The 57,671-nt window shown below is 26.4% G+C and carries 62 protein-coding genes and 2 riboswitches (2 of these 64 running past the window's edge); of the genes, 15 read left to right on the forward strand and 47 right to left on the reverse strand.

Annotated elements, in window-relative coordinates; all coding sequences use genetic code 11:
• On the reverse strand, positions 1–1,622 hold the 5' portion of the coding sequence (locus BN1711_RS08800) for a GspE/PulE family protein (protein ID WP_050607785.1). It extends 70 nt beyond the left edge of the window; only the first 1,622 of its 1,692 coding nucleotides appear in the window; the start codon lies at positions 1,620–1,622; its stop codon lies beyond the left edge, outside the window.
• Between the two features lie 21 nt (positions 1,623–1,643).
• Positions 1,644–2,390, reverse strand: a complete 747-nt coding sequence (locus BN1711_RS08805) for a prepilin peptidase (RefSeq protein ID WP_082174094.1) — start codon at positions 2,388–2,390, stop codon at positions 1,644–1,646.
• A 271-nt stretch (positions 2,391–2,661) separates the two neighbouring features.
• Between BN1711_RS08805 and BN1711_RS08810 the strand changes: the two genes are divergently transcribed.
• On the forward strand, positions 2,662–3,018 hold the full coding sequence (locus BN1711_RS08810) for a phage holin family protein (protein WP_050607787.1): 357 nt from the start codon (positions 2,662–2,664) through the stop codon (positions 3,016–3,018).
• A gap of 101 nt (positions 3,019–3,119) precedes the next feature.
• On the opposite strand, the gene BN1711_RS08815 is transcribed toward BN1711_RS08810, so the two are convergent.
• Genes BN1711_RS08815 through BN1711_RS08825 form a run of 3 tightly spaced genes read right to left on the reverse strand, consistent with a single transcriptional unit; the run spans position 3,120 to position 5,070 of the window.
• Positions 3,120–3,779 (reverse strand): ABC-2 transporter permease, encoded by a 660-nt coding sequence (locus tag BN1711_RS08815; RefSeq protein WP_050607788.1) that lies wholly within the window; start codon positions 3,777–3,779, stop codon positions 3,120–3,122.
• A 15-nt stretch (positions 3,780–3,794) separates the two neighbouring features.
• The gene (locus BN1711_RS08820; RefSeq protein WP_050607789.1) at positions 3,795–4,646 is read right to left on the reverse strand and encodes an ABC transporter ATP-binding protein; all 852 of its coding nucleotides are present in this window, start codon (positions 4,644–4,646) and stop codon (positions 3,795–3,797) included.
• Positions 4,639–5,070 (reverse strand): GntR family transcriptional regulator, encoded by a 432-nt coding sequence (locus BN1711_RS08825; RefSeq protein ID WP_050607790.1) that lies wholly within the window; start codon positions 5,068–5,070, stop codon positions 4,639–4,641. Before BN1711_RS08825 ends, BN1711_RS08820 begins: the two co-directional genes overlap by 8 nt.
• Positions 5,071–5,162: 92 nt before the next feature.
• Between BN1711_RS08825 and BN1711_RS08830 the strand changes: the two genes are divergently transcribed.
• Complete coding sequence (locus tag BN1711_RS08830; RefSeq protein ID WP_050607791.1) at positions 5,163–5,627, forward strand: pyridoxamine 5'-phosphate oxidase family protein; 465 nt, start codon at positions 5,163–5,165, stop codon at positions 5,625–5,627.
• An 89-nt stretch (positions 5,628–5,716) separates the two neighbouring features.
• On the opposite strand, the gene BN1711_RS08835 is transcribed toward BN1711_RS08830, so the two are convergent.
• The 9 genes from BN1711_RS08835 to BN1711_RS08875 form a co-directional block, all read right to left on the reverse strand.
• The gene (locus BN1711_RS08835) at positions 5,717–6,070 is read right to left on the reverse strand and encodes a NifB/NifX family molybdenum-iron cluster-binding protein (RefSeq protein ID WP_050607792.1); all 354 of its coding nucleotides are present in this window, start codon (positions 6,068–6,070) and stop codon (positions 5,717–5,719) included.
• Positions 6,071–6,142: 72 nt separating this feature from the next.
• The gene (locus BN1711_RS08840; RefSeq protein WP_050607793.1) at positions 6,143–7,033 is read right to left on the reverse strand and encodes a DegV family protein; all 891 of its coding nucleotides are present in this window, start codon (positions 7,031–7,033) and stop codon (positions 6,143–6,145) included.
• 173 nt (positions 7,034–7,206) lie between these two features.
• Positions 7,207–8,004, reverse strand: a complete 798-nt coding sequence (locus BN1711_RS08845; protein WP_050607794.1) for a CPBP family intramembrane glutamic endopeptidase — start codon at positions 8,002–8,004, stop codon at positions 7,207–7,209.
• Positions 8,005–8,049: 45 nt separating this feature from the next.
• Positions 8,050–9,768: an ABC transporter ATP-binding protein gene (locus BN1711_RS08850; protein ID WP_050607795.1), complete on the reverse strand. Its 1,719-nt coding sequence runs from the start codon at positions 9,766–9,768 to the stop codon at positions 8,050–8,052.
• Positions 9,769–9,903: 135 nt separating this feature from the next.
• Positions 9,904–11,301 carry a peptide MFS transporter gene (locus tag BN1711_RS08855; protein ID WP_050607796.1) on the reverse strand — a complete coding sequence of 466 codons (1,398 nt, stop codon included), beginning with the start codon at positions 11,299–11,301 and terminating at the stop codon, positions 9,904–9,906.
• A 309-nt stretch (positions 11,302–11,610) separates the two neighbouring features.
• Positions 11,611–13,074, reverse strand: a complete 1,464-nt coding sequence (locus tag BN1711_RS08860) for an aminoacyl-histidine dipeptidase (protein WP_050607797.1) — start codon at positions 13,072–13,074, stop codon at positions 11,611–11,613.
• A 119-nt stretch (positions 13,075–13,193) separates the two neighbouring features.
• Positions 13,194–13,775 carry a manganese efflux pump MntP gene (locus tag BN1711_RS08865; protein ID WP_050607798.1) on the reverse strand — a complete coding sequence of 194 codons (582 nt, stop codon included), beginning with the start codon at positions 13,773–13,775 and terminating at the stop codon, positions 13,194–13,196.
• A gap of 218 nt (positions 13,776–13,993) precedes the next feature.
• On the reverse strand, positions 13,994–16,186 hold the full coding sequence (locus BN1711_RS08870; protein ID WP_050607799.1) for a DNA topoisomerase III: 2,193 nt from the start codon (positions 16,184–16,186) through the stop codon (positions 13,994–13,996).
• 164 nt (positions 16,187–16,350) lie between these two features.
• Entirely contained in the window at positions 16,351–16,719 is a 369-nt protein-coding gene (locus BN1711_RS08875; protein ID WP_050607800.1) for an HsmA family protein, read from the reverse strand.
• Positions 16,720–17,056: 337 nt separating this feature from the next.
• Here BN1711_RS08875 and BN1711_RS08880 point away from each other — a divergent pair, with 337 nt between their 5' ends.
• Both BN1711_RS08880 and BN1711_RS08885 read left to right on the forward strand, forming a co-directional pair.
• Positions 17,057–17,593, forward strand: coding sequence for a hypothetical protein (locus BN1711_RS08880; RefSeq protein ID WP_050607801.1), 537 nt, complete (start codon positions 17,057–17,059; stop codon positions 17,591–17,593).
• Positions 17,594–17,614: 21 nt separating this feature from the next.
• Entirely contained in the window at positions 17,615–18,082 is a 468-nt protein-coding gene (locus BN1711_RS08885) for a GerW family sporulation protein (RefSeq protein ID WP_050607802.1), read from the forward strand.
• 60 nt (positions 18,083–18,142) lie between these two features.
• Here the strand turns inward: BN1711_RS08885 and BN1711_RS08890 are convergent, their stop codons facing one another.
• Genes BN1711_RS08890 through thiS form a run of 5 tightly spaced genes read right to left on the reverse strand, consistent with a single transcriptional unit; the run spans position 18,143 to position 21,694 of the window.
• Positions 18,143–18,712: a thiamine phosphate synthase gene (locus BN1711_RS08890; protein ID WP_050607803.1), complete on the reverse strand. Its 570-nt coding sequence runs from the start codon at positions 18,710–18,712 to the stop codon at positions 18,143–18,145.
• Positions 18,713–18,756: 44 nt separating this feature from the next.
• Positions 18,757–19,860, reverse strand: coding sequence for a 2-iminoacetate synthase ThiH (gene thiH, locus BN1711_RS08895; RefSeq protein ID WP_050607804.1), 1,104 nt, complete (start codon positions 19,858–19,860; stop codon positions 18,757–18,759).
• An 11-nt stretch (positions 19,861–19,871) separates the two neighbouring features.
• Positions 19,872–20,636, reverse strand: coding sequence for a thiazole synthase (locus BN1711_RS08900; protein ID WP_050607805.1), 765 nt, complete (start codon positions 20,634–20,636; stop codon positions 19,872–19,874).
• A gap of 56 nt (positions 20,637–20,692) precedes the next feature.
• The gene (gene thiF / locus BN1711_RS08905) at positions 20,693–21,499 is read right to left on the reverse strand and encodes a sulfur carrier protein ThiS adenylyltransferase ThiF (protein WP_050607806.1); all 807 of its coding nucleotides are present in this window, start codon (positions 21,497–21,499) and stop codon (positions 20,693–20,695) included.
• Positions 21,500–21,694 (reverse strand): sulfur carrier protein ThiS, encoded by a 195-nt coding sequence (thiS, locus tag BN1711_RS08910; protein ID WP_050607807.1) that lies wholly within the window; start codon positions 21,692–21,694, stop codon positions 21,500–21,502.
• A 133-nt stretch (positions 21,695–21,827) separates the two neighbouring features.
• Positions 21,828–21,936: riboswitch (TPP riboswitch) on the reverse strand.
• A 214-nt stretch (positions 21,937–22,150) separates the two neighbouring features.
• Between thiS and BN1711_RS12595 the strand changes: the two genes are divergently transcribed.
• Positions 22,151–22,312: a hypothetical protein gene (locus tag BN1711_RS12595; RefSeq protein ID WP_163249031.1), complete on the forward strand. Its 162-nt coding sequence runs from the start codon at positions 22,151–22,153 to the stop codon at positions 22,310–22,312.
• Between the two features lie 153 nt (positions 22,313–22,465).
• Here BN1711_RS12595 and BN1711_RS08915 read toward each other — a convergent pair whose 3' ends face one another.
• The 7 genes from BN1711_RS08915 to BN1711_RS08945 form a co-directional block, all read right to left on the reverse strand.
• The gene (locus BN1711_RS08915; protein WP_050607808.1) at positions 22,466–23,110 is read right to left on the reverse strand and encodes a hypothetical protein; all 645 of its coding nucleotides are present in this window, start codon (positions 23,108–23,110) and stop codon (positions 22,466–22,468) included.
• Between the two features lie 247 nt (positions 23,111–23,357).
• On the reverse strand, positions 23,358–24,614 hold the full coding sequence (locus BN1711_RS08920) for a sensor histidine kinase (RefSeq protein ID WP_050607809.1): 1,257 nt from the start codon (positions 24,612–24,614) through the stop codon (positions 23,358–23,360).
• A 157-nt stretch (positions 24,615–24,771) separates the two neighbouring features.
• A complete protein-coding gene (locus tag BN1711_RS08925; protein WP_050607810.1) occupies positions 24,772–25,341 on the reverse strand; it encodes a TetR/AcrR family transcriptional regulator in 570 nt (189 codons plus the stop codon).
• A 115-nt stretch (positions 25,342–25,456) separates the two neighbouring features.
• Complete coding sequence (locus BN1711_RS08930; RefSeq protein WP_050607811.1) at positions 25,457–25,933, reverse strand: sporulation membrane protein YtrI; 477 nt, start codon at positions 25,931–25,933, stop codon at positions 25,457–25,459.
• Positions 25,921–26,259 carry a YtrH family sporulation protein gene (locus BN1711_RS08935; RefSeq protein WP_050607812.1) on the reverse strand — a complete coding sequence of 113 codons (339 nt, stop codon included), beginning with the start codon at positions 26,257–26,259 and terminating at the stop codon, positions 25,921–25,923. Before BN1711_RS08935 ends, BN1711_RS08930 begins: the two co-directional genes overlap by 13 nt.
• Positions 26,260–26,339: 80 nt before the next feature.
• Positions 26,340–26,705 carry a DUF4363 family protein gene (locus BN1711_RS08940; protein WP_050607813.1) on the reverse strand — a complete coding sequence of 122 codons (366 nt, stop codon included), beginning with the start codon at positions 26,703–26,705 and terminating at the stop codon, positions 26,340–26,342.
• A 29-nt stretch (positions 26,706–26,734) separates the two neighbouring features.
• On the reverse strand, positions 26,735–27,466 hold the full coding sequence (locus BN1711_RS08945) for a YetF domain-containing protein (RefSeq protein ID WP_050607814.1): 732 nt from the start codon (positions 27,464–27,466) through the stop codon (positions 26,735–26,737).
• Between the two features lie 259 nt (positions 27,467–27,725).
• Here BN1711_RS08945 and BN1711_RS08950 point away from each other — a divergent pair, with 259 nt between their 5' ends.
• On the forward strand, positions 27,726–28,610 hold the full coding sequence (locus BN1711_RS08950) for a cation diffusion facilitator family transporter (protein WP_050607815.1): 885 nt from the start codon (positions 27,726–27,728) through the stop codon (positions 28,608–28,610).
• Positions 28,611–28,692: 82 nt separating this feature from the next.
• Here BN1711_RS08950 and BN1711_RS08955 read toward each other — a convergent pair whose 3' ends face one another.
• The 14 genes from BN1711_RS08955 to moaC all read right to left on the reverse strand — a co-directional run bounded on the left by BN1711_RS08955 (position 28,693) and on the right by moaC (position 40,549).
• On the reverse strand, positions 28,693–29,019 hold the full coding sequence (locus BN1711_RS08955; protein WP_050607816.1) for a LapA family protein: 327 nt from the start codon (positions 29,017–29,019) through the stop codon (positions 28,693–28,695).
• Between the two features lie 103 nt (positions 29,020–29,122).
• Complete coding sequence (locus BN1711_RS08960; RefSeq protein WP_050607817.1) at positions 29,123–31,276, reverse strand: N-6 DNA methylase family protein; 2,154 nt, start codon at positions 31,274–31,276, stop codon at positions 29,123–29,125.
• A 53-nt stretch (positions 31,277–31,329) separates the two neighbouring features.
• Positions 31,330–31,947: a DNA-3-methyladenine glycosylase gene (locus BN1711_RS08965; protein WP_050607818.1), complete on the reverse strand. Its 618-nt coding sequence runs from the start codon at positions 31,945–31,947 to the stop codon at positions 31,330–31,332.
• A gap of 199 nt (positions 31,948–32,146) precedes the next feature.
• Positions 32,147–32,875, reverse strand: coding sequence for a Rossmann-like domain-containing protein (locus BN1711_RS08970; RefSeq protein WP_050607819.1), 729 nt, complete (start codon positions 32,873–32,875; stop codon positions 32,147–32,149).
• The gene (locus tag BN1711_RS08975; protein WP_050607820.1) at positions 32,862–33,557 is read right to left on the reverse strand and encodes an ATP-binding cassette domain-containing protein; all 696 of its coding nucleotides are present in this window, start codon (positions 33,555–33,557) and stop codon (positions 32,862–32,864) included. The genes BN1711_RS08970 and BN1711_RS08975 overlap by 14 nt, the downstream gene beginning before the upstream one ends.
• Before the next feature lie 14 nt (positions 33,558–33,571).
• Complete coding sequence (locus tag BN1711_RS08980; RefSeq protein WP_050607821.1) at positions 33,572–34,351, reverse strand: ABC transporter permease; 780 nt, start codon at positions 34,349–34,351, stop codon at positions 33,572–33,574.
• Between the two features lie 20 nt (positions 34,352–34,371).
• Positions 34,372–35,181 carry a molybdate ABC transporter substrate-binding protein gene (gene modA, locus BN1711_RS08985; protein ID WP_050607822.1) on the reverse strand — a complete coding sequence of 270 codons (810 nt, stop codon included), beginning with the start codon at positions 35,179–35,181 and terminating at the stop codon, positions 34,372–34,374.
• A 48-nt stretch (positions 35,182–35,229) separates the two neighbouring features.
• Positions 35,230–36,447: a molybdopterin molybdotransferase MoeA gene (locus tag BN1711_RS08990; protein ID WP_050607823.1), complete on the reverse strand. Its 1,218-nt coding sequence runs from the start codon at positions 36,445–36,447 to the stop codon at positions 35,230–35,232.
• Positions 36,448–36,452: 5 nt separating this feature from the next.
• Positions 36,453–37,475 carry a molybdopterin-binding protein gene (locus BN1711_RS08995; RefSeq protein WP_050607824.1) on the reverse strand — a complete coding sequence of 341 codons (1,023 nt, stop codon included), beginning with the start codon at positions 37,473–37,475 and terminating at the stop codon, positions 36,453–36,455.
• 31 nt (positions 37,476–37,506) lie between these two features.
• A complete protein-coding gene (locus BN1711_RS09000) occupies positions 37,507–37,944 on the reverse strand; it encodes an MOSC domain-containing protein (RefSeq protein ID WP_050607825.1) in 438 nt (145 codons plus the stop codon).
• A gap of 6 nt (positions 37,945–37,950) precedes the next feature.
• Positions 37,951–38,943: a GTP 3',8-cyclase MoaA gene (gene moaA, locus BN1711_RS09005; protein WP_050607826.1), complete on the reverse strand. Its 993-nt coding sequence runs from the start codon at positions 38,941–38,943 to the stop codon at positions 37,951–37,953.
• Complete coding sequence (gene mobB, locus BN1711_RS09010) at positions 38,936–39,445, reverse strand: molybdopterin-guanine dinucleotide biosynthesis protein B (protein ID WP_050607827.1); 510 nt, start codon at positions 39,443–39,445, stop codon at positions 38,936–38,938. The genes moaA and mobB overlap by 8 nt, the downstream gene beginning before the upstream one ends.
• 15 nt (positions 39,446–39,460) lie before the next feature.
• Positions 39,461–40,048: a molybdenum cofactor guanylyltransferase gene (gene mobA, locus BN1711_RS09015; protein ID WP_050607828.1), complete on the reverse strand. Its 588-nt coding sequence runs from the start codon at positions 40,046–40,048 to the stop codon at positions 39,461–39,463.
• Positions 40,049–40,075: 27 nt separating this feature from the next.
• On the reverse strand, positions 40,076–40,549 hold the full coding sequence (moaC, locus tag BN1711_RS09020) for a cyclic pyranopterin monophosphate synthase MoaC (protein ID WP_050607829.1): 474 nt from the start codon (positions 40,547–40,549) through the stop codon (positions 40,076–40,078).
• A gap of 80 nt (positions 40,550–40,629) precedes the next feature.
• Positions 40,630–40,762: riboswitch (molybdenum cofactor riboswitch) on the reverse strand.
• A 168-nt stretch (positions 40,763–40,930) separates the two neighbouring features.
• Here moaC and BN1711_RS09025 point away from each other — a divergent pair.
• Positions 40,931–41,419: a MogA/MoaB family molybdenum cofactor biosynthesis protein gene (locus BN1711_RS09025; RefSeq protein WP_050607830.1), complete on the forward strand. Its 489-nt coding sequence runs from the start codon at positions 40,931–40,933 to the stop codon at positions 41,417–41,419.
• Positions 41,420–41,508: 89 nt separating this feature from the next.
• Here the strand turns inward: BN1711_RS09025 and rbsK are convergent, their stop codons facing one another.
• The gene (gene rbsK / locus BN1711_RS09030; protein ID WP_341472990.1) at positions 41,509–42,438 is read right to left on the reverse strand and encodes a ribokinase; all 930 of its coding nucleotides are present in this window, start codon (positions 42,436–42,438) and stop codon (positions 41,509–41,511) included.
• A gap of 271 nt (positions 42,439–42,709) precedes the next feature.
• On the opposite strand from rbsK, the gene BN1711_RS09035 reads away from it, so the two are divergent.
• On the forward strand, positions 42,710–45,667 hold the full coding sequence (locus tag BN1711_RS09035; protein ID WP_050607831.1) for a bifunctional diguanylate cyclase/phosphodiesterase: 2,958 nt from the start codon (positions 42,710–42,712) through the stop codon (positions 45,665–45,667).
• A gap of 48 nt (positions 45,668–45,715) precedes the next feature.
• Here the strand turns inward: BN1711_RS09035 and BN1711_RS09040 are convergent, their stop codons facing one another.
• Positions 45,716–46,588, reverse strand: a complete 873-nt coding sequence (locus tag BN1711_RS09040) for a patatin-like phospholipase family protein (RefSeq protein WP_279233075.1) — start codon at positions 46,586–46,588, stop codon at positions 45,716–45,718.
• 905 nt (positions 46,589–47,493) lie between these two features.
• Between BN1711_RS09040 and BN1711_RS09045 the strand changes: the two genes are divergently transcribed.
• Together BN1711_RS09045 and BN1711_RS09050 are read left to right on the forward strand one after the other, a co-directional pair.
• A complete protein-coding gene (locus tag BN1711_RS09045) occupies positions 47,494–48,933 on the forward strand; it encodes an alanine/glycine:cation symporter family protein (protein ID WP_050607832.1) in 1,440 nt (479 codons plus the stop codon).
• A 124-nt stretch (positions 48,934–49,057) separates the two neighbouring features.
• Entirely contained in the window at positions 49,058–49,591 is a 534-nt protein-coding gene (locus tag BN1711_RS09050; protein WP_050607833.1) for a helix-turn-helix domain-containing protein, read from the forward strand.
• 55 nt (positions 49,592–49,646) lie between these two features.
• On the opposite strand, the gene BN1711_RS12290 is transcribed toward BN1711_RS09050, so the two are convergent.
• A complete protein-coding gene (locus BN1711_RS12290; RefSeq protein WP_082174097.1) occupies positions 49,647–49,799 on the reverse strand; it encodes a Spo0E family sporulation regulatory protein-aspartic acid phosphatase in 153 nt (50 codons plus the stop codon).
• A gap of 382 nt (positions 49,800–50,181) precedes the next feature.
• Between BN1711_RS12290 and BN1711_RS09055 the strand changes: the two genes are divergently transcribed.
• Positions 50,182–50,937, forward strand: coding sequence for a hypothetical protein (locus BN1711_RS09055; RefSeq protein WP_050607834.1), 756 nt, complete (start codon positions 50,182–50,184; stop codon positions 50,935–50,937).
• A gap of 203 nt (positions 50,938–51,140) precedes the next feature.
• Positions 51,141–51,491 (forward strand): hypothetical protein, encoded by a 351-nt coding sequence (locus tag BN1711_RS09060; RefSeq protein ID WP_050607835.1) that lies wholly within the window; start codon positions 51,141–51,143, stop codon positions 51,489–51,491.
• A 45-nt stretch (positions 51,492–51,536) separates the two neighbouring features.
• Here the strand turns inward: BN1711_RS09060 and BN1711_RS09065 are convergent, their stop codons facing one another.
• The 4 genes from BN1711_RS09065 to BN1711_RS09080 all read right to left on the reverse strand — a co-directional run bounded on the left by BN1711_RS09065 (position 51,537) and on the right by BN1711_RS09080 (position 54,800).
• A complete protein-coding gene (locus BN1711_RS09065; RefSeq protein WP_050607836.1) occupies positions 51,537–52,076 on the reverse strand; it encodes a macro domain-containing protein in 540 nt (179 codons plus the stop codon).
• 12 nt (positions 52,077–52,088) lie between these two features.
• The gene (locus tag BN1711_RS09070) at positions 52,089–52,580 is read right to left on the reverse strand and encodes an LURP-one-related/scramblase family protein (protein ID WP_050607837.1); all 492 of its coding nucleotides are present in this window, start codon (positions 52,578–52,580) and stop codon (positions 52,089–52,091) included.
• Positions 52,581–52,709: 129 nt separating this feature from the next.
• Complete coding sequence (locus tag BN1711_RS09075) at positions 52,710–53,780, reverse strand: hypothetical protein (protein WP_050607838.1); 1,071 nt, start codon at positions 53,778–53,780, stop codon at positions 52,710–52,712.
• Positions 53,781–53,792: 12 nt separating this feature from the next.
• Positions 53,793–54,800, reverse strand: a complete 1,008-nt coding sequence (locus tag BN1711_RS09080) for a phosphodiester glycosidase family protein (protein WP_050607839.1) — start codon at positions 54,798–54,800, stop codon at positions 53,793–53,795.
• Between the two features lie 276 nt (positions 54,801–55,076).
• Here BN1711_RS09080 and BN1711_RS09085 point away from each other — a divergent pair, with 276 nt between their 5' ends.
• From BN1711_RS09085 to BN1711_RS09095, 3 genes are all read left to right on the forward strand, one after another.
• Positions 55,077–56,663, forward strand: coding sequence for an ABC transporter substrate-binding protein (locus BN1711_RS09085; RefSeq protein ID WP_050607840.1), 1,587 nt, complete (start codon positions 55,077–55,079; stop codon positions 56,661–56,663).
• Between the two features lie 234 nt (positions 56,664–56,897).
• Positions 56,898–57,521: an ABC transporter ATP-binding protein gene (locus BN1711_RS09090; protein WP_050608481.1), complete on the forward strand. Its 624-nt coding sequence runs from the start codon at positions 56,898–56,900 to the stop codon at positions 57,519–57,521.
• An 11-nt stretch (positions 57,522–57,532) separates the two neighbouring features.
• A protein-coding gene (locus BN1711_RS09095) for a COG1361 family protein (RefSeq protein WP_050607841.1) crosses the window boundary here: on the forward strand, positions 57,533–57,671 show its 5' end (the start). The gene runs 680 nt beyond the window's last position; the window shows 139 of its 819 coding nt (coding positions 1–139); its start codon is at positions 57,533–57,535; its stop codon lies off the right edge, out of view.

The following is a 57,671-nucleotide window of genomic DNA, read 5'->3' on the forward strand; positions in this document are numbered from 1 at the left end:
CTACAAGACATTTTTATGGTTTTCATGCCGTTTTTTATAGACAACTCTTGTAAATCATCACTACTTTTGTTTTGCATAATCATCTCTACATGTTCCCTTCCTATTTCCATTATTTCAAAAACTCCTGTTCTACCTATATAACCTGTATTCTTACAATATCCACAACCCTGTCCTTTGTATAGCATCAATTTTTTATTTTTATTTATATCCAATATATCCTTCTCCTGCTCATTAGCTTCATGAGATTCTATACAATAAGGACATATTTTTCTTACAAGTCTTTGAGATATTACCCCAGATAATGAGGTAGATATTAAATAAGGCATTACTCCCATATCTTTAAGCCTTATTATTGAAGATGCTGAATCATTGGTATGAATAGTACTTAGAACTAAATGCCCTGTAATAGCTGCCCTTATGGCAATTTCTGCAGTTTCTCTATCTCTTATTTCACCTATCATTATAATATCTGGATCTTGTCTTAATATTGAACGAAGACCATTTGCAAAGGTCAATCCCGCTTTTGTATTAACATTAACTTGATTTACTCCTTGTAAAACATATTCTACTGGATCTTCTATGGTAACTATATTATTTTTGCTATCATTTAAATCATTTAATAGAGTATATAAGGTAGTAGATTTTCCACTTCCTGTAGGTCCTGTAACTAAAATTATTCCATGAGGACTTTTTATTATTTTTTCTATTTTTTCAATATCCTCTTTCTCCATATTTAATTTATCTTTTCCAATTAAATAATTTTCCCTATTTAATATTCTTATAACTACTTTTTCTCCGAAAACTGTAGGAAGAGTGGATACCCTAAGATCTATTTCTTTTTTATTAATTTTCTTTAAAATTCTTCCATCTTGTGGAATTCTCTTTTCTGCAATATCTAAATTGGCAAGTATTTTTATTCTTGTAACCAAGGGTACTAAACTATCCTTTGAAATAGTAGATATCTGTTGCAATTCACCATCTATTCTGTATCTTATTTTAACTAATTCGTCAAAAGGTTCTATGTGTATATCACTAGCTCTAGATTGTATTGCATTTTGAATGAGGGAATCTAATATTTTTACTACAGGAGCATTTTTTATATCATCAAATTCTATATTTTCTATTTCCTTTTCTTTAATATCTTTTTTATTTTCTCTCCTTAACTCTTGTGCTACTTCTTGAACATATTGATCTATATAATACCTTTCAATAGCTCTTTTTATTTCTTGTCTGGTAGCAACAAAAGGCTCTACATCATAACCTGAAACGATCTTTACATCATCTATAGCAAATATATTTAAAGGATCCCACATAGCCACTTGTATCTTATTGTCTTTAAACCCTATAGGAACTAATAAGTGTTTTAATGCTAATTTCTCTGGTATAACTTTTATTGCTTCTTTATTAATATTTATCATATTTATATCAACTTTTTTAATTCCCAGTTGTTGACTTATAGCCTCCATTATATTCTCTTCTGTTATTATTTTTTCATCTATTAATATCTCACCTAATTTTTTACCCTTACTTTTTTGTTTATTCAAAGCTGACTTTAATTGTTCCTTTGTTATCTTATTAGCTTCAACTAATATATCTCCTAACTTTTTCTTTTTTAAATCCATAAAAATACATCCTTTTAATAATTAGAATAATGTTATATACCATAAAAATATTTTTTCTCCAAAAAATATAGAAAATATAGAGGCCATAGCAATGTATGGTACAAAAGGCATATAATCTTTTTTATCCTTTTTTTTAAGCAAAATTAAAATTATCCCCATAACTCCACCGAAAATAAAAGAAAGCATTAAAGTTATAGCTGTAAGCTTTACCCCTAAAAACAATCCTACTATTAAACAAATATCTAAATCTCCAGTTCCCATAGAATTTGTAATAAAAATTATGCTGCCCATAACAATTAAAGATAATAAAGCTCCATATATATATATACTTATATTATGTTTTAAGTAAAATTTTTCTATAAGTATAAAAATTATGGCTAAAACAGCAAAAGGTATTGTGGTTTTAGAATAAACATTTGTGGTATCTAAATCAATTATTGCTATAGATAAAATAAAACAAATTAATGTTATATTTTTAACAAAATAAAAACTAACTCCATAAAAATTATAAATTACTAAAAATAATAAACCGGTACTTATCTCTATAATTGGATACTTAATAGATATTTTACTTTGACAATATCTACATTTTCCTTGTAAAAAAATATAACTTATTACTGGAATCAGATCATAAGGTTTTATTAAATTATTACAACTTCCACAATGAGATGGAGGGTACACTATAGATTCTCCTTTAGGTATTCTATAAATACACACATTTAAAAAGCTTCCCATAATTAACCCTAAAATAAAAACTATAATTTTCATACTTAATACACACCTCATAGTTTTATATAATATGTTTTGAAAAATAAATTTTATTAATTGTATAATTTTGTATATTATACAATTTTTTATTTAATTATATTATTATTATAAGTAATTTAAATTATTTATTCAATGATTTGCATGGTATTTTTTTCTATAATTTTCAATTAAATCATATTATATTTTTTATTTAATTTAATAATACTTTTATTACTTTTGGGAAAACTAAAATATATTGAAAATTAAGCTTATTTAAAGGAGGTTCAATATAATGAAAGAAGATAATAAAACTGGATCTACCATAGTAAATTATCTATTAAGGCTTATTCTAGTGGCTATTATATTAGGAATAACCTCATTTTTAACTCCTGGATTTAGTATTTCAGGATTTTGGGCATTTATATTAGCTGCTATAGTTATAACCGTTATAGATTATTTAGTAGAATCAATTATAAAAGTCGATGCTTCACCTTTTGGAAAAGGCTTTAAGGGTTTTGTAATTTCTGCTATAATACTCTATTTAACACAGTTTATAGTTCCTACTATGAAAGTTTCCTTAATAGGAGCAATTTTAGCTTCTATTGTTATAGGAATATTAGATGCTATTTTGCCTGGAAGAGCTATGTAAATAAAAAAATCGTCTTTTAAATCTTAAAAGACGATTTTTTATTACTTCATTCTGGATTTCATATAATTGTTCTTTTTTATCTGTAAATCTTTGGTAACAAATTAAAATTCTTTTTTTTGTATTTTTCTTGACAAAAGATAAGAACCACTTACAAGCAAAGCAGAAATACCTAAGTTTGTAAAAATAAATATTACAGTATTGGAATGGAAATAATTAATAGTTGTCATAACACGAGTGTAAAAAACATTATTTTTCATTAAGTAATTCACAAGTGGAATACCAATGACAAAACAAGCTATATAAGGTAATATTGCCATTATACTTGCTTTCGAGTATTCAAACTTAAAGTAAAATGGATATTGAATGCTGATAAAAAACAAGGCAATAAATGTTAATATTAATAAAAATTCAATTCCATATACCCAATCAATACTTCCTTTAGAAATCACAGAAAGTACAATAAAAATTATAAATGATACAATAGCAGTAAGAGCCACAATAATAAGAGAAAACAAATATCTGCTCAATATATTTGCAGATTTCTTTATTGGCAAAATACCATACAGTTTTCCAAAACTACTACATTCAGAAATAGAAAATACAATATTTAACATAAAAACAACAAAAGTTAAAGTAACTATCATACTTGTACCCAAATCAGCTACTATCCCAAGAATAACTGGAATAATCATAAAAAAAATCATAAATTTAGCAAGGGGTTTTATTGTATAAAAATCTAGTTTAATCAAATTTTTAATCATTGTAGTACTTCTCCTTTACTTTTTCAAATCTATATGAATTAAAATTTCATCAATTATTGCTTTTTCAATAATAATATCTTCTGTAATGTATTTCATATTCTGAACATCTAACAATGCTGAAAATCCAGTTTTTCGTCGTTGAATACCTATTAAATGGTTTTCCATTTCAGAACTTAATTCTTCAACACCACCTTTAGCAATGCAATATCTTTCAAAAAGTTGGTCTTTAGTTCCTGTATAAAATACTTTTCCATTGTTTATAATAGTAAGAAAGTCCGCAATATTATCTAGGTCTGATGTTATATGTGTTGAAAAAAGGACGCTATTGTTTTCATCTTCTATATACTCTAAAAGAATATCTAATAATTCATCACGAGCAACGGGATCTAGTCCACTTGTTGGCTCATCTAAAATCAACAATCTTGCCTTATGAGATAAAGCTACCGCTAACATAAGTTTCATTTTCATACCTTTGGAGAGTTCCTTTACTTTTTTATTCTGCAATAGATTAAGTTTTTTTAAATAAGTATGAAATGTATTTGTATCCCATTTTTTATAGAACGGAGAGAGTGCTGACTCTACATCTGATATTTTCCAATCTTCCACAAAAAACAAATTATCAAATACAACCGCTATATCTTGTTTAAAGTCATAAGTATCCATTATATCATTTCCAAAAATTTTTACTAAACCATTATCTTTTTCTAATAATTCTAAAATCAGCTTTATAGTGGTGGCTTTTCCAGTCCCGTTTTTTCCAATTAACCCCATAATGAAGCCCTTTTGCAGGGAAAATGGAATGTTATTCAACTTAAAATTATTGAATTCTTTCGTAAGATTATAAACTTCTAGTACATTGTTATTCATGATTTAACTCCTCCATTAAAAATTGTAATATTTGAATTAGTTCATCATCTGATTTCTTTAGAATCTTGGCACATTTTCTTATTTCTCTAAAATGCTTTTCAATACTATTTAACAATTTTTCTTCTATAACATTTCGATTAATTTCTTTTACATAACACCCTTTTCCTTGAACAATCATAATATACCCGTCATTTTCTAAATCTGTATAAGCTCTGGTGGTTGTAATTACGCTTACTTTCAATTCTCTTGATAAGTGCCTAATGGATGGGAGAAGTTGTCCCTCCGATATATTACCTGATAATATCTCCTCTTTTATTTGTTCATAAATTTGTTGATAAATAGGCATATATGATGAATTTTGTATAATCATTTCATAAGCCTTTGTCAATAATAAGCATACAAATCTTTTAAAATAAATGCACATTATTAGCTTTATACGTTTATGAATTTCTTTAACAATTCTACCTTTATTTATTGTATAATAGATTTATATCCTAAATAAGGAGTGATTTAAAATTGTTTAAAAAGATGAGAAGAAAAGATAAAATAATTTCTAAAGATGATATTATATTTATACTAAACAAGGGTAATTTCGGAATACTATCTACCGTAGATACTAATGGATATGGTTATGGAGTACCTTTAAATTATGTGTATAAAAATAATTCTATTTATTTTCATTGTGCTCCTGTTGGTGAAAAACTTGAAAATATAAAAAATAATAATAAAGTTTCTTTTTGTGTAACTAATAATGTCGAGATACTTAATTCTAAATTTGATACAAACTATGAAAGTGTAATAATCTTTGGAAAAGCTTACGAAATTTTTGGACAAGAAAAAGATGAAGCACTTTTATATCTTATTGATAAATATTCTAAAGATTTTATGGATGAAGGAAAGAAGTATATTGAAAATTCCAAAGATAAAATAAAAGTTATAAAAATTGACATAGAACATAGCTCTGGTAAAGCTCAAAAATAAATATTTTATAAAACAAAAATACTATTAAATAAACTAATTTTAGTTAATTTAATAGTATTTTTATAGATAATTAAGTATATTTTTATTATCTATTTGTGATGATCACCATGATAATTGCACATCACCTTTTTATCTTGTAGTTCTCCGTTTAAATATTTTTCTACTACATCCTCAATTTTTCCTGATGCTCCTCTTATAACTTTTAACCCTTCTTGCTTTAAAGCATCATAAGCTCCTTGACCAATGCCTCCTGTAATAACTAATTCTACTCCTTCCTCTACTAATAATTTAGATAAACCTCCATGGTTATGTTGTAGAGTTTCTGCAGAAATTTCTTTAACATTTTTAACGTTATCATCTTCTATAGTCATTACAGCAAAACTTTTACTTTTACCAAAATGCTGATTTATATTTTCTCCATTTTTAGGCATTGCTATTTTCATCTATATCACACTCCAATAAATAATTTATATTGGTATGATAACACATTATTATTAAATTTCCAATAAATGCGTTTATATATCTATAATATGATTTTGCCTATGTTTTCCCATAAAGAACACTGCAAGAGCACCCGGTCCTCCATAGGTTCCTACTACTGGTCCTACATAATTTATTATTATTTCCTTAACATTAATTGATTTTAAGATTTTTTGCTTTAACTTTTCTGCGTCTTCTATACATTCTCCATGACAAATGCAGACTACTGATTCTTCTGGATTTTCAATTTTTTCTATTACAAACTCAGCTAGTTTAGATATAACCGCTTTTCTTCCCTTTGCCTTACGAATAACTATAACTCTTCCTTCATCATTTAATGTAAGAATAGGCTTTATATTTAGCATTTTTCCAACTAGAGCTGCTGCAGTAGAGATTCTGCCCCCATTTTTTAAATACTCCAAGTCATCTACTGTAATATAAGTATTTAATTTAAGTTTATTATTATTTAAAAACTCAACAATCTCATCAATAGTTGATCCCTTTTCTTTCATATTTAAAGCAACATCCACTGCAAGACCTTGTCCTAATGAAGCTGTTAATATATCTACTATTTCTATTTTTGCATTAATATATTCATCTAATATCATATTTTTAGCTATATTGGCACTATTGTAAGTTCCACTTAAACCTGAAGATACACAGACGTATAATATATCTTTATCTTGTTTGATATATTTTTCAAAAATTTTATAAAAAGCATCTGGACTTGGTTGTGAGGTCTTGGGAATTTCGCCCTGTCTCATTCCTTCATAAAACTCTTTATAAGAAAGGCTTTGTCCAAAATCATCCAAATATTCTTTTCCTTTAAAACTACAAGTTAATCTAACATACGGTATATTATTATTTTTTATATATTCACTTGGTAAATCACAACAAGAATCTGTCATTATTATATAATTCTTCATTCACAATCTCCTTTTTTTAAAATTTATTTATATAAATAATATATCAAAAATTGCGAAAAAATATAATATACTTTTATTATTATCTCTAAAATATATAAAAACATGTATTAATAATTTTTTTCTACAAAATACATGTTTTCATAAATATATTGATAAAATTTTTCTAACTATTTTTAATCATATATAACTTTTCTATTTCTTAAGAAAATAAACATACATAAAGAAGAAATAAAAATTCCAATAAATAATTTTGTTAAACTGAATTTCTCAGAATAAATGAAAGGACAATATGCTGTTATCCAGCAGAAAAAGTTGTTTGCAAAATGCATAAACATACAAGGTATTAAAGAGTTAGTCCTAAAATATATAATTCCAAGTATAATACCTATAAAAAAAGCATTTATACCTTGAGTTAAATTAAAATGAAATACTCCAAACATCAAACCTGATATAACTATAGCATTTATTGCTCTATATTTTTTTAGTAATCCATCTAAAATTATTCCTCTAAATATTATCTCTTCAAAAATAGGTGCTACTAATACCATAGAAATAAGAGCTGCTATTGGAGTATGTAACATTTCCTCAAAAATTTTTGAAACCCAAGTATCATTTATAAATTTTGAAACTAAAATTCCTAAAGTGTTATCGTAAAAAAGCATATAACCAAATAAAATTAATAATATAAACATATACCCTTTCAATTTTAAGGTATTATTTAATAGAAGTTTATGATTATTATCTTTATTGTATTTTGTCACAAACAACACATATCCTAAAACACTAGATAATATATTTTTATAATTTTCTAAATAGACTACATTAGGTTTTACTATTTTTGCTATATAAAAAATAATATTTATAGGTATGGATACTAAAAATCCATATGCTAATACCATAAACATAATAAAAAGTGCCCCTTTTATAGTTATCCCTGAGTTTAGTTCTAAATTTAAATCATTATTTTCCACATATATCCCCCTATCCATTAAAATTAATATTCTAATATATATCCTTTAAATTGAATTTTCTTTTTCTAATGTAGAATTTAATTTACTATATATACCTTCAAGTTCCATAAGTTCCTTATGGGTACCTTTCTCCTCAATTCCCTTATCTGTTAAAACTATTATTTTATCTGCATTCTTTATAGTAGATAATCTATGAGCCACTACTATAGTTGTCCTTCCTCTAGACAACTGTTCTAAAGATTTTTGTATCAAATATTCTGTAGCATTATCTAAAGCAGAAGTGGCTTCATCTAATATAAGTATAGGTGGGTTCTTTAAAAATACTCTTGCTATAGATATTCTTTGTTTTTGTCCTCCTGATAATTTTATTCCTCTTTCCCCTATATATGTATCGTATCCATCTGGTAGACTCTCGATAAATTCATGTATATTAGCAAGCTTTGCAGCTTCTATTACTTCTTCATCTGTAGCTTCCGGATTTCCATATAATATATTGTGTTTTATACTGCCTGTAAATAAAAAAACTTCCTGTTGAACCATTCCGATGTTTTTTCTTAAAGAATCTAATTTAATATCATAAATACTTAAGTTATCTATTAATATATCACCTTTATCTATATCATAAAATCTAGGTATTAAATTACAAATGGTTGTTTTTCCACCACCAGAAGGCCCTACTAAAGCAAAAGTTTTACCTTTTTCTATTTTAAAGCTTATATTTTTTAATATATAAGTATTCTCATCATATTTAAAATTTACATTTTTAAATTCTATAAAACCATTTACTTTATCTAAAGTTTTATCTCCCATATCATTTTCTTGTTCTACACTTAAAAGTTCAGTATATCTTTTAAAACCCGTTACTCCTGATTGGTATTGTTCTACAAAAGTAATTAATCTTCTAATTGGCATCATAAACATTTTTATATATAGAAGATAAGCAACCAGGTCACCAAAGTTAATATATCTGTTATAAACAAAATATCCTCCTAAAATTAATACCATTAAATTTAATATATCTATAAATATATACATTCCTGAAAAATAATCTGCCATAGCCCTATAGGATTCTTTTCTTGCTTTTACAAAGTGTTTATTATCTTTTTCAAACTTATTATTTTCAAAACTTCTATTGGTAAATGCTTTTGAAACCCTTATACCAGCTATGCTATTTTCAAGACCTGCATTAAGTTCTCCAATTTTAACTCTACTATCCATAAATGCCTTTTGCATTTTTAGTTTATTTTTAATTGAAAATATAATCAAAATTGGTATAAATGCAAAGGTTATTAAAGTCAGTGGTATGTTTATTGTGCATAAGATTATAAAAGAACCTATTATTGCAATTATTGAAATAAACAAATCTTCTGGTCCATGATGGGCAAGTTCTGATATCTCCATAAGATCATTAATTATTCTAGACATTATAACCCCAGTTTTATTTTCATCAAAATAAGAAAATGGCAATTTTTGAAGATGGTTAAAAACCTTTTTCCTCATATCTGCTTGAATTCTAACTCCTACCATATGACCCCAATATTGAATAAAATGATTTAAAAAATATTTTAAAATATATATTAAGAGTAAAAATGCTGCCCATATAAAAAGCAAATTTATTTTTCTATTGGGAATAATATTGTTTATAACTTGTCTAGTTACCATGGGATAAAATAAATCGCATAAAGCTACAACAAAAGCTGCAATAAGATCTAATATAAATAATTTTTTATGTGGCTTATAATAAGATATAAATTCTTTAAACATATATATATCATCTCCTTTCTTATTAATTATAAAAGCATTTTCATATATAAGTAAAATACTTTTATTAAAACATTATATATTACTATGTAAAAAAATTAAGGTAGAGAATAAAACCCTACCTTAATTTTTATTATTTTAATTATTTTCTGGCTCAGTAAGTGCTGTAATTTTCTTATTACAAGCAAATAATATACCCGCTCCTATAAGAAGTATGATTGGTATAGTTACAAACACTTCCATAGTTCCTAGCTTTGCTATTATTCCTTCCACATAACCTGATGCCTTTTGAGATATAAATGTAGCAAAAGACCACACACCCATTAACAATGATAAATATTTAGGAGGGGCCGTTCTACTTACTACAGATGTACCCAGTGGTGAAAAACACATCTCTCCTACTGTTTGGAAAAAAGAGAATAATAATATCCATATTATACTAGAGTGAGGTCCTGTATCTCCACCTCTCGCAATTTCGGCTCCTACCATAACTAAAAATGCTACAGCTAATAATATATAACCTAACGCTATTTTTTGGGTCATAGTAAAGTCCCCTTCTTTTCTCTTCTTGGCAATTTTCATCCAAAGCTTTGCAATTGCTGGTGCCAAAACAACACAAAGCAGTCCATTAAATGAAGTAGTTGTCCAAGTAACTGGCACTTTAAAACCACCTACATTAAAGTTAGTATATTTATCAACGTACAATAATATTGATGCCTCAGATTGGTTATAGAATAACCAGAAGAATATTGAGAACAATGATAAAATAAGAATAACTATAACTTGATTTCTTTCTTGTTTAGTTAAAGGTCTGTTTTTATCTTTATTGTTTGATTTAGTATCAATACCCAATGAAACTATATTAGGCTTCTTTCCTAAGTCACCTAGATCCTTACAGGTAAATAAAAATACAATTCCTGAAACCAAGCAAACCACTGCAGCTAATAAATAACATTGTCTAAATGCATAAGATACAATATTTCCAGAGGAATCTTTTATAGCTAAAAGTGAAGTAAACATATAACCCATTATAATAGATCCAACAAATGCACCTGCATTAACAAAAGAATAAACTATAGAATATGCCATATCTTTACGAGGATCATCTTTTTCATATAACTCACCTACTAAAGTATTCAAATTTCCTTTAAAAAATCCTGTACCAATAGATACTACTATGATAAGTGCATTAATCCATGCAGCACTAGTGGCAAAATAACCAAAAGCCCAACCCATACTCATAAGAATAGTACCTAAAAGCACACAATAACGTGGTCCTAACCACCTATCTGCAATGATACCACCAAATATTGGCGCTAGATAAGTAAACGCACCTAAATTTGCTGCAATAATTGTTGCCTCTGTTTTACTAATACCAATTCCACCTTTTGCTACTGCATAAGTTAGGAAAAGTACAAGCATTGGCTTACCCCCATAGTAAGCAAATCTCTCAAATGTAAAAGTCAATCCTAACCCATATAAGGCCTTAGGATGTTTCTGACTTTTTCCTGGTGCTACAGAAGCCTTTGTACTCATAAAACAATCCCCCTTTTTTAATATTTATACTGTATAATATAATAAATTTTAATAATTTATTATATTATACATATATCCCCACTTTATAATGACTATAATTTAGAAAAAATCAGAATACTTATTTTGATATACTTTTAGTTAATATTTGAATTATATGCATCAAATTACATATAATTCAATATATGTATATACTATTATAACATATTTTATAAATTTATATATAATAATTTTCATATTTGTAAGAAAATTATTATAATTTTATTTTTTCTATAAATTCACACAATTTATAAATATGCACCTTTCCTTAATCTATAAGTATTTTATTTCTTTTAATATCTCAAGAAAATATTTCCACGTCCTTTCTGTAGAAGATATGCTCAGGTGCTCACTTGGCGTATGAACTCTAAATATATCAGGACCTATGGATATACAATCTAATGATGGTATCTTTTCTATAAAAACACCACATTCTAATCCGCAATGATAAGCAGTTATCTCTGGAGTTTTATTATAAAGTTTTTCAAATACATTTTTACATAGGCAAAGTATTTTTGAATCTTTATTATAATTCCAACTTGGATATTCTGAATAAAAATCAAGGTTTGAATCAGTAATTCTACTTAAACATTTTATATTGTTTACCATATTATCTTTTAAACTATCTATAGAACTTCTTATACCACTTTCCAAAACTACCTCATAATCCTTAGTAGTAACTATACCTAAATTTGATGAACTTTCTACTAATCCTTCCATATGAGCACTAGTAGTTTGTATACCATCTGCAGTTAAATTTAAAGAAGTTATAACCTTCATAGTAGTATCTTTTGAGAAGGCTCTATCTAAAGTAACATTTAACCTTTCAAGTTCAACATATACATTAGGTTCTTTTAAATCTAGCTCTTTTTTTAAATTACTATCCCAAAGTTTTATTTTTTTATTTAACTTTTCTTCTAAATCCTTTTCTATTAGAATAGTTCCCTTTGAATTTATTGGAATAGCACTAGTCTTCTTTCCACCTTCAATAAAACATAAATTATAATCGATATCATCTATTAGATCATATAATATTCTTCCTAATATCTTGTTGGCGTTTCCCCTTCTTTTATGTATTTCTAATCCTGAATGTCCTCCTTGGAGGCCTCCTACATTTATATTAAAAGCAACTAATTCTGCTTTACTACGTTCCCAAGCTATAGGAATTCTTTGAATAGTATCTATACCACCTGCACTTCCAACTAATAATTTTCCTTCTTCCTCTGAGTCTAAATTAATTAAAATTTTTCCCTCTAACAGTTTTTCATCTATGTTAAGGGCACCAAACATAGATGATTCTTCCTCAGTTGTAAGTACTACTTCAAGTGATGGATGCTCAATAGTATCATCATCTAATAGCGCTAATACATAAGCTATAGCCAATCCATCATCGGCTCCTAAAGTAGTTCCTTTAGCATAGAGCATATCTTCCTTTATTTCAAATTCTATGGGATCCTTCTCAAAATCATGTTGTATGTATGGATGTTTTTCACAAACCATGTCCATATGTCCTTGTAATATTACAGTGGGTGCCGATTCGTATCCCTTTGTAGCTTCTTTTTTTATGATAATATTTAAATACTTATCTTGGATTACATTTAAATTTCTTTGTTTTGCAAAGTTAAAAATGTAATCACTTATACCTTTTTCATTACCAGATCCCCTTGGTATACTGGATATCTCCTTAAAATACTTAAATATTTTGTTATTCATAAGTTCCTCTAAGTTATTGTACATATACATTTCCTCCCTATTTTATATTTTTATTGTTATATCTTTTACATTAATTAAATTTATATAAAAAAGCAAGTACCAAAACCTTTTATTGAAAATTTTTAGTACTTGCTTTTTTAATTTTACATTATAGTATGCTCAATAAATATTTTTATTCCTATTAGTATTAGCACAGCTCCTCCCAAAAATTCTGCTTTTGTTTTCAAAAACTGCCCACATTTCCTACCTATTAAAACTCCTATAAAACAAATTATAAATGTTATTAGTCCAATTAGTATCGCAGATTGTATAATGGAAACTTTTAAAAATGCAAAACTTATTCCTACAGCTAAAGCATCAATACTTGTAGCTATAGAAAGTATTATTAAAGTTTTATTGCTTAGGGATTCCTGATTTTTATAGGCTTCACACTGAGATTCACCTTTTTTATTTTCTTTTAAGGTTTCGTATATCATTTTTCCTCCTATAAACCCTAATAATAAAAATGCAATCCAATGATCTATTTCTGTTATATAATTTTGAAACTTTACACCTAAAATCCATCCCAATAAAGGCATAAAAGCCTGAAAGCCTCCAAAATAAACTCCTATTTTAAATGCATCCCCTTTTGTTACTTTTTTTAATACAGCCCCGTTAGTGATAGATACTGCAAAAGCATCCATAGACAATCCAAATGCTATGAATATAATGGTTAAAAAATCCATATAATATCCTCCCTCAATTTAAAAAATAAAAAAAGACACATGTATAGCAAATACTATACATGAGTCTCATTATTCAAGACAAGCCAGACTTTCGTCAATATGTTGACTATGCCACACAATAAACTGTGCTAACTACTCCCTCATATATTTATGGAATTTATATTATTTATAAAATACTTAAAAAATTATACAATAATCACATATATATTTCAATATAATTACTTTAAATTTAGCTTAGCTAAAGCATCCTTTAAAGCTGAATTAATGGGTTCTTCTGTTTCTTGTTTCATTTTCTTCATATATTTCGCTACATCCCTTTTATTTAATTTATTATTTTGCTTAAATCTTTTATTAAAGGAAGATAGTTTTTCTCTAAAGTTACAATTTGTGCATACATATATTTGACCTTCGCCTTGCCCTCTAAGTTCTAATTTTTTATGACATTCAGGGCATCTTACATTGGTAAACCTACTTATATTCTCCCTGTGACCGCACTCTCTGTCTTGACACACAAGAATTATTCCATTTTTGCCTTTTACTTTTAACATATACTTACCACATTCAGGACACTTTGTTCCGGTTAAATTATCATGTACATATTTATCATTGCTATTTTTAACATCATTAACTAGCTTTGAAGAATACTTTCTCATCTTACTTGTAAATTCACGTTGACTTTCTATTCCTTTACTTATAGCTTCTAATTCCTTCTCCCAACTAGCTGTCAGCAATGGAGATTTTAGATCTTTAGGAACTAATTCCACTAATTGCTCTGCTTTTGAAGTTGGTATTATCTCTTTTCCTTTTTTTTCTATATAAAAAGTATTATAAAGCTTTTCTATTATATCTGCTCTAGTAGCAACAGTACCAAGACCTCCTGTTTCTCCTAAAATCTTTGAATTTTTTTTATCTAATTGTATATACTTTTGAGGATTCTCCATAGCTGAAAGTAATGTAGCTTCATTGAATCTAGCTGGTGGTTTAGTTTTTAATTTATTTATATTAACAGATGTAAATACTATACTATCACCTTTATTTAATTTAGGTATTATTTGTTCTTTAAGGTGTTGTTCTTCTTTATTATCCTCTTCTAATTCTTCAAATTTATCATATAAAAGTTGCCATCCTTTAGATTTTACTGTTTTTCCCTTTGCTATAAAAATTTCATTTTCTACTTCTGCTTTTATGGTAGTTTGTATATATTCAAAGGGAGGTAACATAATAGATAAAAATCTTTTAACTACTAAATCATAAATATTTCTTTCTTCTACACTTAACTTAGATAAACTTGGAGTTTTTTCTGTAGGAATTATAGCATGGTGATCTGATACTTTACTATCATCTACAAATCCTTTATGTGCATTTATTTTACCTTTTAATATTTCTCTTGTAAATTTACTATAAGAACCTATAGATATGGCATTTAATCTTTCCCTTAAAGTACCTACTACATCCTTAGTTATATATCTAGAGTCTGTTCTAGGATAGGTTAATATCTTATGATTTTCATATAATCTCTGCATTATAGATAAGGTTTGTTTAGCAGAATAAGAAAATATCCTATTTGCATCTCTTTGAAGTTCTGTTAAATCATAAAGTGCTGGTGAATACTTTTTCCTATAACTTTCATTTATATCTATAATTTCCCCAGTTTTATTTTTAATTTTTCCTTCTACCTTCTTAGCTTCACTATAGTCGAAAGTATTAAAATGACCTTGATTTTTTTGCCACCTCATAGTAATCCCTTTAGCTATAGCTTCTATACTATAATAATCTTCAGACTTAAAATTTTTAATTTCTTCTTCTCTTTTAACTATCATAAAAAGTGTTGGCGTTTGAACTCTTCCAGCGGAAAGTTGAGCATTATATTTACAAGTTAAAGCTCTTGTTACATTAAGCCCTACAAGCCAATCTGCTTCCGCTCTACATACTGCAGATTTGTATAGATTCTCATAATTTTTTCCATCTTTTAAATTTTTGAATCCATCCAAAATAGCCTTATCTGTCTGAGAAGATATCCAAAGACGTTTTATTGGTTTTTTAAATCCTACTTTCTCAATAATCCATCTTGCTACTAGTTCCCCTTCACGACCAGCATCTGTAGCTATAATAAGTTCATCAATATCTTTTCTTGTCATAACTCTTTTTACTTCTCCAAAGTGTTTTGAAGTTTTCTTTATAACTGTTAACCTCATATATTTAGGTAACATTGGTAGCGTATCCATACTCCATTTTTTAAATTTCTCATCATAACTTTCTGGATCTGCTAAAGTTACTAGGTGACCTAAAGCCCAAGTTATAATATATTTATTTCCCTCTAAATAACCATTTCCTTTTTTATTACATTTTAAAACTTTAGCTATATCCCTGGCTACACTAGGTTTTTCTGCTAAAACTAAGGTTTTTGCCATAATCTTATCTTCCTTCCATATTTAATTAATAAACTCATAAAAATAAGGATAGATAAAATTTTCCTCTATCCTTAATAATCTATATTATACTATTAAATGCTTAAAATAAACTATATATATTATTATATATCTTAAAGCTTCAACTTTACAAGCTATAGTCTACATTATTTTGTCATTCCATAAATAGCTCCAGATAAAAACGGAATTAACCAAATAACCCATACTACAATACTAAATTTATGAAATTTAATTTTCATATCTTGTTCATTTTTTATCAAAACTATTGTAGCCCATACTGCGTGAAAAAGCATTAATAATATAGCTAGAAGTCCCGTTACACCATGAAAATTAAGCTTAAAACCTATACCTGCAATTTTACTCATAGCAGAAGTTCCTAAAGTATCACATAAAAGTCCTACCCAAAATATTACTACATGCCATTTTTTTAATGTTCCTTGTTTTTTTTCACTCCAAACACCTATAGTGTAAAACACTAAAGCTAAACTGATAAAAATTATTGCATAAGCCAACATATTTTTCCCTCCTAAAGGTTATGAACTGAGTTCATATAATTTTATAAAAAAATTCCATCATTAAATAATGTAATTTTTTACTGCTAAATTTTTAATATGCTTTATTATAGTTTTATGTTGTAAATTTGTCAATAAAATTATTTATCCATTTTATGAAATGAAAACATTTAACAAGTGCTTAATTTATAATACATCTTCCTAATTATCTTTATATTATTAAACAAATTTATTGAAAAATGCCCTATTTATATATTATAATGAAACATTTATATTAAATAATTTAACTTAAAGCTGTCAAACTAATAGTGTAGATAATTTTTAGTTAGGAGGTGCTGTTTTGTATATATTAACCTTTATAATTTCAATACTTTTAATATTTTTATTACTTTTAATATTGATTCCTTTTAAAATTTCTTTTTCAGTAATTTCAGAACAAGAATCTAAAATAAACTTAATTGTTTCTTGGATTTACCCATTTTTAAAAGGTGAGTTAATAGATTATAGCTTAAATCATGCAACTTTTGCTATATATTTATTTAAGAAAAAAGTAGGAACTAAAAATTTTAAATTTAAGTTTAAGAATAATAATACCAATAAGTTAAACATATTTAAAAGTATTATTCCCGAATATGTCAATATAGAAACTTACTATGGTTTTGAAGATCCTTCAATTACAGGATTTTTATGTGGAATTATAAATTTAATTCCTGATTATTCTGAAGCTTCTATTATATATAATAATCCAGATTTCACTACAGATACATCTTATTTTAATGGAAGAGGTGTTATTAAAATAAATATTTTTTCTGCTATCATAAAAATAATAAACTCTAATACTAAAAATAATTCAAAAATATCCTATGGAAACAAATAAAATTTTAAGGAGGAATTCAATATGGATAATAATTATTTTAATGATAATATGAATACTATATTTACTAAAGTAGAAGACTTTGTTAAAAAGGAAAGCACTATGGGAGCTCCTGTTAATGTAGAAAACAAAACATTAATACCAATAGTTTCTGTCACTTTAGGTTATGGTAATGGAACTTGCAATTCTAAGGCAAAAAATAGTGGAAGCTCTACACCTCCTAAGTTAGGTTTAGGTACTAAAATATGCACTGATGCTGTAATAGTTATAGATAAAGATGACGTATCAATGTTACCTGTAACACTAAAGAGTAATGCTAACCAAGTTATGACTAAACTTCCAGATGTAGTTTCTACTCTTAAACAAAACATTCCTATGCAAAATATGGGCATGGGTATGAATCAAAATGCACAACAAAATGCACAACAAAATACAACAACACAATCTAGCACCACTTCTTCTACGCCACAAAATGCTAAACAAACTAAATAGTTTATTATAATAAGAGAGCCTAAAGAATTTATTCTTTAGGCTCCCTATTTTCTAGTTTTATTATAATAATTTTTTTATATTTTCAGGAGTTTTCATAGCTAAAGACATTACCGCTGCACCATATGCTCCTACTTCTTTTATACTTTTTATGTTATTTTCATTTATTCCCCCAATAGCTATTACTGGGATATTAATACTACTTATTATTTTCTTAAGAAAATTTTCACCTTTTCCTTTTAATCCTGGTTTACAATTAGTTTCATATATATTTCCTACTAATATATACTTTGCACCCAATCGTTCTGCTTCTATGCCTTCCTCTAAGCTATGAATTGAAACACCTGTATTAAAGTTTAGTGGTTGATCTATTTTTTTTAAATTTAAAAAACTTGTATGATAATAGTTAGCTTTTACTTTTTTAGCTATCTTAAAATTTCCGTTTACTATAAATTCAGCATTATACTTTTCTGTAATCTTTTTTAACTGTAAAGCTATAGGATATAAACTTTTAAAATCTAAATCCTTTTCTCTAAGCATTATTGCTCCCGCACCGGATTTTAATGCTTGTTCCACTATAATATATAAGTTTCCTCTTTCGGTAAGTTTTCTGCTAGTAACTGCAACTATCATATAAATCTCCTAAAATAAATTTTATTATAAAATTCTAAAGTTTTTTATGCCCTCTCCCAGTCCTTAAATATAGGATTATAACCTTTAGATTTTAACATGTTTTTCATCTCATCCACGCCTCTTGGATCTGCTATATCGAATTGAGCCTCCCCTTTATTTTCATTAGAATGACCTCCTACCTCTGTAGATACTCCAGCAGACATTTTTGTGACACCTAATGGTATTAAATTATCTCTAAATTCAGCGCATTCCCTAGTTGTTATATTGGTACCCGCTCTTGGTAAAAATAATTTATAAGCCAAAAGTGCCTGTACAATATTATTATCTGTTACCTTATATATATCATTAAAAGAGCCTACATGAGGTCTAATACGTGGTACAGACATAGACATTTCCACCCAAGGATAATTTTGTTGTATATAATATGCATGAAATCCTGAGAAAAAGGCTTCTTCTCTCCATTTATAAAGACCTAAGAGAGCACCTACACCTAAAGAATGTATTCCAGCTTTACATGCCCTTTCTGGTGCTTCCAATCTATAAGTAAAATTTTTTTTAGGACCTGCTATATGAACTTTATCATATACTTCTCTATTGTAAACTTCTTGATATACTGTAAGCCCATTTACACCCGCATCTATTAATTCTTTATATTCTTCTTCCTCTAATGGATATACTTCGATTGATATAGAACTAAAGTATTTTTTTAAAACTTGTACACAATCTTTAATATAGGATACTGGTGTATGAAATTTTGACTCTCCGGTTAATATTAAAATATGCCTAAGTCCTGTATCATATATACTCTTTGCTTCTCTTTCCACTTCCCTCAAAGTTAACTTTTTCCTTTTTACTTTATTCTCCACATTATATCCACAATAAGCACACTTGTTAACGCAGTAGTTAGCTACATACATTGGTGTATATAAGCTTACACTTCTTCCAAAATTTTTAAGAGAAAGCATTCTAGCTTTCTGTGCCATAGGTTCTAAGTATTTTTCTGCTATAGGTGATAGAAGTCTCAAAAAGTCCAATTCATTTAAATATTCCTTTAAAAGTATTTCTTCTATATCTTCATCTGATACATTATTAAAAAACTCATTAAAATCAAAGTTATCATATTCCATAAGCTTGTTATAAAAACTCATGTTACTCACTCCTATCTTAAAAATCCTGTAAGTGGGGAGGATGCCTTAGCGTATTGTTTCACTGAACCAGGCTTAGCTAAATAAGCTTTTCGGCCTCCCTTTACGGCTAGAGAAAAAGCTTCTGCCATAGTTACTGGGTGTCCTGCTGTTGCAATTGCTGTATTTACAAGAACCGCATCTGCTCCCATTTCCATAGCATAAGCAGCATCTGATGGTTTTCCTATACCTGCATCTACAATAATAGGCACATTTATTTCTTCTATTAGAATTTTAATAATTTCTTCCGTTCTTATACCCTTATTAGTTCCAATAGGTGCTCCCAAAGGCATTACTGCATGTGCTCCGGCTTCTACTAACCTTCTAGCATCCATCAAGTCGGGATTCATATAAGGTAAAACTACAAAACCCTCTTTTACTAAAACTTCAGTAGCTTTAATAGTTTCAGCATTATCTGGAAGTAAATATTTATTATCAGATACTACCTCAATTTTAATCCAGTTACCACAACCTGATGCTTTGGCTATTCTAGCAAGCCTTATAGCCTCTTTAGCAGTTCTTGCACCAGATGTATTAGGAAGAAGTATACAATCTTTTTGTATATAATTTAATATATTTTCCTCCTTTAAATTATTATCTACTCTTCTTAATGCCATAGTTATAACCTGGGATTTACTTTTTTCTATTACTTCAGTTAATATTTCATTAGATGAGAATTTTCCTGTACCTACAAACAATCTATTACTTAACTCTTTTCCTCCAATTAATAAATTATCCATTATAACTCCTCCTAAAATATGTTATAATTTTATTTACAGTAAATTTTCACAAACAATCAGACATTATTTTCATTTAAAATTATTCTTAAAATCATATTGGCTTCATGATTAGCCGCAATAGCTACTCGTGGAGCCATAAGTCCACAACCTGTCTTTACCTTTGAGATTTCATCTCCTATTAAGTAAAATCTATCATTAATTTTTCTTGTTTTTATAGTATTACTAGAAAAATATCCAGCCATACCTGAGGATGCAACTATAATCTTATGCTTCATTTCTAGAAGAATTTTATTTACGAGTAATGCTTTACTTTTGTTATCATCTAAAGCTTCAATTATCAAATCTGCATCTTTAAATATAGAACTAATATTATTTTTATTTATAAGAACATTCTTGGTTTCTACTTTTATAAAAGGATTACATCTATTTATAGTTTCAGCTAAAGCCTCAGTTTTTTTCATTCCAATTTGATCTATAAAATAATATTGCCTATTTAAATTACTAAGCTCCACCACATCATAATCTACTAAAACTAATTTACCTATACCTATTCTAGCTAAAGATACTGCTGCATTAGATCCTAATCCCCCTAATCCGGCAATATATACAGTAGAATTTTTTATTTTATCCTGAATTTTTTTAGTATGTCTTACGTTAAGCTGAAACTCTATTTCATACTCCTTTGGAATATGTCCTTTTTTAATAAAAACTATTGAATCCCCATTTTGTAGAAACAAATCCTTATCACAGGGAAAACCATTATATACAATCAAATCAACACCTTTTTTATATATTTCTTTTAACTGAAATAAGCTTGTCCTATCTTCTATTTTTACTAATTTCTCATTTACATAGATCTCCATTTATCCTCCTCCCACAAATCTTATAACCTCAACTTTTGAATCTGAATTTAAAAAGGTACTTTTATATTTTTCTTTCTCCAGTATGTTAAAATTTAACTCTATTACTACTGTACTTGCATCTAAATTCATTTTATTTAACATATCTAATACAGTTATTCCTTCATACAAATTATTTTCTTTACCGTTTACTATCAAAATATACCTCCTTCCTTTTTGTGTATAATTTAACTTTATAAAAATATTTATTTAGGTATAAAATAAAAAGGGAAACTTAAAAAAGTTTCCCTCATAACCTTATTATAACTTTATATAGTACTATATAAAATCTAAAACATAAAATTTCCTTTCCTACGTTGGCATTATCCAAGTCAGGTTATGAGGGTCTAGAATAACATTCTACTCTCAGCCCATCAATATAGGCTCCCCTTAGAAATTAGTGTAATTATTTGGTTGTACCAACTAATATTAGCATAAAAAAAATTTAAAATCAATATAGCTAATTATTTAAAATAATCTTTTGCATGGCTATAAAGATATCTTATATTATGATTTTTAAAGTTTGTGTTAATCTATAGGTCAAAACATACTAAATAAGCTTATTATATTATATAATTAAGTTAATTCACAATTTTTAACAAGGGGGAGGATTCCATGGCAAAAACATTAAAAAAGAAAACACTATTTAAAATATTTTTATCTGCTTTAGCTATTGGCTCCATAATATTAGCATCTAAGAGTGAAGACTCCAATTGCTCTGATTCAGAGGAACATACTGAATATGTAGTATTTAATGAAGATTTAGAGGAAGAATAACACAATATCATTACGTTCTTTATAAGCACCTATTTAAAGAATATTAAAAATAATTAAGGGATATATTATATATAATATATCCCTTAATTATATGTTTTACTAATAATATATAAATTATATAGCTAAAAACAAGAGGCTTTCAAGTTATCTATTTTATAAATTAGATAACTCTAATTTTTTTATCTCATTACATATAGAGTAAAATCCACTTTTATCTTTCTTATCTAAAGCTTCATCTGCAAAAGCATATAGAGCATCTAAATATAACTTATTTTTTTCTTCCTTACTTAAAATATATCTAGTATTGTTGATATAATATCCCATATCTAAGTTATTTTTTTTATAATATATTTTTTCTAATAAATCTATATATTGAGAGAACTCATCCTTATCTAGAATAAAAAATGTTCTTTTTCCACCATACACTTCATTAGATAATTTTACAAATTCTTCTCCTATTGAGCTAAGAACTATTTTACCTTGATCTTTGAATAAAAAATCATGCTCTATGTTTACCTCTTTTTTTGTTAAATGCCTTAGTATGTTATTAAAATTCTTAAGGAAAAAAATATATAATATAAGCTCATTTCTTAATAAATAAAATTTATTCTTTATTACTTTTCCACGATACAATCTATTAAAACATAACTCAAAATATTCTTCACCTAGAACATGTTTATGATGTAGTATCTTTATCTTATCTATATATTTATTTAAAGCCTTATTATTCTTAAGCTCTACTCCATATATTAACTCATTATTTTCTCCCCAAAATAATTCAATATATTTTATTTTCATAGGCATTTCCCCATTCATCAACTTATTTTATTAAAGAAAAAGACTACCCTCTAGGAGTTGGGCAGTCTTTTCCCCGTGTGTATAATAAATCAAGGAAGGCTTTTAATAAATGTAGTTTATATAACAGTATCTACATTTAAAACCTTTAATTATTTACACTTAAATTATAAATTAAATTATTAAATTTTTATATATTTATAAAAAAACACTATGAGTGAATACACATGCAATAAATTTTTATAATAAATTATACTTCTATATCAGAGAATTCTATATTTATATGAGGATTACTGTTTTTATTTTTAATATTATGTTCATTTTTACATTCTAATACCTTTACTGGTAACTTTATTGTAAACTTACTGCCTTTATCGATTTTACTGTCCACCTTTATAGCTCCTCCATGAGCTTCTATAAAGGATTTTACTATAAATAATCCTATACCGCTCCCTTGAGATTTTCTATAAGAACTACAGTTACCTTGGTTAAACTTCTCAAATATTTTTTTCTGTATAGTATTGGGAATACCAACACCACTATCCTTTACAGAAATTATTATAAAATCACCATCATCCAAAACCTTAACAAAAATTTCTCCGCCTATAGGAGTAAATTTAATAGCATTAGAAAGTAAATTTAACATTACCCTCTCAATTTTATCCGCATCAAAAGCTAATATTTTTTCTTCTATATTAGTGTCAAATATAATTTGAATATTTTTAGATTGAGCATATGGTACTGAAGATAGTGTTATATTTTCAACTATCTCAACTATATTATAATTTTTTAAATTTAAATTAAAGAATCCATTATCAATTTTGCTACTATCAATTATATTATTTATAAGCTTAGTTAAACGATAACAATTTTGAGTCATAATTTTTATATATTCACTGAATTTCTCATATTGTCTACCTTTGTTGTCCTTGTATATTTTTTCTATAAGTTGTATTGTAGATAAAATTATATTCAAGGGAGTTCTAAGATCATGAGATATATTAGATATTTCATTAGTCTTCTCTTTATTAAATTTATTTAATTTGTCTAACTCATACAGTTTATCTTTTATTACTTTAGCGGAAGTAACATCCTTGGCTATCCAAATCAACATATCTTCACCATTGTAGTTATCTAAAAATATAAATTTAGAGCTTAAATATATTAGTTCATTATTTTTGTTAACTAATTTACACTCCTTTAAAGTAAACTGTCCTCCATCATATAAAGTTTTTAATTTATGTTTAATTAAATCTATAGTTTCATTATCCATATGTACTAACTCACCTAAATATTTATTTTTAACTTTATCTAAAGAGGTTTCTCCGATAACATCTAATGCCGCTTTATTTAAGAAAAATATTCTTCTATTTTTAAATATAAATATTACATCAGATAAAAAATCTAGTGCACAATAATTTTTATCTAAAAATTCATATATTTGTTTATTAGCAACTAACAAATTTACGAACTTTTCCTGATCGTTTATATTTGATCTTGTTTCCATATTTTCTCCCCCTTTTTTTGTAAAATCCCCCATTGCAATAACTACATTTATATATGTTGATTTCTACAATAATACTTAATTTCCTTTATTATAAAATATATTTATCATATATAAGTAAAAAAATAGTCTATAAATATTATTTATAGACACTTTTTATTTATAGAAATGAGGAAACTATAGTATACAAAAATTGTATATTTACTTCTTTTTCATCTTCATGATTTTCAATTAAAACACTCATGGTAGAAAGCAATATTTCTATAAGTCTTGTAACTACATCGTATTCTTTAATAAAATTACTTTCACTTAGTTCTCGTTGAAATAAATCTCTTATATTTAAAACTATTTCTTCTGTAAAATAAATAATATGCTTCTCTACATTGTTTTTTTGTTTATTACAACTAATTTTGAATATAGCTTCACTAATACCTTTTCTATTCTCTAAGCTCTCATAAAGTATTTTTACATAGGCCTTTAATTTTTCTCTACTTTCCTTATTAATTTTACCTTCCTCTTTTAACTTAAAAAGGGTTTCATTCCAATTCAGCCTAAAAACTTCTAGAAAAAGTTCACTTTTATTAGTATAATAATTATATAATGTTCCTACTGCTACCCCAGTTTTTTGAGCAATATGTCTCATATCTATTGACTCATAACCATATTCTCCAAAAAGCTCCATAGCAGCATTACTTATTTTCTCCTCTATATTTTTTATTATTTTAGGCACATGTACACCTCTTTTATAACTTTAGTTATACATAAATTAAATGAATCTGGGTTCATTTAACAACTATAACTAATTTTATATTCTAAGCATAACTTTGTCAAATGCTATTTATATATTATTTTTTTAAACATTCCACCAATATATATATTTTTAAATTTTCAGATAATATTAATTTTTTGACTTTGATTTTATATTCTTTTTCATTTATTTTCATTATTCTATTATCTATAACAGACATTAATACATCTGCATCTAATTTATCTATCTCCTTACCTATTACATTATTATACTTTTCTTTAATATATTTTTCTAGCTCTATTGAAACTATTTCATTTTCCTTTTCATCTTTAAACTTAGTATCTAATTCTACTTTTTTTAATATTAATTTTTTCTTATGTAATTTATCTTCAAAGTTTTCTAGTCTAACCTCTTGTTCTTCTATTATAGAATTTAAATATTCTATTTCCCTATGATACTGTTCTATTCTATAACTTATTAAAATATTAAAAATTAATATTCCTAATAATACTCCTGTAAGTATACCCACCCCAAATAAAAAAATATATTTTCTTCCATTTTTTATATTTTCCATATTTCACCGCATTTATCTATTAATTTTATAAATTTAAAAGCTAGATTAGCTCCTATCAGCGCTGACATTATATAAAATATTTGTTTAATCATCCCCCTAAATTCTCCTCTAAAAATACCTTCCTCTAAAATAGAAAAGGATGAAAAAGTGCCTCCTAAGGCTATAGCTACGGCCCATATCTTAATAGAATTAGCTATACCGGTCATAATTTTTAAGGGAGGATCATTATTTATAATAGCTCCTATTCCTGCAAAAGCACTTCCACCTATCACTACCCCAAAGGCTACGAGAAAACTATATATAATATTAGTTACAAATCCTCTCATTCATGTTCCTCAATAAATTACTATCTATAAAAAATTTATGAATAAAATTAGGTTTTTATAACTAATAGGTTTTTTTAATATTATTTGGCAATATTCTCCCATTGATCATAAAATTCCGTTAATCCTGATAGGGTTATGCCTAGGTCTTTAGCCTTTATAGCACCTTTTATTCTTGCAATATTATTAGTTATATCATTTATTTCATCTAATTCTGAACCAAATTGAACTCTTTTTAAAACCTTTCTACAAGCATTATCTAGTTTTTCTATTTCTTCTTGGGCTTTATCCCAATCTTCTGCTTCTGCATATGCCATTGTAACACTTATATATTTATTTACGTCTTCCTGTTCATTTCTAGGTTTTTTCATATATTCACCACTTAACATAATACACACAAATGCTATAACTGCTATTACTGGAATTGCTCTTACTAAAAACTTTCTCATAATATACCTTCTCTCTCATATTGACTCTCTTAATAAGGACCCTTATAATCTCCTACATCTATTATTTTATCTAAAGTATCCTTATACGTGTCTACATATAAATTTTTACACTGCTCATCTATAGTAGCTAAAAAAACTTCAGAGAAATTATGTATTCCTTGTTTATTAAGCTGAGTTTTAAGCCAATCCTCACTTTTATTTACAGTTTTTAAATTTTGTTTTATTAATTTTCCATCATAAATAACTTCTACCCCAATACCTTTTTTGAAGCTTTGAATATTTAAATCTTTAGGGGTTATGGGGTTATTTTCTGGTTTTTTTAGTATAGATAATTTCCCATCAGATTCTAATATGCCATATTCCACCTCAGATACATCAAAAACTCCCTGATTTCTTAATAATTCTAATAAATTTGAAATCCTAAATCTCATTTTTCTTAATTCATTTTCCATGATTTTACCATTCATGATAACAATACTGGGCTCTCCCTCCATATATTTCGCCGCATATTTCCACTTTAATGTAATAATTTGCATAAAAAATCCTGCTGCCATCCAAGTCATTAATCCTACCCAATGAGGCCAAGCTTTACTGGATAAATCTGTGGTAAGACTTGAAGCTGTGGATCCTATAGTTATTCCTAATACATAATCAAAAAAAGTAAGCTGACTTATTTGTTGTTTTCCTAATATACGAGCAAATATTAAAAGAGTAAAAAATCCAATAATTCCTCTTACAAGAACTACAATAGCTTCATTCATAAATTATCACCTTTACTTAAAAAATTTGAAATCTTATTGATAATAAATATTCATTTATATTATTCTACAAAGTAAGTAATTTATGTGATAACGGTATTATCTGTAAGAATAATGATATTCACCTTGATTTATTTTTAATTATTATTATCAATTGATATTAGAATTCATAATTTTTTTATTGAACATTATTTATATTACTAATATAATATAGTATTATAAGGCGATTTTTATTTTTCAATTAATAACGAGGTGTTTTTATATGAAAAGTTTTGAAAGATTAAGAATAGGTAATAGGGTATCTAAAATAACCATAATATTGAATATAATTTTATCTGCAGTAAAGATATTTTTTGGTATTATAGGAAAAAGTTCTGCCACTATTGCAGATGGTGTACATTCTATATCAGACGTTTTATCTACAGTAGCCGTGATGATCGGACTTAAAATTTCTTCTAAGCCTGCTGATAAAAATCATCCTTATGGACATGAAAAGTTAGAGCCTATTATAGCTAAAATTTTAGCCACGTTGCTTTTTTTAACAGGTATATTCATAGGTTTGAACAGCATAGAAATTATAAATAATAAAAACTTTTCAATCCCAAGGAAATTAACTATTTATGTAGCGCTTTTATCCATAATCACAAAAGAATGTATGTATAGATACACTTTAAAAGCTGCAAAAAAAATAAATAGTACAGCTCTTAAAGCAGATGCATGGCATCATCGTTCTGATGCCTTTTCTTCTATAGGAACCTTAGTAGGTATTATTGGGGCTAGATTAAAATATCCTATATTAGATCCTATTGCCTCTTTAGTAATATGTTTATTTATATTTAAAGTATCTATAGATATCTATAAGGATTCTATAAATCAACTAATAGATCATGCTGCAGATGATAAAACTATAAATTCAATAAAAAAAGAAATCAATTCTATAAAAAGTGTTAAAAAATTAGATGTGTTAAAAACAAGAGTTCATGGAAATAAACTTTATGTAGACGTGGAAATATCCGTGGATAATACCCTTTCTTTAAATAAGGCACATGATATAGCTGAACTAGTTCATAAAAAAATTGAACTTTGTAATTCAGATATAATTCACTGTATGGTTCACGTAAATCCTTATAAAGAAGAACCTTCTTAAATAAAAATATCTGCCTTAATTATACAAAATAAAAATATTAAGGCAGATATTTTAATATAAAACTATAATAAATTTATTTTTATTATGAATCATTGTCCATAGCACTTTCTTTTTGTGGTAGTTCTTCTGTTTTTTCATCTATTATATCTTTAGAAACCTTTATGTTTTCTTCTAACTCTTGAACTTTTCTTAATAAATTTTTATTTTCCTTTTTAATATTAAATTCCTTTTTTATTCCTAATAATGCTACTATCACTGCCCCTAATATAGCTGAGATTAAAATTATGAGAGCTAAGGATATGTTAGCTTGCCAAAACAAAAATTTTATAGGCATAACTGCTGAATTCTGTATAGCAAATATGGCTACTATTAATGCCGCTATAAGAGAAAATATAAAACCATTTCTCATATAATCCTCCCCTTTCTATATGTAACCTATATATCTATTTTATTAACTATGAAAATAATATCATTTACTTTATATATTATCAATAATTATCTTATAATATAAATTAATCTATAAATTCCTTTATATAACTCCTAGTTTTTCTATCTTTTATATCATACAAGTCTAAAATAGTATCATCAATTTGGTTTATGTATTGTTTACTCCAATTATTCAAAGAGCTTGTACATGTTGAGCTATTTATTATATTATCTACCAAGTTTGCAATTTCTAACTGCTTTTCAATAGTACATTTTTTAATAGGGATACTATTTAATCTATATTTTTTTATTTGAGGTGTAGAATTTTTATTTGTAATTAAAAAATTTTTATAATACCAATTTATTAATTTAGAATTTAAAATAGCTAAAATATATTTATAATCAAATTCTTTATCAACATTTATTATGCCATACAGTGATTGTTCTATAGGAAATCCATTTAAATCATAGGCCGCTATTATTTCTTTGCCTGTTTTTCTTACAAGAATTTTTTCTTTTTTCTTTAGTTTCTTTAGATTTTTGGTACCACCTTTTATATTTTCATCTATTAAATTATAATAATAATGAGATTTACAAAAATACCTTTCTATATTTTCTCCTTTATAAACTTCTATTTCTTTAGGATTTACTTGCTGTTTATTTATTTTTTTAGAAACACCAATAAATCCTGTAAAAGTATCCCCTATATCCCCTAAGGCTCTTGAATCTATAAATATTTTTTCTTTTATATCATTACTAAAATTAAAACTAGTATAATTGAATTCAAAATTAGAAGAATTTAAATATTCCTTTTGAGGCAACTTATATTGTCTTTTATCTAACACATCTATATTAATATTATTTTCTTTTATATTTTCTTTTTTTATCGTAAACACCATAGCTTCCGTTATTATACTTGGAAAGGAAATATTAAAGATTAAATTTTTTATAGCATAATTTTGTAATATATACTGCCTAAAATTCTTATACTGTTTGTTTTTAGAAAAATTAATAGGCACTACAAAAGAAATATATCCACCATATTTTGTTTTTTCCATAGCTCTATCAATAAAATACTTAAACAAATTAGGTGAATGTAAATTCCCTTTATAATTCTCCCTATAATATTTAAATTTTTCACTAGATATTTCTTGCTTGTGTTTTCTAAGTAAAGAAACCCATGGTGGATTACCTATGATATAATCAAATTCTTTTTTCCAAAATTCATATATATATTTGTTGTGTTTTAAATATTTAAATTCCTTTTCCCATTTTATTAAACTATCACAATTAACCACATTTAACTTATCTATATTTTTATCTATATCTTTAGACAATAAATTTATAACAAGTATTTGAATAGCAAATTTATCTATATCTGCCCCATATATTAAATTATTTAATATATGATAGTGTATATTCTCTTGTTGCCAATAATCATATCCGTTTAATCTTATATCTTGTCCATTTTTTCTTAAAATATAAGATTTTTTTCCATATATCCTTCTAAGACTATCTAAATTTTTCAAAAATTTATTTCTTAAAATATCATAAGTTTCTATTAAAAAGTACCCACAACCACTAGAAATATCTGCTATGGTTACAAAAGGCTTCTTAACCACATCTATATTTTCTACAGTACTTTCTAAAATAGATTTCACTACTTTTTTAGGGGTATAAAATTGCCCCACAGATTTTTTCAGATTTTTTTCTACTATACTCTCATATATCTCACCTAAATCATAAGGACTTAAATTAACATCAAACTCCAAAACATCCTCTACAATTTTATTAATTTTTATTTTGTATCGTGATATATTACAATCACTACAAAATAATTCATTAAATTCATACTTATTATTTACATGAAACATTTGTGATAAAAACTTTTTATCTACATTATAAAATAAAAGATTTATTAATTCCTCAAAGCTATATCTAAATACAACATTACTTAAATCTTCCCTTTCATATATATCTTTATTTAATTTTATATTATCTTGTTCACAGATTTTTAGTATTAAAGTTTTTAGTATTAATATATAGGAGGATTTTCTACAAAATAAATCTATAGTTGTTTTTTTATCATTAGTATTTTGAATTTCTCTATCTATGATATTTTTAAAATCTTTATAGTTTTTATACCTATAATCAAATAAATTTAAATAGCATTCTAATACTTTTTTATATTGTTTATTTAACATACAAATAAAATTACAAAAGGTTATTTTGCTTTTCATATATTAATTTTCTCCTTAAAATTTCTAATTAAATACACTATAATTTATAAATATTATTTTTTTCTTAAGGACACCCATGAACTTTCATCTATATAATATCTCCATAAGAAATCCTTTGCCTCCTCAGCATAATCTATTCCAACCCTTTTAGCTTCTACTATAGTAAATTGTTCTTCATCATTATATTGTTCTATATATAACTTATCTTCACATAAATTTTCCATATTGTTATGTTTATCTATATTAAATGCCATGCAAAACTTTGAAGGTCCTGAAGTTAAATTCTTTTTTTGCATCTTAGTTAAATCCTTTAATGGTTTATTAAATCTTAATTTTGACATTTTTTCTATTCCTTCTAATGGCTCTACCGCTCTTATTAAAACACCTTCTGGAACTTCTTTTTTACCAGTTATTACATTAAAGCAAAAATATTTACCATATATAAAATAAACATAAGTAATACCTGGTTCCCCATATAATGGCTCTAGCCTTTCAGTTCTCTTTCCTCCAAAAGCATGGGAAGCCTTGTCTATGGCTCCAATATAAGCTTCCGTCTCTACTATTTTCCCCTTTAGGGTTACTCCATCTACTTTATGTACTATAACTTTTCCTAGAAGTTCTCTTGCAACTTCTCTAGCATCTCTACTATAAAATTCTTTAGTCAGCTTCATACAAATCCACCTCACTTATTTAATTATACCAAAATATATAATTTAACAAATAGAAATATACATCTTATTATAATTAAAGATTTATTTTAATATACCCTAATTTATTAATATTAATCTATATATAAATAAAAAAACTACAAATTAAAAAGTTATATCCTTAATAATTTAGTAGTTTTTGTATACTTAATTTTAATTTTTACTATTTGCCATAAAAGCAAACTCTTTTTAATCCAAGTATATATGCAGCCCCTGCAAGAGTTGTTCCATAGAAGATAACTTCTTTATCTAAATTAATAAAATTTACTAAAGATCCATTACAAATAGTACTTCCTGTACAAAGAATAATATCTGCCCATTTAACTACAGACTCATAATCATTTATTCCATGTTCCACTAATGTATCATATTTTATTTTACCTATATTATCTTCATTTAAATCTAATACCCTAACATGAAAATCATCTTTTATATGTTCCAATATAGAAGGTTGAAATCCTATAAGGGCAATTTTACAATTATCATAATTCTTTTTTAAATAGTCCAAATATTTTTCTCCACACAGCTCTGGTTCTTCATTTTTACAATGAATAGTGCCTCCAACAACCCCTAAATGCTTTAACACTGCATTTAATGTTGATATAAATATTACTTTATTATAGTTATCATCTAAATCTAAAGACAATATTTCTGATAAGGTACCCTCATAAATAGAAGGTGAAGATGTAAATGCTTGTCCTACAGAATCTTTAAATTTAGCCTCTATCATAACTTCCTTTCCATTTAAAATAGGAAAATCTTTTCTTTTAGTTTCTCCTATAGCCTCTTTAGGACTTAAAGTTTTAGTAGTTACTAACACTTTATCTTCTTTTAAATCATTTTCTAATATAATAGTTTCAAATTTTTCTTTGATCTTATCATATATATTCATATAAAAACTCCCTTCCTTTAGATTTAATTGAAGCATCTACAGATAACACATTTGATATAGTATTATTTTTCATAATTCCTATTTTATCTGCAAAAAATAATGCTTCATCTATATCATGAGTTACATGAATTACTGTTGGATTAAATTTTATATGTATATCCTTTAACATTATTTTTAGACTATCTTTAGTTAAATAATCTAATGCGCTCATAGGTTCATCTAGTAATAATAATTTAGGGAATATAATTAAAGCTCTTGCTATAGCTACTCTTTGTTTTTCTCCTCCACTTAAATTTTTAGGATATCTATTTTTAAGATATGAAATTGATAATGTCTCTAACATTTCATCTATTTTATATTCTATTTCTTTTTTAGGAAACTTCCTAAGTTTTAATGCAAATCCTATATTCTCTGAAACTCTCATATGAGGAAAAAGTTCATAATTTTGATATACAAAACCTACTCCTCTTTTTTCTGGAGACAGCGTAGAAAGTTCCTGTCCTTGAAATTTCATAGATCCTTCACCTATATTATATCTACCTGCTATAGTTTCCAAAAATACAGTTTTGCCTACTCCACTTTTTCCTAAAAGTACAAAATATTCACCTGAATTTAAAGTTAAATTTATATTCTTTAATGAAAATTTAGAAATACTAAGAGATAAATTAGAAATTATAAACATAAATCAACATTCCTTTAAACTTTTTTATCTATTATTTCAAAAATCACAAGTGAAATCAACGATATTATTATTAATATAGTAGCTACACCAATAGCTACATCTAAATCTCCCGTAGACATATTTAAAAATATAGCTGTAGGAATAACCTCTGTTTTCATTCTCGTGGATCCCGCCACCATCATAACTGCACCAAATTCCCCAAGTGCTCTTGACCAACTCATTATAGCTGCAGTTATAATCCCTTTTTTAAGTAAAGGCACTGTTACATATCTAAAAGCTTGAAATTCACTACAACCCAATGTTCTAGCTATAAACTCCATTCTATTGTTTGTTTCCTCTAAAGAAGTTGTTAATATTTTTATGCAAAAGGACAAATTAACAAATACTTGAGCCAATATAACACCATTTACAGTAAATACAAAATCTAAATGGAGCTTATCGCAAAGAAGATTTGAAAAAGATGTTTTTCCAAATAATAATAATAATCCTATACCTGACACTATATGGGGTAATGACATAGGCAAATATATTATAGAAGATAAAAAATTCTTAAACTTTAACTTCCCCCGTGAAAGTATATAACTTGTAGGTAAAGATAAAATTAAACAAATAAAAGTTGATATTATAGAAGTTTTTAAACTTAATTTTATAGAAAATAATACTTCTTCTGATTTTAAACAAGGAATAATATAAATTACTCCTCTATTTATAAGTAAAAAAAGAGGAGTAATTATAAATAATACCGTTATTGTAAAGAAAACATATAATATACAATTAAAAGCTTTATTATTCAAAATAAGTTTTCCTTATAAATTTATTTTTCAAAAGGTTTAAATCCATACTTTTTAAATATTTCTTTTCCTTTATCAGAAGCCACTAAATCAACAAATTTATCTGCTAACTCTTTATTTTTAGCATTCTTTAGAGAACATACGGGTATAATTTGGTCTATATTCTTATCTTTAGGTATTTGTATGGTATCAATATCTTTATTTTGGAAAACTGAATCACTAGTTACTATAGCAGCATCTGCTTTAGAAGAAGTTAATTGAACAACTATCTCATTAACTGTAGCTGCTTTAGATATAGTATTTTTATTTATATCTGGAAGATTGTTTTTCTTTATAATCTTTTGTGCTGTCATGCCTATAGCATTAGCTTTTTCATCTCCCAACACAACCTTTACTCCAGATTTTTCCATATCTTCAAGTGATTTTATCCCTTTAGGATTTCCTTTTTGCACTGCTATAGCTGGAGTATGGTGTGCAACCTTTTTATATGGATTTACAAGATCTTTTTTACTTGCCACGTCATAAGCCTTTACAGAACCTACTATAAATACATCACCTTTATTTCCAAGTTCCATTTGAGATATTAGCTGGGTTGAACCTGCATATATGTATTCAACTTTTACATTATTCTCCTTTTCAAACTCCTTCTTTATTTCCTCCATAGGCTTTTTAAGTCCAGCACCTGAAAATACCACTAAAGATTCCTGTTTAACTGCTTCCTTAGATTTTTCTTTAGTACTTGCTTCTTCTTTATTACTACCACAACCCACTAATATAGTTGCAAACAAAGAAAAAACAACAATTAATGATAATAATTTCTTATTAAAATTCATATTATCTTCTCCCTCTTAAATAATTACATTTTATATAAAAATATTTAGCTAAAGTAATATAACCTCAACTAATTGACCACTTTTTAATTCATCAGATCCCTTTGGTACATCAATTAAACAATTTGAATTTAATATAGAACTTAATATACCATTGCCTTGAGCCACTTGAGTAAGTTTTATTATGTTTTTTTCTTGTTTATACATAATATTTGCCCTTATAAAACGTCTTATAGAACTTTTTTTAGGGAAATCCTCTACAAGGATTCCTTTAATCCTATTTATATCTATTTCTTTTATACCAATAATTTTAGACAAAAGAGGCCTTACCATAAGTTCAAAACTTGTTATTGCTGCTCCCGGATTTCCAGAAAGACTAATTATAAGTTTTCCTTTTAAAACACTGCAAAGTAATGCAGACCCTGGCTTTATATTTACCCTCCAGAATAAGATTTCTCCTCCAAGTTTTTTTATGGCATCTGATACAATATCTTTCTCCCCTACAGAAACCCCTCCTGTAGTTATAATTAAATCACAAACCTGTAAAGACTTTTCTATCTTGTCACACATGGATTTTAAATCATCTTCTACACTTCCTAATATAAAAGGAGTACAGTAACATTCCTTAATCCTTGCAGCTATGCAATATAAATTGCTATTATATATTTTCCCATATGTTAAATCTTCACCTATATCTAAAACTTCATCCCCTGTACTTAAAACACCCAACTTTAATTTCTTATATACTTTTACTTTAGTTATACCCACACTTGATAAAACACCAATCTCCCCGTATTTTAAGATTGTATCTTTTTTTAAAATTAGCTGTCCTTGTTTTACATCTTCCCCTTTAGGACATACATTTTGTCCAGGAGTAAACTCATTAAATATTTTTACTTTTCCATCTTTACATTCTACAACTTCTTGTTTTACAACACAGTTAGCACCTTTAGGTATTGGTGCTCCTGTCATAATTCTTACAGCAGTACCACAAACTACTTCCTTATCTGTATAATGACCTGCGTAAACCTTATCTATTATCTTTAAAGTAATAGGATTTTTACTATTAGCTCCTTTAGAATCCTCTCCTCTAAAGGCATAACCATCTAAAGGAGATCGATTAAAAGGCGGTTGATTTATAGGAGAGTAAATATCTTCTGCTAATATTCTTTCATGACATTTAAAAAGTTCTACTTCTTCTATATCTAAATTAAACACTTTTTCCTTTAACATTTCTTGTGCTTTCTCCAATTCTATTCCTTGAATCAACTAAATCACCATCCTTTTCCAAAACTACAGTTTGGATATCTGCAAATTTCACAGCCTAAACAAAATCCTCCGTGTCCATAAGCTGCTAAATCCCTTTTAGTAATCTTCTCTCCAGCTAACACTCGTGGAAGTACCAAATCAAAAATAGTTGTTTTAGCATACATAACACACCCTGGCAATCCTAATATAGGGACATTACCCTTATATGAGATTAAAAACATTGCTCCTGGCAATACTGGTGCCCCATAAGAAATTATTGTAGCTCCTGTATTTTTGATAGCTGTTGGTGTAGTATCATCTGGATCTACAGACATTCCCCCAGTACATAATATAAGTTCCGCTCCTTCACTTATAAAGTCTTCTATAGCTTTTGTAATTCTATTAGGATTGTCATCTGATATAATACTTCCTATTACCTCACAATTAAATTTAGATATTTTTTCTTTTATTACAGGACCAAAAGCATCTTTTATTCTTCCATGATAAACTTCATTTCCGGTAATAATTATAGCTACCTTAAATTTTTTATAAGGTCTTATATTAACTATCTTTTTACCTTCTGTTAGTTTTTCTGCCTCTAGTATTTTTTTTTCATCTATTACAAGAGGTATAACTCTAGTACCTGCTACTTTTTCTCCTTTTTTAACAGGTATATTATTATGTCTTGTAGCTAACATAATTTCATCTATTAAATTTAACTCCATTAGAAGTTCTCTATCTACTTTTAAAATTCCATCCCTATCTGCAATAAAATTTATCTTTCCTTCCTTTACTTCTGAAAAACTTAATCCTTCTCCGGCAGATAAGTCTTTAAGTCTTTCTGCTGCTTCATTTTCATGAAGAAAGCCTTCTTTTTTCTCCCAGACATATAAATGGTCTTTTCCTAAAGATAATAAAACAGGTATATCATCTTTAGTAACTATATGACCTTTTTTGAAAGCCCGATCCTTTATTTTTCCAGGTATAATTTGAGTAATATCATGACATAATACTGTTCCTATGGCTTCTTTAGTAGGTATTTTTTTCATAAGTTATTTCTCCTTTCACAATATTTATGTATTACTTTTCCACTATATCTATAACATCGCCAACCTTAGTAATGCCACCTTTTAATACTCTAGTAAAAATTCCTTCTCTTGGCATTATACAATCTCCTACTGCTTTGTAGATAGCACAACCACTATGACACTTCTTTCCTATTTGTGTAACTTCTAATTCTATATCTTCATTTATTTTTAACTTAGTTCCTATTGGCAATTTAGCTAAATCAATACCTTGAACTAAAATATTTTCTCCAAAAGCTCCCTTATCTACATTTACACCTTTTTTCTTAAACTCCTCTACCTTCTCAAAAGATAATAAACTTACTTGTCTATGCCATTTTCCTGCATGAGCATCACCTTTTATCCCATGTTCTTTAATTAATTCTACTGTTCCCACATCTTTTTTTTGAACTCCTTTTTCTTTACTAAGACAGACCGCTACTATTTTTCCCATAATTAATTACCCTCCTATTTGAAACATAGATCTATTATCATATTTAGAATTTTTATCTTGTTTATTTTCTTTAACACTTTTAAATTCATGATGTTGTGGCTTGTCCTTTATAGCCGTATATATTACTTCTTTTAACTTTTCATCACTTATACCTTCTCTTAATTTTTCTTTTAAATCTATTCCCAAATTCCAATGAAGACACAATTTTAAAAATCCTTCTGATGTTAAACGCACCCTATTACATCTATTACAAAACTCATGACTTATAGGGCTTATAAATCCTATTGTGCCCTTGGCATTAGGAATCTTATAGTAAGAAGCTGGTCCTAATCCCACTACCTCTTTACATGATATTAGTTCTTTTTCTTTTTCTATAATTTCTTTTACTTTATCATTTTCAATAGTAGTAAATCTACCACCTAATCCTATAGGCATTAATTCTATAAATCTTATATGTATAGGATATTTTTCTGTAAGAGTTACAAATTCTATAACTTCTGTAATATTAACCTCTTTCATAGTTACCACATTTAACTTTACACAACTTATACCTTTTTCTAAAGCTAAAATTATTCCTCTTTTAACCTTATGGAAAACATCCATACGAGTAACTTTCATAAATTTTTCTCTATCTAATGTATCTAAACTTATATTAATTCTGTCTAGCCCTGCATCCACTAATTCATCTATATATTCTGGAAGATACACCCCATTAGTTGTAATACTAACTTCTTTTATTCCCTCAACCCCTTTAATTTCTCTTATAAGATTTGGTATGTTTTTTCTAACTAAAGGCTCTCCCCCTGTTATACGAATATTTTCTATACCAAGCTTAGCACAACTTTTAACCACTCTTAGTATTTCATCAAATCTCAAAATATCATCATGTGATAACAAATCAATACCTTCTTCAGGCATACAATAAACACATCTAAGATTGCACCTATCTGTAACAGATATTCTAAGATAGTCTATTTTTCTTCCTATATTATCAATCACTAATTTTCTCCCCTATTTTTAATATTTTCTGTTCAATCAAATCTACAAATCCTTTATAATCATTTATGTCATATACAGGTATATTATCTACATTATGACTTATATCACTAGCTATAGCTATTAAGTGTTCCTTTTTAGATATTACATTCTTATACATTTTTGAACGAACAACCTCTATTTTAGGTTTACTACTATTTTTAAATCCCTCTACTATAACTAAATCTGCATCAGAATTAAGTTCTATTAACTCATCTAAAGTCCATTCTCGCTGCACTTTTTTTATCATAGCAATTTTATTAGGAGATGAAATGGTTACACTAGATGCCCCTGCCTTAGCATGACGATAAGTATCCTTTCCTTCTTTATCCACATCAAATCCATGAACATCATGTTTTATTGTAGCCACATTATATCCTCTTCTAACTAATTCTTTTAACAATTTTTCTATTAAAGTAGTTTTGCCTACATTAGACTTACCAACAACAGAAACAACAGGTACCATTATATCCTCCTCATTTTAATAATTATTTCCTATAAGTTCCTTATAATCTTTAGGAGTATTTATATTCTTAAATTGATTTTTAATATTTTTACAACATGTTAATTCTTTTTCATTTATGTAATGAACCTTTATACTAGAATATAATAGAGTAATTTTTCTTATATCATTCTTTAGATAACTTTCTATTTTATTTAAACAATTTTTTTTATAAATTGCACATAAAGGTTGTAATTTTTTATTTACAATAGGAACTAAAGCATCATATTCGCTCTTAAAATTTCCTAAATAATTCACTAAATCCCTCTTTATCATAGGCATATCACACGCAACACATAGACATTCATTATAGGTAGCATTATTAAGAGCTGAATGAATTCCACTTAAAGGACCTTTATTAGGTAATATATCTTCTACTATTCTTACCCCCAAATATTTATAGTCTTGTTTTTTATTAGATACTATAACTATTTCTTTATAATCTTTAAGTTCTTCTATAATAAGTTCTATAAATCTCTTATCTTTTATCTTTAATAAAGATTTATCATTAAAATTCATTCTACTACTTTTTCCACCTGCTAATATTACTGCAGTTTTGTCTATCATTAAATCACCTCTAAGTTTTATAAATGCCTATATTTCATTTATAAAAGTTCCACTTTTCCCCCCAGTTTTTGAGAAAAGATGAATATCACCAATAACCATCTTTTTATCTACAGCCTTACACATATCATATATAGTAAGTGCAGCTACCGAAACCATAGTTAAAGCTTCCATTTCTACTCCTGTTTTTCCAGTAGTTTTAACTGTGCTTTCTATATTTATACAAAAGTTTTCTTTATCGATACTAAAATTAATTTCACTACCTGTAAGCATAAGAGGATGACACATAGGAATTAAATCACTAGTTTTTTTTCCTCCCATTATAGCTGCAACTCTAGCTACTCCTAAAACATCTCCTTTACCAATATCACCTTTTATTACAAGATTTAAAGTTTCTTTAGACATTTTTACTTTTCCACGAGCCACAGCTATTCTAGTAGTTTCATTTTTATTGGTAACATCAACCATTATAGCCTTACCTTCTTTGTCAAAATGATTCAACATTATTTCACCTTCTTTTATATACTTTTTCAAACCTATAAAAAATACGCTTATTTTTCATTGCACGAGAAATAAGCGTAGTGGTCCTACGTACTTATTCCCCTTTCCAAATTCGGGAGGCATCCTCATTTCTAAGAACACCCTGTGGATATAAAATCCAGACTAATATTCCCTGGGAAATCCTTTAGGCATATTAATTCGGAGAACAATTTTAGTATTTATTAAATTTATTTGTCTAAATTATAATATATATAATATCACTAACTTATGTTTTTGTTAAATCCATTTAGTTAAATTATTTTTATTATTAGACTTAAAATGCTACATTTTGTATAATTAGATATATTCATAATTTAAAACATAAAAAATGAAAGAAGGTATCTTATGTTTAAGGTTGGCATTATTACTGCTAGTGATAAGGGTTTTAAAAATGAAAGAGTAGATGAAAGCGGTAAAGTAATTAAAGAGATTATATGTAATAAAGGTTATACTGTAGATGAATATATTATATTACCTGACGATAAAGAACAACTAAAAAATGAACTTATAAAAATGTGTGACGTTTTAAAAGTTAACCTAATTTTAACCACTGGCGGAACAGGATTTAGCAAAAGAGATGTAACTCCTGAAGCTACACTAGAGGTTATAGAAAGAGAAACTCCTGGAATATCTGAAGCCATGAGATTTAATAGTTTAAACTATACACCTCGGGCTATGTTATCTAGGGGAGTATCCGGTATTCGTAATAACACATTAATTATAAATCTTCCTGGAAGCCCTAAAGCTGTACGCGAATGTCTTGATTATATTTTAGATAGCATACATCATGGATTAGAAATCTTACTTGGACTAGACAGTGAGTGCAGTAGATAAATTTATTTTAATAAAATAAATCTGTATAGCTATAAAAACATATAGAAACTACACTGCAATAGCTATACAGATTTTTATAAGATTAATATTTAAGAATTTTCCCTCATAAATTTTTCTATATCTTCCATATAAGGCATAGATGGAGCTGTTCCTAATTTTGTTACCGATAAAGCAGCTACAGCATTTCCATATTTTGTAGCTTCGAATATATCTTTTCCGTGTGATAGTGCAGCTACAAATCCACCATTGAATGCATCTCCTGCTCCTGTAGTGTCTACGGCTTTAACTCTGTATGCTTTTATAAATTCATCTTTTTTTAAAGTTTTTACATAAACACCCTTTGATCCTAATGTTATTACTACATTATCTATACCCTTCTGTTGTAAAATACAAGCAGCCTTTTTTACATCTTCCATGGTTTTTATTTTCACACCTGTAAACTCTCCTGCCTCCACTTCATTAGGAGTAATTATATCTATCAATTTTAATATAGAATCTGATATTAATTGCACTGGTGCTGGGTTTAAAACCACTTGAATATTATTTTCACTAGCTATTGAAATTACTTTTTCTAAGGCATCTTTATTTGTTTCTAATTGAGTTACAAAAATATCACAATTTTTTATTTCTTCTGTAACCATTTCTATTTCTGTATCTGTAATATTTCCACAGGCACCTGAAATAACAACAATTTCATTTTCACTTGTATTTGAATCTACTGTAATTAAAGCTGTACCTGTAGATAATTGTTTATCCTCAAACATATACTTTGTATCCATCTTTTCTTTTTTATATGTCTCTAATGCCAATTGTCCAAAAACATCTTTACCAATTTTTGATATAAAAGTAACATCTCCTCCAGCCCTTTTAGCAGCTATAGCCTGGTTAGAACCTTTTCCTCCTGGCCCTATTTTAAAGCTTTCTCCTTTTACAGTTTCTCCTGGAACCGGCAAATGAGGTGTACGTGCCATTAAGTCTGCTATAAAGCTCCCGAATACTACAATTTTCTTTTTCATCATACCCTAACTCTCCTTTATTACCTTAAGAAAAATAATCTTCATATTTATATAAACCATATTATCACAAAATAAATAATTCTATTTATTATTCTTCCAATATAATATTATTTATTTTAATTTCTCTAAAATAATATTACTCTAACTACTATAAGATATTAAATTAATCTTAGAACCTACTCTATATAAAAACATCGTAAAGATTTAATAATACGTATATCTTATATGTTATAATGTTGATATATATATACATGTAAGGAGTAATTTATTTACTATGAGGAATTTTTTTTGTAAAACAAAAAAATTTTATATATTATTTTTTTTATTTATTATTTTATTCTTTATTAGCTATTCCCATTGTAATGCTCATGAAATTTATAGTTGTCCTGAAAATAATAAAACAAAAAATGTTTTAATAGTACATTCTTATAATAGAACATTTAAATGGACAAATGATACTACAAAAGGAATAGAATCTTCTATAAAAAATTCCTACTATAGTTTAAATATAAACCATGATTATATGGATTTAAATAGGATGTGTAATGAAGAATATTTTAAAACTTTTTATAATATGCAAAAATTAAAATATGAGAATTTTAAATTTGATGTGATAATTTGCTGTGATAATGGAGCTTTTAGATATTTTAATCAATATGGTAAAAATATTTTTCCTAATACTCCTGTTATATTCTGTGGCATTAATTCCATAAATACTCAACAAATAATAGAAAATCCTTTATTTAAAGCTGTAGAAGAAAACTTAAATTTAGAAGAAAATCTTAAAATTATATCTAAATTACAACCTAATATTAAAAAAATTATTTTCATTGGTAATTCGCATTTAATAGGTTCAAATTCATCAGAACATTTTAATAAAATTATAGCTAAATATAAAAGTAATTTTTCGTTTCAATTTGTAAAGCCTATTACTGTACAACAGTTAACAGATACATTAAAAAATTTAAATCCTAAAACTACAGCTGTAGTTTTTACATTAAATCCCATATTAGATAATTTAAACAGGGGAACTTACTTATCTAACCTAACTTATGATTCTTTTAAAAATAGTAAAGTTCCTTTATATTCTTTTTGGGATTTTGATTTAAATCATGGAACTATTGGAGGTAAACTTGTAAATGGCTTTAATGAAGGAAAATTAGCTGGTAATTTGGCTTTAAAAATTTTAAATGATGAAAACATAAATTCAATACCCAATATGAACATCCATGAAAATGAAATTATTTTCGATTATAATAAATTAACAAGTTTTAATATAAATTTAAAAAACTTACCTAAAAATTCTAAAATTATAAATAAACCTGAACCTTTTTATAAAACATATAAAAAGCTTGTTATTTTTATTATAGTATTTATAAGCTTATTACTTTTATTTATAATAATCCTATTTTTCTATGTAAGAGAAAAAGAAAAAAATAGAAAGAAACTAAATGAAAGCTATAATAAGTTGTCCTTAGTTTATGAAGAATTACTAAATACTGAAGATGAATTGAGAAAACAATTTTATGAACTACAAGCAAGTGAAGAAAAATTACGCATAAGCGAAGAAAGACACAAATTAGCATTAGAAGGTTCTAGTGATGCTATTTGGGAATGGAACACAAAAACAGATGAATTTTTTATATCAGATAAATGGACGGAAATTTCAGGATATAAAATTTGTAAAAATACAAAATTAAAAAATATATCTTCTGATTTTATACTATCAGAAGATAAATCTAAACTTATAAGTGCATTTAACAACTGCACCTTAAAAAATTCTAAATTGAATAATGAATTTAGAATTAAAACTAAAAGTAATAAAATTAAATGGCTTTTAATTAGAGGAACCTTTGTATCTCATTCCTGTTGCAATCCATTAAAAATGTGTGGATCTATAACAGATATTTCTCAAAGGAAAGTAGAAGAACAGTTTATAAAACAAATGGCTTTCTATGATCCCTTAACTAAATTACCTAATAAGCATTTTTTTATAAATAAATTAAAAAAAGAGATTAAAAACAGTATAAAGAATAATACCCAAGGTGCTGTTTTATTTATAGATCTAGATAATTTTAAAACCATAAATGATACTTTAGGACACTATTATGGTGATGAGCTCTTAAAAAATTTTAGCTTTAAAATAAATAAATTGTTAGATCATAAATCTATAGCTGCCCGGTTTGGTGGAGATGAGTTTTTAATATTAATTCCTGAAATAAAAAATCTAAAAGAAGTTAAATTACTTTATACTAATATTTTAGATATTTTTAAAAATCCTTTCAACCTAAATAATACTAAAAATTATCTTACTGGAAGTATAGGCGGCGCAATTTTCCCCAAAAATGGAACAAATGCTGATATTATATTTAAAAGCGTTGATATGGCTATGTACGCTGCAAAGCAAACAGGAAAAAACAAATTTTGTTTTTTTAATAAACAAATGTCAGATAAAGTTTTAAGAGCTATTAAAATAGAAAAAAACTTACGAACTGCTTTAGAAAATAATGAATTTACCATATATTATCAGCCACAAATTTCTCTATCCAAAGATAATTTATATGGTTTAGAAGCCATTCTTATATGGAATAACAAGGAACTTGGTATAGTTTCACCTAAAGATTTTATTCCTATAGCTAAAGAAACTAAACTTATTATTCCTATAGGAAAATGGTTGATAAAAAATGTTTGCACTCAATGTAAACTTTGGCTAGAAAAAGGTTATAAATTTAACTCTATATCTGTTAGTATAACTGCAACTCAACTTAGTCAAGATGATTTTATAAATATCATAAAGGATAATATGAAAACCATGAATATTCTACCAAATTTACTGCATATTCAGATATCTGAAAATTCATTAATGAAATCAATATATAATAACATAGCTAAACTAACTGAATTAAAAAAATTAGGTGTAGGAATTACATTAGACAATTTTGGATATGGTTCTTCCTCTTTAAATTATTTTAAAAAAATACCCTTGGATACTTTGAAAATTCATAAATCTTTTATAAATAATATATGTGAAGATTATGAACAAAACATAATTACTAAAGAAATAATACGTCTTTGTAATAAATTAAATTACGTTATAATAGCAGACGGTATAGAAAATTCATCCCAATTGGAAACTCTTAAAAATATGAATTGTGATATAGGACAAGGATCTTACTTTAGTAAACCTATATCAAAAGAAAATGTGGAAATATTACTTCAAAACACTTTATAATAAATTAAGTGAAACCATCAGTATTTTAATATGATGGTTTTATTTTCATTATATAACCCTTGTATTTTCCCCTCCCATAAATCTTATAATCTTTTTATAATTTTTTGTAGCATCATTATATCCATTTTCTAAAAGTTGTGTTAATTTTCTAGGGTTCTTTTCAAATCTTTCTACATTTAAAGGTTTAGATGGTCTTAAAACTAAAACCTTACCCTCTTTCTCTAAAGCATCTATATAATCTAAAGTTTGATTATAGTTTTTATACCTATATTTTAATGTTTTTAAAAGTTTGGGATAATTCTTATATTTAATCTCTAATATTTTATATAATTTATTAGGTGTTTTTCTATAATTTCTATTTCTAGTTAATACTATTATATTTTTACCGTTACCATCTTGTATAGACTTCTTTATAGGAATTGCATCAGATAAACCTCCATCTAAAAGTTCATACCCCTTAAATTTCACTATAGGAGATACTAAAGGAAGTGAAGAAGATGCTCTGAGCACGTTAAATTTTTCATCTATATCATCTTTAGTAAAATATATAGGTTTTCCAGTACTACAATCTGTAGTACCTATTAAAAATTTACAAGAAGAGTTATAAAAACTTTTAAAATCAAATGGTATATGTTTATTTGGTATCTCGTTAAATATAAAATCCATTCCAAAGAAAGAACCTTCTTTTATAAAGTTTTTAATACTCATATATCTTTTATCATTTATAAAATTCAAATTTATCTTTTCATTTCTCCCTTTTTGCCCTGAAATATAAGACATTGCATTACAAGCCCCTGCAGATACTCCTATAACATAACTAAAATAAATTTGTCTTTCTATAAAAAATTCTAATACTCCACAAGTATAAGCTCCTCTCATACCTCCCCCTTCAAGTACTAACCCTATATTTGCATCCTCCAATTATATTCATCCTTTCTAATATTTATCTTTTTATTGCATCCCATTTTACATTATTTATATTTTTTACAACTAATAACCATTATATACCTTTGATATATAAATCTCTATATTATAAAAAATATACTATTTAAATAATGTTTTATTTAATAAAAACAATAACATTATTATAAAAATTAGCATAATATATAACTGTATTGATTTAATACATTTTTCTACTTTTCATAAATCTTCATATGAACTAACCTTATGACCCCCATACGGTCGTGCTTTTGCACGACCTTGTTTTTTATAAATATAAAGCAAAAAAACTTTTAAAGTTTTTTTGCTTTATATTTATAAATTTCTTGTTAAAAACAACCTATAAAAGCTTTTGGTTAATTTTAAATTTTTTGCTTTTATGATAATTAAAATTACTAAGTAAATTATAATAATGTTAGTATATATTATTACTTTTTATAAATCAAATAAAAAAACTTATAACAGCTTTTCTCTATAAAAATAGTAATAATTGTTTTTTATTTTCTAGTTTTGCATTTTTACTTGCAATTGTATATATTCAGATTTTAATATGTTTTTTATTTTTATTCATTAATTTCTTATTTTTTTACACTTGAAAAATCTTCACTTCCTTCAAAATACTAGAGATTGAATAATGTATTATATATTATTTCAAAATATTTTTTAATAATATTTGTATTTATTAATAAAAAATATATAAGATTATCACATTTTGCCTTTAGACTAGTTATTATAGCATATTCATGTATAAGATCTCATTGACTTCCCTTGTTGCATTTTTCTGAATATAATAAAAATTGATATTTTGCTTTTTTTCTGATACAATTTCTATATCTTAAAAAAAACAAATAAATTTATAAATATAAACAAAAGAGGTGAACATAATTATGGGCATTTTTGAAAATATTATATCTACTACAAATAATTTATTATGGTCTTATATTCTGATAATAATGCTTATTTCTTTAGGACTTTATTTTTCATTTAAAACAAAGTTTGTTCAAATACGATATTTTAAAGAAATGTTTAAATTATTAGGGGAAGGTGCTAGTAATTCTGTAAGAGGAAAAAAAGAGAAAAAAGGAGTTTCTTCTTTTCAGGCCTTTTGTATTAGTACTGCCTCAAGGGTTGGTACTGGTAATTTAGCTGGTGTGGCTATAGCTATAGCGTCTGGCGGACCTGGTGCTGTGTTTTGGATGTGGATTATAGCTTTAATTGGTGGTGCTTCAAGCTTTGTTGAAAGTACCTTAGCTCAAATTTATAAAGTTGAAGATGATCATGGCTTTAGAGGTGGACCTGCTTATTATATGGAAAAAGCTTTAAATAAACGTTGGCTGGGAATTATATTCTCTATATTAATTACTATAAGTTTTGGTCTTGTTTTTAATTCTGTACAATCAAATACTATTTCTTTGGCCTTTGAACAAGCCTTTGGAGTTAAAACTATTGTTATTGGCTCATTGCTTGCATTGAGTACTTCTGTGATAATATTTGGCGGAATTAAAAGAGTAGCAAAAGTCGCTGAAGTTATAGTTCCTATAATGGCCACAGCTTACGTATTGGTTGCTTTGTTCGTATTATTTAAAAATATAACAATCATACCAAAAATATTTAATCTTATAATAGAAAATGCTTTTGGTGTAAGACAAGTTATGGGTGGCGGATTAGGAGCAGCTGTTTTAATGGGAATTAAAAGAGGATTATTTTCAAATGAAGCTGGTATGGGAAGTGCTCCAAACGCTGCCGCAACTGCCACTGTAACGCATCCTGTTAAACAAGGTCTTATTCAGACCCTAGGAGTTTTTACAGATACGCTTTTAATTTGTAGTGCAACTTCATTCATAGTATTAATTTCAGGAAGTTATATAAATTCAAACTTAACAGGTATCCAACTTACACAAACAGCTTTAAGCTCTGAGGTAGGTCCTTGGGGAAATACTTTTATAGCACTTTGCATACTTTTATTTGCCTTTAGTTCTATTGTAGGTAACTATTATTATGGTGAAACAAATATAGGATTCTTAAGGGGAAATAAAATTTGGTTATTCTTATATAGAGCTGCTGTAGTAGGAATGGTCTTATTTGGATCCGTAGCTAAAATACAAATTGTTTGGGATATGGCAGATTTATTTATGGGAATTATGGCTATTATAAATCTAATTGCTATATCAATGCTATCTAAGATTGCTTTTGATGCATTAAAAGATTATGATATACAAAAGAAATCTGGTAAAGAACCTGTATTTTTTAAAGATAGTATACCTTACTTGAAAAATGTAGAAGCATGGCCAAGTCGTGAAGAATATAAAGAAGATACCGCAGTTTAAAACATATTTAAGTTATTCATGATGGACTTTTGATATAATATCAGAAGTCTATCATTATTATATCAACTTTTTATTTTAATTTTATGTTATAATCTATAATATATATATTTTATAGGAGGACAACATGGATTTAGGAGAAAAAATAAAATATTACAGAAAGAAAAAAGGACTTACCATAAAAGAATTATCTGAGCTAACTGATTTATCTATAGGTTTTATTAGTAATTTAGAAAGAGACTTAAATAGTCCTTCTGTAAGCAATCTTCAACAAATATGTGAAGTATTAGATATAAATCTAATGGAAATATTAAATTCCAATAACGATAGGCAATATATAGTACTTAAAAATAATCGCAAGGAAATTTTTTCTACGGAAGACAATAAGATACAGTTTGAAATGCTTACTTCTGGAAACAAAGAATTAAATGGTATAGCAATTACTATAGAAGGAAATACAGATTATAATGATACTTCTTGGGGACATAATTATGATGAATTAGGAGTAGTTGTTAGGGGATGTTTGGAAATACAATTGGATTCTGAAACATATACACTTTATGAAGGTGATAGTATTTATATAAATAAGTTCACTCCTCATAAGTATAAAAACCCTTCTCATGAAACTAATATCACTTACTGGTTTTCTATAAAAACTTAATAAAAAATAAAAGTATATAGTTTATATATACTTAAACTTTTAATATTTTTTAAATTTAATTTATTAATTTTTGTTCATTATAATATACATATATAAGCTTGTCTAATTCTTGACTTAATTTCAATACTTCGCCCTCATAAAGTGTTGCATCATTTTCTAACAATTTATTTAATTTTTCTTGAGCTTTTTTTAATGAAATAGCAATCATTGTCAATTTATACCTCCATTTATTTTTTAACACATGCTTAATTATACAATCACTTGCCAAAAAGTTCAACATTTTACTATATTTTGTATATTTGATTTTGTTATACATATTATTACTTTTTATTATAATTATTTATTTCATTTTTACATATATCAATTATTTTATATTCATTTATTATTTCTTCAACATAATTAACAAATTTATATTTCTAACATTTATTATTATACTATTTTAGAGTAATTTTTAAAATTGTTAATATATGCTCCTTTACTTAGAATAATTTATTTGATACAATTATAAAGTAAATACAATATAGTACAAGCACTTGATTACTCTAATATATCACGCATACAAATATTTTACATATAAGGAAGGATATTTTATGAATAAAAATCATAAATTTGATAAACATTTTAAAAAATTAAGTGAAGAAGAAAATCAAGAAAAATACATAAAAGAAATGCATGAAATGGCCGATAAAAATGCCAAAAAAAATAATGCTATCTTTATATCGGTGATTATACCTATATTAATAATTTGTGTAATAGTAATTAAACAAATTTGCTCTTTCTCCTTCAATGTATCAAAAAATACAAAATCACAACCTACTACTTCACAATCAGTAAATAATAACTCAAATAAAACAAAAACTAAAAAAGGAAATACTAAAAATAACGAAGTATTAGCTTTAAATTCACAAATAGCTAAATATATAGAAAATCAATCTAATAGAGAAAAATCTTTAAAGGAAGCCTTAAAAATAAATAAAGATAGTAACAAGGGTGTTTCAATTATATATATTTCTCAAATATTAAGAGATAATAAATTGAATATACCTAAAAATACCATAAGTACAAAAGGCTTAATGCAAGAATTAGAAAAACAAAATTGGGAAAAAATAACAGATTATAAAAAATTGCAAAAAGGTGACATTTGTTTCACAACTACAGATAATTCTGGCTCACCATCTCATGCTTATATTTTTATGGGATGGATAAATGAAGGGAAAACCGATTATGCTAATGTATGCGATGGACAAATATCTGATTATAGTAGTACGATTCATAAAAGAAATATAAGTATATCTACTCCCGAAAAAGATAAAATAGGTTTCTTCATGAGGAAACCTAATAAATAGACAAAAATCAGCTAGTCATTAATATGACTAGCTGATTTTCTTCATTAATACTATTAACAAATATACTATTTTAAATTTAAGGAAGTATTTTATTATCATTGTTACCATTATTATAAAAAATATTCATTAAAATAAAAAAATTTTACTTTTATTATTACATATATAAAAAAAACATAACTATAATATGTTTAGAGGTGTTCTTTATGATTATTAATATTTCAAAACAAGCTGAAAATAACTTATTAAAAATGTTAAGTGACAATAACTATTCTTGTGTTAGATTTCATCAATTAAAAAGTTGTTGTGGCAATGCTCTTGTAGATATCTTATTAGATGATATTAAAAAAAATGATATAATTTATAAAATTAATAATTTAACTGTAGTATACGATAAGAATTTAAGTGAAAAAGTAAAATCTATAGAAGTTATATTTAAAAATAATACATTTATGATGAAAATAATCCCAACAACAGATAAAAGGTCTAATTGTACTAATTGCAGTGGTTGTCACAAAAATTCTAACTGTGCTAATTGCTGTAATCATAATAAGTAAAATATGCCTAATAATTCAATAGGCATATTTTACTTATTACTATATTTATATTAAAATAGCTCTTTCCTTTTGTAAAAATACATTATAAGTTTTCTTATCATAATTACACATAATCACACGTTCTATACTAGTATGGTTATCTTTTAAATATTGAATAGTAGTTTCTAAAAGTACTTGTGCACATTTATCCTTGGGATATCCAAATATTCCTGAACTTATAGCTGGCATAGATATTGATTTTAAATTATACATATCTGCTAAATTTAATGCTGTATTTACTGATTTCATTAACTTTTCATCTTCTTGTCCTTCTCCCATTTTAGGGCCCACTACATGAATTACAAATTTACAAGGAAGATTATATCCTAAAGTTATTATTCCCTTTCCCGAAGGAATCTGTCCTGATTTTTCTATAATTTTTCTGCTATGTTCTTGTAATAAATCACCTGCTCTAGTAGCAATAGTTAACGCTGCCCCACCTTTATGTATCATAAAGCCATTAGCTGGATTTACTATAGCATCTGTTTCCTCCTTTGTAATATCCCCTTGTTTAATAAATATAGTTTTTTCACCTATTTTGATCATAAAATTCACCCTTTAATCTTCTTCTTTATTTTTATTATTATGTATTACCTCGTCTATAATAATAACTATAGCCAGAATAAGGATTTGACTTTCTCCATCCTTTATATTTACTTCATAGCAATCTTTTATTGATAATAATCTTTTCTTTACTATAGCTATTTTTTTTCCTTGCTTTTGTATATAAAAATTATAGTGAAATATATCTCCCTTAACCTCATAATTTCCTATTACACTTTCTACTAAAAATACAGGTTTTATAAAGCTAACTTGCTTTTTTACAATTGCTACATCATTACCATTAATATTTATGTAGTATTTAGGAACTATCTTTATAATTTTTTCTTTAATATAAACAACTTCTCTATCATAAGTATCATACATTCTAAATTTTTTTCCTAAAGACATAAGGCTACCTTCTACTTTATATAGTTTTTGTCCTTCTTCATTTTCAACTATGTACTTATCCCTTATAGAAAATAATTTTTGCTTTATAATAAACTTCATATTTATCATCCTTTTTTATTTATTACATCAAATTTATAATAACATATTTTTACTTGAATATTAATTAATATGAACAAAAACACTATGAAAATTCATATAATAAAATCTCATAGTGTCATGTACCAATATTTAGTTTTTGTCAAAATCTATAGTTTTTATTAAAATTTTATTGCCACTTCTAGAAACTATTCCATTATTAAATATATCAATAAATTTACCCGTGTATTTAAATTCTTGCTTTGAAGATACCTCTTTTAATTTATTATCTTCATTCTCTACAATAAATACATGTCTATTAGTACCTATTTTTATATTCTGTGCTTCCACACTATTATTTAATACCAACTCTCTTTTATTAAGTGTTTTTTCTCCTAAGCCCCAGTAAACAATTTGATCTATTTTCTTTTCTGATGCATTTAAATTAGTTCTTCCTAAATATATTCTATCCCCATCATCTATCTTTAAAATAGAATATGCGTATCCATTTTCTCCAGATATATTATTTTCATTACCTTCTATATATATATTGTTATTATTTTTATTTTCATAAACTAATTTATCTTCACTATTCATTACAGCTATTTCTCCAATATTATTTCCTATATTTTTTATTCTTTGAAGCTCTGCCATAGTGTTTATTCTATACATTCTGTTTCTTCCCGCTGCATTTTTCAATTTTACATATATAGTATTAGTAGCAGTAGATAAAGTCATTTTATCTATATTATAGCTTCCAGATGGTAAATTTATTATGGTCTTTTTACCATTGTTATCCTCTAACTGGAATCTTTCACCTCTTTCACTATCATAAGAATAAAAAGTTAAATAATGGCCTCCACCTTCCTCTGACTTTTCTCCTATAAATAGTATATTTCTATCTGGTAGCCATGAAGTATAATTTATTTCCCCATTATTAAATTGTACACTTTTTTCTTTTTTATCTTTTGCATCTACTATAACTATTTTATTCTCATAGTAATAAGATATATACTCTCCACTATAAGATACTTGTATATTTTTAGCCTCTTCCGGTATGTCTATAGACACATTCCTTTTTAAAGTTTTATTATTATCCTCTACCTTACTTATCTTAAAATCTTTTGAGGAAGATAAGTAAACTCTATCAATAAAAAGTAAGCATAAAAAGGATATTACTAAAGGAATAATCGTCCATATAAAAAATAATTTTATTTTTTTCATAAGTACTCTCCTTTATGGTTCTACATATAAAACTGTGGCCACTGTTCTCTCTCCATCCCAGTTACAAGGTCTATTTATAACTTTTCCGTTATAATACATAGTAGATGAAGATCCACCATCTAAATTACTAGCATTTACTACTCCTCTTTGAAGTAATATATTTTCCACATCATCTAAAGTTGCTCCTTGTTTTATTCCTCTTCGTCCATCTATAACAAGAAATACTATTGTACCATCCTTTTTCTGACCTACTGCAGTTCTGGGGTTTATTCCCTCATTATAGTGTATAGGCTGACCATTAACTATTAATGTATTCCTAAAGGAAAGTGCCTCCACTACTCCCTGACTTAGAAGTTCCTCTACAGTATGGTTTCCCACTATTAGAAGTCCGTCCTTGGTAAAAGCAGTAACATTAGCTTTTTCTCCTCTTTTAAAATCGTTATATATAACTTTTCCTTTAGATATGACCAGTCCTTCAGGATATGCACCTGTACCTGTCCATAGCTTTCCATCGGAAGATACATCTCTAAATCCTCCTCCATTAACTGCCGCTATGGCCCTATTTCTTTTAGCTATTTGACTAGTTCTTTCACCCATTTTTCCTAAGTATTGAGTAAATCCTATTTTAACTTTCTTGGGATTTTTAATCTCAATTATATACCCGTCAAACTTAGCATTACTTATATCATATCTCTCAATAGAATTTTTTCCTGTGTTTTGTATATTTATTCCACTAGTATCCTCGGCCATAGCAGGTTTAGAATTACCTTTATTTAATATTTTATTTATTTTTTCTTCGGATAAAAATGTAGTTGCAATATATTGATGTTTATATGTTGCCATTGCTGTTCCAACTATAGTATTTCTAACGCCATCAAAAGGTCCATAAAAAACTAATAATATTGTAAATACAATACCTATTACAAATTCATATAATATAAAAAACATAAGTCTTTTTAAAAAAGACTTCTTATTTTTCTTTTTATTTTTTACTCTTGATTTATTTCGCTTTTTAGACATAATTACCTCTTTCTAATAATTATTTTAATGTAACATTATAATTATATCAAAAAAATAGAATTCTGTGTAACAAATAGTTTACAAGTATTATATTCGTAGTACCTTAAAAAATTATAATAAAATATATTCCTAGAATTTTAAATCTAAAAATATCTATATATATTGCAATTAACAGTAACTTATTCTATAATATAATATTGTTCTTTCGTTAATTAACATTTTTGTAATTAAATGTTATAATTTTGCTAATAGTATTTATCTAGGGAGGGATCTTTAATGAAACTAAAAAAGTTATTTACGGCAATTTTAATAGCCTTTATAGCTTTTACTCTTACCGCCTGCAATAATAAAAAAAATTCTAATAGTAACAATAGTTATAAGGTAAAAATTAGAAACGGAGGAAATATAATTTTTTCCATAGACTCAAGTCCAGAAATATTAAATCCTTTATATTCCTACGACAGAGCTACTATGACTATAAATAATGCTATCTTCTCTCCATTGTTTACTATACATGGGGAAAAGATTGATTATTATCTCGCAGATAACATCACACATTCTAAAGATTATTTAACCTATACATTAAAACTAAAGAAAAATTTAAAATGGCATGATGGAAAACCTTTAACTGTAGATGATATAGTATTTACTATGGAAAAAATAATGGATAAAAGGCAAAATACATTTCTTAGAGAATTATTTATTATAAATAATAAACCTATAACAGTAAAAAAAATAAATAATGATACTATAGAATTTAAATTACCTAGTATACAAATGGCTTTTTTAAACTCATTATCACAAGTGAGCCCTATTCCTAAACATGTGTTTTCTGAGGAAAATGATATACAAAAAAGCTCCAAAAACAATCATCCCATAGGCTCTGGACCATTCAAATTTAAAAACTTTAATAAAAATAAGGATATTGTTTTAGAAAGATTCGATAATTATTTTAGAGGAAAAGCACATTTAGATTCTATAACTTATAAAGTATTAAAAAACAAAAATTCTATTGATGAAAACATCAGTTCTGTGGAAAACCACGTCAGATACATAAAGCCAAAAGACATAAAAAAATTTAAAGATAGTGAGCATTATAATATTATAACCTTTGAAGAAGGTATGGTTGATGGTATAATTTTAAATTGCATTAGACCAAATCTAAATAAAAAAGAAGTAAGGCAAGCTATTGCTTATAGTTTAAATAAGGAAGGTCTACTAAAAGCAGGTTATGAATCCGAAAAATATGCACAAAAAGCTTATAATATATTTCCCATAAATACTTTATATTACAATAAAAATATTAATAAGTATAAACAAAATAAGAATATGGCAAAAGATTTATTAAAAAAAACTAATATCAAAAATATAACACTTTCCCTTGTTTATGTAAAATCTAACAAACCTGACGAGAATAAAGCTTTAGTAGTTCAAAAAAACCTAAAAGATATTGGTATAAATGTAGAACTTAAACCACTTGATAAAGATAGTTTTATTCAAGAAATATTCATAGATCAAAGAAAAAATTATGATTTTATATTTAATGGATACATAATGGGATGTGATCCAGATTCCTACAAAGATATATTTATGACAGATAAACAATATAATACCTCTAATTATAGCAATAAAGAAGTAGATGATTTATGGACTAAAGCTAGTATAGAAACTGACAAATCCAAAAGAAAATATCTTTATAAAGATATTCAAAATAAAATAATAGATGATATGCCTATATACCCTATTGCTAATCCAAAATCTATAATAGCAATAAGCAAAAAAATTGGTGGTATAAAAGAAGCTAAACCTGTTCCAATATTTATGTTTCAAGACTTATCAAAACTCTATATAATAGAAAATTAATATATAAAAGGACAGTTCATTAAAAGAATAATATTACTCTTTTAATGAACTGTCCTTTAATTTAAATACTTTATAAACTTTATTAAATATATTATAATTTTTTATTAACAAATTTATTGACAGTATATGTGAACGCATGTATACTGTGTATATACTATATATACAATTTAAGGAGGTGAGTAATTGAGCTTAATTGAAATAAAAAATGTAAGTAAAAACTTTTTTTTAGCTAAAATGGAGGTTAATATATTAAAAAATATATCTCTAAACATAAACGAAGGTGATTTCGTGGCACTTATAGGTGAATCTGGTTCTGGAAAATCTACTTTACTAAACATTATGGGTGGTTTAATGCCTCCTTCCTCTGGTGAAGTAACTATAGCTAATGAAAAAGTAACTGGATTATGTGAAAATGAATTAGCACTTTTTAGAAGACGACATATGGGATTTGTATTTCAATCCTATAATTTAATTCCCCAACTTACCGCTTTAGAAAATGTAGAGCTTCCTCTTATTTTTTCTGGTATAAATAAAAAAGAAAGAAAAGATAAAGCCTTAAAAATGCTTGAAAAAGTTGGATTAGTAGAAAGAGTTTATCACAAGCCTTCAGAATTATCTGGCGGTCAACAGCAAAGAGTTTCCATTGCTAGAGCTTTAGTAAATAACCCTAAAATAATTTTAGCTGATGAACCTACTGGAAACTTAGATAGTAAAAACGGTTTAGAAGTCTTAGAAATGCTAAAAAATTTAAATGAAACTACTAATCAAACCTTTGTAATAGTTACTCACTCATCTAAGGTTTGCGAATATGCCACTAAAATAGTCAAAATTGCAGATGGACAAATTGTTTCTAATTAAGGAGGATTAAAATGAAAAAGCTAATATATATTTTTACATTTATTTTTTTCATATCAATAGTTCCATTTTCTATAGTACATGCAGATTCTGGTACAATAACTTTAACTAAAGTTAATACTTCCCCTGAAACTATAGAGCCTGGTAATAAAT

Source organism: Clostridium niameyense, assembly GCF_001243045.1.
GTDB classification, from domain to species: domain Bacteria; phylum Bacillota; class Clostridia; order Clostridiales; family Clostridiaceae; genus Clostridium_F; species Clostridium_F niameyense.

Bases quoted from the DNA above. Each gene is read 5' to 3' on its own strand.
- BN1711_RS08805 (WP_082174094.1), bottom strand. From the start codon at position 2,390: ATGAAAATTATAGTTTTTATTTTAGGGTTAATTATGGGAAGCTTTTTA.
- BN1711_RS08810 (WP_050607787.1), top strand. From the start codon at position 2,662: ATGAAAGAAGATAATAAAACTGGATCTACCATAGTAAATTATCTATTA.
- BN1711_RS08815 (WP_050607788.1), bottom strand. From the start codon at position 3,779: ATGATTAAAAATTTGATTAAACTAGATTTTTATACAATAAAACCCCTT.
- BN1711_RS08820 (WP_050607789.1), bottom strand. From the start codon at position 4,646: ATGAATAACAATGTACTAGAAGTTTATAATCTTACGAAAGAATTCAAT.
- BN1711_RS08825 (WP_050607790.1), bottom strand. From the start codon at position 5,070: ATGTGCATTTATTTTAAAAGATTTGTATGCTTATTATTGACAAAGGCT.
- BN1711_RS08835 (WP_050607792.1), bottom strand. From the start codon at position 6,070: ATGAAAATAGCAATGCCTAAAAATGGAGAAAATATAAATCAGCATTTT.
- BN1711_RS08840 (WP_050607793.1), bottom strand. From the start codon at position 7,033: ATGAAGAATTATATAATAATGACAGATTCTTGTTGTGATTTACCAAGT.
- BN1711_RS08850 (WP_050607795.1), bottom strand. From the start codon at position 9,768: ATGTTTAAAGAATTTATATCTTATTATAAGCCACATAAAAAATTATTT.
- BN1711_RS08855 (WP_050607796.1), bottom strand. From the start codon at position 11,301: ATGAGTACAAAGGCTTCTGTAGCACCAGGAAAAAGTCAGAAACATCCT.
- BN1711_RS08860 (WP_050607797.1), bottom strand. From the start codon at position 13,074: ATGTACAATAACTTAGAGGAACTTATGAATAACAAAATATTTAAGTAT.
- BN1711_RS08865 (WP_050607798.1), bottom strand. From the start codon at position 13,775: ATGGATTTTTTAACCATTATATTCATAGCATTTGGATTGTCTATGGAT.
- BN1711_RS08870 (WP_050607799.1), bottom strand. From the start codon at position 16,186: ATGGCAAAAACCTTAGTTTTAGCAGAAAAACCTAGTGTAGCCAGGGAT.
- BN1711_RS08875 (WP_050607800.1), bottom strand. From the start codon at position 16,719: ATGTTGGCTTATGCAATAATTTTTATCAGTTTAGCTTTAGTGTTTTAC.
- BN1711_RS08885 (WP_050607802.1), top strand. From the start codon at position 17,615: ATGGATAATAATTATTTTAATGATAATATGAATACTATATTTACTAAA.
- BN1711_RS08890 (WP_050607803.1), bottom strand. From the start codon at position 18,712: ATGATAGTTGCAGTTACTAGCAGAAAACTTACCGAAAGAGGAAACTTA.
- thiH (WP_050607804.1), bottom strand. From the start codon at position 19,860: ATGAGTTTTTATAACAAGCTTATGGAATATGATAACTTTGATTTTAAT.
- BN1711_RS08900 (WP_050607805.1), bottom strand. From the start codon at position 20,636: ATGGATAATTTATTAATTGGAGGAAAAGAGTTAAGTAATAGATTGTTT.
- thiF (WP_050607806.1), bottom strand. From the start codon at position 21,499: ATGGAGATCTATGTAAATGAGAAATTAGTAAAAATAGAAGATAGGACA.
- BN1711_RS12595 (WP_163249031.1), top strand. From the start codon at position 22,151: ATGGCAAAAACATTAAAAAAGAAAACACTATTTAAAATATTTTTATCT.
- BN1711_RS08915 (WP_050607808.1), bottom strand. From the start codon at position 23,110: ATGAAAATAAAATATATTGAATTATTTTGGGGAGAAAATAATGAGTTA.
- BN1711_RS08920 (WP_050607809.1), bottom strand. From the start codon at position 24,614: ATGGAAACAAGATCAAATATAAACGATCAGGAAAAGTTCGTAAATTTG.
- BN1711_RS08930 (WP_050607811.1), bottom strand. From the start codon at position 25,933: ATGGAAAATATAAAAAATGGAAGAAAATATATTTTTTTATTTGGGGTG.
- BN1711_RS08935 (WP_050607812.1), bottom strand. From the start codon at position 26,259: ATGAGAGGATTTGTAACTAATATTATATATAGTTTTCTCGTAGCCTTT.
- BN1711_RS08940 (WP_050607813.1), bottom strand. From the start codon at position 26,705: ATGAGAAAGTTTTTAGTAAGAGCAATTCCAGTAATAGCAGTTATAGCA.
- BN1711_RS08945 (WP_050607814.1), bottom strand. From the start codon at position 27,466: ATGAATGAAGCTATTGTAGTTCTTGTAAGAGGAATTATTGGATTTTTT.
- BN1711_RS08950 (WP_050607815.1), top strand. From the start codon at position 27,726: ATGAAAAGTTTTGAAAGATTAAGAATAGGTAATAGGGTATCTAAAATA.
- BN1711_RS08955 (WP_050607816.1), bottom strand. From the start codon at position 29,019: ATGAGAAATGGTTTTATATTTTCTCTTATAGCGGCATTAATAGTAGCC.
- BN1711_RS08960 (WP_050607817.1), bottom strand. From the start codon at position 31,276: ATGAAAAGCAAAATAACCTTTTGTAATTTTATTTGTATGTTAAATAAA.
- BN1711_RS08965 (WP_050607818.1), bottom strand. From the start codon at position 31,947: ATGAAGCTGACTAAAGAATTTTATAGTAGAGATGCTAGAGAAGTTGCA.
- BN1711_RS08970 (WP_050607819.1), bottom strand. From the start codon at position 32,875: ATGAATATATATGATAAGATCAAAGAAAAATTTGAAACTATTATATTA.
- BN1711_RS08975 (WP_050607820.1), bottom strand. From the start codon at position 33,557: ATGTTTATAATTTCTAATTTATCTCTTAGTATTTCTAAATTTTCATTA.
- modA (WP_050607822.1), bottom strand. From the start codon at position 35,181: ATGAATTTTAATAAGAAATTATTATCATTAATTGTTGTTTTTTCTTTG.
- BN1711_RS08995 (WP_050607824.1), bottom strand. From the start codon at position 37,475: ATGAAAAAAATACCTACTAAAGAAGCCATAGGAACAGTATTATGTCAT.
- BN1711_RS09000 (WP_050607825.1), bottom strand. From the start codon at position 37,944: ATGGGAAAAATAGTAGCGGTCTGTCTTAGTAAAGAAAAAGGAGTTCAA.
- mobB (WP_050607827.1), bottom strand. From the start codon at position 39,445: ATGGTACCTGTTGTTTCTGTTGTTGGTAAGTCTAATGTAGGCAAAACT.
- mobA (WP_050607828.1), bottom strand. From the start codon at position 40,048: ATGATAGACAAAACTGCAGTAATATTAGCAGGTGGAAAAAGTAGTAGA.
- moaC (WP_050607829.1), bottom strand. From the start codon at position 40,549: ATGTTGAATCATTTTGACAAAGAAGGTAAGGCTATAATGGTTGATGTT.
- BN1711_RS09025 (WP_050607830.1), top strand. From the start codon at position 40,931: ATGTTTAAGGTTGGCATTATTACTGCTAGTGATAAGGGTTTTAAAAAT.
- rbsK (WP_341472990.1), bottom strand. From the start codon at position 42,438: ATGATGAAAAAGAAAATTGTAGTATTCGGGAGCTTTATAGCAGACTTA.
- BN1711_RS09035 (WP_050607831.1), top strand. From the start codon at position 42,710: ATGAGGAATTTTTTTTGTAAAACAAAAAAATTTTATATATTATTTTTT.
- BN1711_RS09045 (WP_050607832.1), top strand. From the start codon at position 47,494: ATGGGCATTTTTGAAAATATTATATCTACTACAAATAATTTATTATGG.
- BN1711_RS09050 (WP_050607833.1), top strand. From the start codon at position 49,058: ATGGATTTAGGAGAAAAAATAAAATATTACAGAAAGAAAAAAGGACTT.
- BN1711_RS12290 (WP_082174097.1), bottom strand. From the start codon at position 49,799: ATGATTGCTATTTCATTAAAAAAAGCTCAAGAAAAATTAAATAAATTG.
- BN1711_RS09055 (WP_050607834.1), top strand. From the start codon at position 50,182: ATGAATAAAAATCATAAATTTGATAAACATTTTAAAAAATTAAGTGAA.
- BN1711_RS09060 (WP_050607835.1), top strand. From the start codon at position 51,141: ATGATTATTAATATTTCAAAACAAGCTGAAAATAACTTATTAAAAATG.
- BN1711_RS09065 (WP_050607836.1), bottom strand. From the start codon at position 52,076: ATGATCAAAATAGGTGAAAAAACTATATTTATTAAACAAGGGGATATT.
- BN1711_RS09070 (WP_050607837.1), bottom strand. From the start codon at position 52,580: ATGAAGTTTATTATAAAGCAAAAATTATTTTCTATAAGGGATAAGTAC.
- BN1711_RS09075 (WP_050607838.1), bottom strand. From the start codon at position 53,780: ATGAAAAAAATAAAATTATTTTTTATATGGACGATTATTCCTTTAGTA.
- BN1711_RS09080 (WP_050607839.1), bottom strand. From the start codon at position 54,800: ATGTCTAAAAAGCGAAATAAATCAAGAGTAAAAAATAAAAAGAAAAAT.
- BN1711_RS09085 (WP_050607840.1), top strand. From the start codon at position 55,077: ATGAAACTAAAAAAGTTATTTACGGCAATTTTAATAGCCTTTATAGCT.
- BN1711_RS09090 (WP_050608481.1), top strand. From the start codon at position 56,898: ATGGAGGTTAATATATTAAAAAATATATCTCTAAACATAAACGAAGGT.